A 54,854-nucleotide genomic window follows, 5' to 3' on the forward strand; every position below is an offset into this window, starting at 1 on the left:
CCCTCGGCCGCATGGCCGCCGCGATCTACCGCACCGCCCAGCTCCGCCTGGCCCGCGGTCACCTGATCCGCCCCGCGCTCACCCAGTTCGAACGCAGCGGTGACACCTTCGAGCCCCGCACCTACTCGGTGGACACGGAGGAACGCCCTCCGATGACGGAGATGGCCGAGTACCGGTCCCGCCGGGTGGCCTGACACGGCGGGCGCGCCCCGGCCACAACCCGTCCTGACCAGGCCTCGTCCTCACCGGAATCCGTCCCGGCCGGAACGCCGCACCGGGTGACAGCCGATCCGCATACGGCTGATCCGTTACGTTTGAGCGTTTCGGAGGCGGGCTAGGTTGAGGCTTATGGCTTCCATGCAGGGTGCTCGGGTGCTGGTCGCGTCGAATCGCGGCCCCGTTTCCTACGCGGTGGACGAGGACGGTTCGCTGCGAGCCAGACGCGGAGGCGGCGGACTGGTGTCCGGGCTGTCGGCGATCGGGCCGGACGCGGAGGCGCTGTGGGTGTGCTCGGCGCTGTCCGACGGCGACCGCGAGGCCGTGCGGCGCGGGGTCGGCGAGGACGGCGTGCGGATGTTGGACATCCCGGCGGACGTGCACGCCGACGCGTACAACGGCATCGCCAACTCGGTGCTGTGGTTCGTGCACCACATGCTGTACCAGACCCCGCTGGAGCCCGTCTTCGACGCGGAGTTCCGGCGGCAGTGGGCCTCCTACGAGGCCTACAACCGGGCCTTCGCCGAGGCGCTGGCCGAGGGGGCGGCACAGGGGGCCGCGGTGGTGGTGCAGGACTACCACCTGACGCTGGTCCCGGGGCTGCTCCGGGAGCTCCGCCCCGACCTGCACATCGGCCACTTCTCGCACACGCCGTGGGCGCCGCCGGAGTACTTCGGGATGCTGCCCGACGACATCGCCGGGCAGGTGCTGCGCGGGATGCTGGGCGCGGACCGGCTCGGCTTCCTCACCCACCGCTGGGCGGACGCGTTCACCGCGTGCTGCGAGCGGTTCGCGGGCGGGCTCGGCGACACCCGGATCGGGGTGCACGGGCTGGGTGCCGACGCGGACTTCCTGCGCGGGCGCGCGCGGGAGGCGGACGTCGAGGAGCGGCTCGTCGCGCTGCGCGAGGAGATCGGCACGGCTCCCGACGGCACCGCGCGGCGGACGGTCGTCCGGGTCGACCGGACCGAGCTGTCGAAGAACATCGTGCGCGGTCTGCTGGCGTACCGGCAGCTCCTCGAGGACCACCCCGAGTGGCGCGAACGCGTGGTGCACCTCGCCTTCGCCTACCCGTCCCGGCAGGACCTCGCCGTGTACCGCGACTACACCGCCGAGGTGCGGCGGGTCGCCGAGGAGATCAACGAGCGGTACGGGACACCCGGCTGGCGTCCGGTCGTGCTGCACGTCAGGGACGACTTCGCGCGTTCGCTGGCCGCGTACCGGCTGGCCGACGTGGCGCTGGTCAACCCCATCCGGGACGGCATGAACCTGGTCGCCAAGGAGATCCCGATCCTCGCCGAGGGGGGCTGCGCGCTGGTGCTGTCCCGGGAGGCGGGGGCGCACGAGGAGCTGGGCGAGGACGCGATCACCGTCAACCCGTACGACGTGGTCGACACGGCGCGCGCCCTGCACGAGGGCCTCATGACGAGTCCGGCGGAACGGACCGAACGCGCCAAGCGCCTGACCGCGGCGGCGACCGCGCTGCCGCCGGAACAGTGGTTCCTGGAGCAGTTGAACGCCCTCCGCGAGCAGCCGTAGGCCCGGCGGGGCCGGTGGGGAACCGGCCCCGTACGGCCGGTCGGGGTGGCGTGCGGCGGGGTGGGCGTGGATAGGTTGGCGGTATGGGCAGCCCTACGGATTCCACGGACCCGCACGCCACGCACGCGGACACCGCCGGCCCGGACGCCGCGGAGCCCCTGCCGACGCCCGCCACGCGGGCCGGGCGGGAGGGTCTCGACGCGTTGCTCGCGCGGCCGGCCAAGGCGCTGATCGGCCTCGACTTCGACGGCACGCTCTCGCCGATCGTGCCCGACCCGGAGCAGGCCCGCGCCCACCCGGAGGCCGTGCCCGCGCTCACCGCGCTCGCTCCGGAGGTGGCCTCCGTGGCGGTGATCACGGGCCGGCCGCCCGAGGTCGCGGTGCGCAACGGCGGCTTCGCGGGCGCCCCCGGTCTGGAGCACCTCGTCGTCCTCGGCCACTACGGCGCCGAACGCTGGGACGCCGCCACCGGCGACATCACCGCGCCTCCCCCGCACCCCGGTGTCGCCGGCGTCCGCGCGGAACTGCCGGGGCTGCTCGACCGGGTCGGTGCCGACGAGGGCGTGCGGATCGAGGAGAAGGGCCGTGCGGTGGCCGTCCACACCCGCAGGGCCGCCGACCCCCAGGGCGCGTTCGAGGCGCTGCGCGGGCCGCTGACCGATCTGGCGGCCCGGCACGGCCTGGTCGTGGAGCCCGGCCGCATGGTCCTGGAGCTGCGCCCGCCGGGGATGGACAAGGGCGTGGCCCTGCTGGAGCACGCCCGCGAGATCGGCGCCGGGTCCGTCCTCTACGCGGGGGACGACCTGGGTGACCTTCCCGCGTACGCCGCCGTCGAGGAGCTCCGCTCCGACGGCGTCCCCGGCCTGCTGGTGTGCAGCGGCAGCGACGAGGTCCCGGAGCTGAGGGAGCGCGCGGACCTGGTGGTCGACGGCCCCGCCGGAGTCGTACGCCTGCTCCGGGCACTGGCATCGTCCCTGCACCCCGCCTGACCCGACCTGCCCCCACGGGCACGTCCCCGGCATCCGGCCCTGGGCACGGGTCCGGCGTCCTGGCCCCGGACCCGTCCGGGCACGGCTCCGGCACCCCGGCCCGCTCGCCGGGCACGGCCTCGGCGTCCCGGTGCCGCTCCGGTGTCCCCGGCGCGCGAATGCGTCCGCCGCCGGCTGCTCGGGCTCGCGGACGCGTCCGGGCACGGCACCCCGGCGCGCTCGCCGGGCGCGGCCCCGGCACCCCGGTCGGCCGCGTTCAGCGTTCCGCGCGGCGGGACTCGCGGACGCGTCTGAGCCGGTTCACCGTGACCGGGTCGTGGGCCAGGGCGCGGGGGTCGTCGAGCAGGGCGTTGAGGAGCTGGTAGTAGCGCACCGGGGCCAGGCCCAGCTCCTCGCGTATCGCCCGTTCCTTCACGCCGGGGCCGAGGAAGCCGCGGCGCTCCAGCGCGATGATGTCCTGCTCGCGCCGGGCCAGCCGTTCCTCATCCATGCCCCGACGGTAGCCCCTGCCGCTGACATCGGGTCACCGGCAGGGGCCACGGGGAGTCCTAGCGCGAGCTCTCCGCGCGCGTCGCGGTCGCCTGGAGACCGCCCAGCACGCCCTTGGGGCTGCCGCCCGGGGCGACCGCCTTGCCGATCTGCTGCTTGATGGCCACGTTGACCGCGGCCCAGGAGGTGTTGCCGACCGGGTAGAGCTCCGAGGTGGCCAGCTCGTCGAGGAAGGGCTTGAGGTCCTTGTCCCGCTCGGATCCGTCCATCGCCCGGGACGCGGAGCTGGTGACCGGCAGCAGGCTGTAGTCGCGGGAGAAGTCGAGCACGTTCTCCTCGCTGTAGACGAAGTCGAGGAACTCGCCGATCTCGTCGCCGTGGCCGTTCTTGTTGAAGGCCATCATCCAGTCGGCGACCCCGAGCGTGGCCCGGCTCTCGCCGTCGATCCCCGGTGTCGGAACGGTGCCGAACTCCACGCCCTTCTTCTCCGCCATCTCGATCAGCGAGGGGTGGCCGTTCAGCATGCCGACGTCGCCGTCGGCGAAGGCGGCGAACGCTTCGGCGCGGTCGAGCTTTCCGGGCGCCACCGGGCCGGTCAGGCCCTTGCCGACCAGCTCGTCCTTCAGCCAGGTGACGGTCGCGGTGTTCTCCGCGGAGTCGAAGCTGTAGGAGCCCAGGGAGTCGATGTAGCCGCCCTTGCCGCTGAGCAGCCACTGCATGGTCTCGGCCTGCGCCTCCTCCGGGCCGAGGGGCAGCGCGTAGGGGTACTTCACGCCCTCCGCCTTGAGCGCCTCGGCGTTCGCCGCGAGGTCGTCCCAGGTCTTCGGCGGGGTGAGGCCGGCCTCCTCGAACAGGGTCTTGTTGTAGAACAGCACGCGCGTGGAGGAGGCGAACGGCATGCCGTACTGCACGCCGTTGACCTGGCCCGCGTTGGCCAACTGCGAGACGAAGTCGGCCTGGACGGGGATGGAGAGCACGTCGTCGGCCTTGTAGAGCAGGCCCTGGGCGGCGTAGTCGGCGTAGGCGCCGATCTGGGCCATGTCCGGCGGGTCGCCCGCGTCGACCATCTTCTTGACCTCGCGGTCGACGTCGTTCCAGGAGTGGACGCTGACGTCGATCTTCACGCCCGGGTGTTCGCTCTCGTACTGCTTCGTCAGTGCGGCCCAGTACTTCTCGGAGCTGTCGGCCTCGCCGGTGCCGTAGTCGGCGGCGACCAGTTTCAGGGTCACGTCGGAGGAGCCTTCGCCGACACCGCATCCGCTGAGGACTCCCGTCAGCCCCAGTGCGGACACCACCGCGATCGTCCTTGCCAAGCCCCGCCGCTGCACTGCTTCCTGCCCCAACCCGGCGCCCCGCGCCATCCGTTCGAAAGTTTTCCGGTAGTCCGATAGTCGGAATAAGGTCTACACCACGCAAGTGGACTAGACCTCTTGCGGGTCCCGGGGCCACACTGTTCCACGTGAAACACGTCATCGCCCTCGATGTGGGCGGCACCGGGATGAAGGCCGCCCTGGTCGGAGCGGACGGCGAGCTGCTGCACCAGGCCCGCCGCGCCACCGGCCGGGACCGCGGCCCGGACGCGGTCGTCGCCGACGTCCTCGGCTTCGCCGCCGAACTCCGCGCCCATGGCGTCGAGCACTACGGCGAGCCCGCCTCCGCCGCCGGCCTCGCCGTCCCCGGCATCGTCGACGAGACGGAGGGCGTCGCCGTCTACTCCGCCAACCTCGGCTGGCGCGACGTCCCGCTGCGCGCACTGCTCACCCAGCGGCTCGGCGGCCTCCCCGTCGCCCTCGGCCACGACGTCCGCACCGGCGGGCTCGCCGAGGGCCGCGTCGGGGCGGGCCGGGGCGCCGACCGGTTCCTGTTCGTCCCGCTGGGCACCGGCATCGCGGGCGCCATCGGCATCGACGGCCGGGTGGAGGCGGGCGCACACGGCTTCGCCGGAGAGATCGGCCACATCGTCGTACGGCCCGGGGGCGCCCCCTGCCCGTGCGGTCAGCGCGGCTGCCTGGAGCGGTTCGCGTCCGCGGCGGCGGTCAGCGAGGCCTGGGCGGCGGCCTGCGGCGACCCGGGAGCCGACGCGGCCGACTGCGCCAAGGCCGTGGAGTCCGGCGACGCACGGGCCCGGGAGGTCTGGCAGGAGGCCGTCGACGCCCTCGCCGACGGGCTGGTCACCGCGCTCACCCTGCTGGACCCGCGCACCCTGATCATCGGTGGCGGGCTGGCCGAGGCGGGAGAAACCTTGTTCGCACCACTGCGGGAGGCGGTCCGGCGGCGGGTCACCTTCCAGAAACTGCCGTCCCTGGTCCCGGCCGCCCTCGGGGACACCGCCGGATGCCTGGGCGCGGGGCTTCTCGCCTGGGACCTCCTCGAGACCAGCGCCGCCACCACTGCCACCGTCACCGCCGCCACCGCCCCCTCGGACGACTCCTCGGAGGTAACCGCCTGATGGCCCCCACGAAGGTTCTCACCGGTGCCCGGGTGGTACTGCCCACCGGGACCGTGGACGACGGCCGCGTGATCGTCGCCGGCACGCGCATCGCCGCCACGGCCCCCGCGAACGCCCCCTCCGAGGAGCCCGGGACCCCCGCCGAGACGCTCGACCTGACCGGTCACTGGCTGGTCCCCGGCTTCGTCGACCTCCACAACCACGGTGGCGGCGGCGCGTCCTTCACCTCCGGAACGGCCGACGACGTCCTCCAGGGCATCCACACCCACCGCCTGCACGGCACCACCACCCTGGTCGCCTCGACCGTCACCGGCGACCTGGCCTTCCTCGCCCGCCGCGCGGGCCTGCTGGCGGAACTGGCCGAGCAGGGCGACATCGCCGGCGTCCACTTCGAGGGGCCGTTCATCTCACCGTGCCGCAAGGGCGCGCACTCCGAGGAACTGCTGCGCGATCCCGACCCGGCGGAGGTCCGCAAGCTGATCGACGCGGCGCACGGCCACGCGAAGATGGTCACCCTCGCCACCGAACTGCCCGGCGGCCTCGACTCCGTACGCCTGCTGGCCGAGCACGGCGTGATCGCGGCCGTCGGCCACACCGACGCGACGTACGAGCAGACCGTGGCGGCCGTCGACGCGGGTGCCACGGTCGCCACCCACCTGTTCAACGCGATGCCGGCGCTCGGCCACCGCGCCCCCGGCCCGGTCGCCGCCCTCCTGGAGGACGAGCGGGTCACGGTCGAACTGATCAACGACGGCACTCATCTGCACCCGGCCGCCCTCCGGCTGGCGTTCCGTCACGCGGGCCCCGGGCGGGTGGCGTTCATCACGGACGCGATGGACGCGGCCGGTTTCGGCGACGGCCGCTACATGCTCGGCCCGCTGGAGGTGGAGGTCGAGGACGGCGTGGCCCGTCTGGTGGAGGGCGGCTCCATCGCGGGCTCGACGCTCACCCTGGACCGTGCGCTCAAGCGCGCGGTGACCGTCGACGGGCTGCCCGTCGAGCACGCGGTGGCGGCCCTGTCCGCCAACCCGGCCCGGCTGCTGGGCATGGACGACAGGATCGGCTCCCTGGAACCCGGCAAGGACGCCGACCTGGTGGTTCTCGACGCGGAGTTCACCCTCAAGGGCGTGATGCGCCGGGGTGAATGGGTGGTCGATCCCCGACTGGGCTGATCCGTCCACCGGCCGGGAACCGGCGGTCGGTCTCAGGGGTGGGCCGACCGCCCTCCGTTTGGCATGATCAGGACCCCGGCGTTCCGGAACCCCCGGAACGCACAGCAGACGGCGAACGCCAGACGTAGCCAAGGGGGAGGTCGGCCCGGTGATCCTCACGGTCACGCTGAACACCGCTCTCGACATCACCTACCGCGTACCGGCCCTGCGCCCGCACGCCTCCCACCGGGTCACCGAGGTGACCGAACGCCCCGGCGGCAAAGGCGTCAACGTGGCCCGGGTGCTCGCCGCCCTCGGCCACGAGGTGACGGTCACCGGCTTCGCGGGCGGCCTCACCGGACGGCTCCTGCGGGACCGGCTCACCCCCGTACCGGGCCTGGTGGACGCACTGGTCCCGGTGTCCGGCACGACCCGGCGCACCGTCGCCGTGGTCGACGAACGCTCCGGCACCACCACCCAGCTCAACGAGCCCGGCCCCACCGTCTCCGCCGCCGAGTGGAACGCCTTCCAGGAGGTCTACGAGGACCTGCTGGCCGGTGCCTCGGCGGTGGCCCTGTGCGGCAGCCTGCCCCCGGGCGTCCCGGTCGGTGCGTACGCGGGTCTGATCCGCACGGCGAGGGCGGCAGGCGTCCCGGCTCTCCTCGACACCGGCGGAGCGGCGTTGCGCCGCGGAGTCGCGGGCCGCCCGGACATCCTGAAGCCCAACGCCGAGGAACTGGCCGAACTGACCGGTTTCTACGAGCCGTTGCCCGCCGCCCAGGACGCCCGCCGCAGGGGCGCGAGCGCGGTGGTGGCGTCCCTGGGCGCGGAGGGTTTGCTGGCCCTGACCCCGGAGGGCTGCTGGCGCGCCACGCCGCCCGCTCCCTTGCACGGCAACCCGACGGGCGCAGGCGACTCGGCGGTCGCGGGCCTGCTGTCGACCCTCGTAGAACACCTTCCATGGCCGGACCGTCTCGCTCGAGCGGTCGCGCTGTCGGCGGCGACTGTCCTGTCACCGGTCGCGGGCGAATTCGACCAGAGGGCTTACAGGGAGCTGTGTGGGCGTGTCGTGGCCGACGCAGCCTAAATAAGTAGGACTATCAGTCAAACGAAGCGCTCTTTCGGCCATCGATCGAACATTCAGGCGAACCACATGCACGCATCACGTAGATTTCATCACACAGATTCACTTTAACCTCGCGCTTCCATGAAGCGGGCTGTCCGACGGGTGGCCAGGCAAGAAAAAAAGTGCCTCTGCCCAGCAAGTAGATGGTGTCCCGTAAATTTCGAGGGACATCCTGGTTGACCTGCTGGTTTGCCTGTCATTCGGTGAGGGTGAGGTTGTGCAGGCGTGTGATACCGAGCATGGCGTGGTGGACGCCTTCGCCTCTGAGGCAGCAGTCGCGAAGAATCTTCCAGCTCTTCATGCGGGCGAAGGTGTGCTCGACGCGGGCGCGGACCTTGAGGTCTCTGCTGCTTGTCGCCCGAGGCCTCTTCGGCGGCTCACTTGGAGACTCGCTTCCCCGTTGGGGACATGACGAAATCAGCAAACTAGTGTTCGATACTTTGAGAATGGATGCGCCCGTGAGAAAGCGCTCCTTACTGCTGGCCGGCGCGGCCCTGGCCGCCACCCTCCCCTTCGCCTCCATGCAGCCCGCTTCCGCCGCGACGGTGTGCCCCCAGGGCAAGGTGTGCACTTGGGTGAAGGCGGACTTCTCGGGGGCTCGCGAGGACCGCACGACCCCGGGACACGGCTGCTTCCCGCCGCAGGAGAAAAGCAGCAGTATCCGCACGCTGTCGAACCAGTCCGGCAAGTCCATCACCGTCTACAGCGACACCGGTTGTTACGGAAGCACGGTGGTGATCAAGACCGGGCAGTACTCCAGCTCCCTTCCCTTCGCGGGCAAGAGTCTTTCCTGGTAGGGTCCCTGACCCCGCGCCTCAAACCATCACAGAAGCGCTCGACCGATGTCCCGGTCGAGCGCTTCTGTGATGCGGCCCGCACGGTCAAGCTCTCCTCATGGCGTGTAATCGGGCCTTTACCGGCCGGTGCCATCGATGGTCACGGGGATAGACCGGCACTACTCGGGTTCGACTTCTACCGGGCGCTTCAGGCAGTAACTAGTGCCACATCAGGCAGCGTTCGCCCTGTTGGCGGCTGGTACCCCGTCAGGACAGACTGCCCTGCATGGAGTTGATCGGGCGGGGGCGGGACGCTGACGTGTATGCCCTGGACGAGTCCAGGGTGCTGCGGCGTTATCGGCAGGGGGGACCGACGGAGCTGGAAGCACGGTTGATGACGCATCTGGCGGCCTGTGGGCATCCCGTGCCGAAGGTGTACGAGATCACCGATACCGACATGGTCCTGGAGCGGCTGACCGGGCCGACGATGCTGGATGTGCTGGCCCGGCGCCCGTGGCGGGTCGGATCCCTCGGCCGGACGTTGGGCGGCCTGCACAACCGGTTGCATGCGCTGCCGGCGCCGGAGTGGCTGCCCCGGCGGTTCGCGACGGCAGGTGACGACCGGGTGCTGCATCTGGACCTGCATCCGGGCAACGTGCTGCTGACCTGGCGGGGCCCGGTGGTGATCGACTGGCGCAACGCGGGCGCTGGTGATCCCGCTGCGGATGTGGCGATGACCCTGGTGACCATCGGCTGCGCGGAGGTCCCCGGACTGGCCGCCCGCCTGGGGCGGAGCCTGCTGGCGAACAGCGTGCGCAAGGGCTGCCGGACCGATCCCGTGCGACGTGTCCGGGAAGTGACCGAAGCCAAGCTGGCCGACCCGTACCTTACGCCTGCGGAGGCGGCGTGGCTGCGGCGTCGTGCCGGCGGCCGGACCGGGCAGCCGGGCTGCTGATCGGTGGCCGGGCGGGTGCGGGTTCGTGAGATCGATGTCGATGAGGGGCAGCGGCTGCTGCGGATCATCCGCAGGGGCACCGGCTCGGTGGTGACCTGGCGGCGGGCGCAGACGGTGCTGCTGTCCGCGCAGGGCATGCCCGTGGCGAAGATTGCCGAGGTGACGTTCACCAGCGACGACCGGGTCCGCGATGTGATCCACGACTTCAACGCCGACGGCTTCGAGGCGCTCTACCCCAAGTACAAGGGCGGACGCCCGAGAACCTTCACGCTGCCCGAGCGCAGGGAGATCAAGAAGATCGCCAAATCCAGGCCGGCCGAGCACGGCCTGCCGTTCTCGACCTGGAGCCTGGCCAAGCTGGCCGACTTCCTGGTCGCCGAGGGGGTGGTCGACGACATCAGCCACGAGGGCCTGCGCATCCTGCTCCGCGAGGAGGGCGTGTCGTTTCAACACATAAAGACCTGGAAGACCTCTCGCGACCCCGACTACGCGGCCAAGAAGGCCCGCGTGGAGCACCTGTATGCAATCGCCGACGGCGAGGTCATACCCGAGGACGGCGAGCCCGACGTCATCTTCTGCCTGGACGAGTTCGGGCCGCTCAACCTCCAGGCCCACCCCGGGAGACAGTGGGTCGAGCGCGGCGGGAAGCACAAGGACCCCGACCGCGAGCCGAGGCCTCGCAGGCGGGCGACCTACACCCGCCCGCACGGGGTGAGGCACCTGTTCGCTGCCTACGACCTGGGCAAGGACAAGCTCTACGGACACATCAAGCCGAGGAAGAACCGGACGAGGTTCCTGGAGTTCTGCCGCTACCTGCGCAGCCTCTACCCGCCGAAGATCCGCATCGCGATCGTGCTCGACAACTTCTCCCCGCACCTGACCACGAAGAAGGACACCCGGGTCGGCGACTGGGCCGCGGCCAACAACGTCGAGTTCGCCTACACACCGACCAACAGCTCCTGGCTGAACCGCATCGAGGCCCAGTTCACCGCCCTGCGCTACTTCACGCTCGATGGCACTGACCACGCCGGCCACAAGGAGCAGGGCAGCATGATCCGCCGCTACATCATCTGGCGGAACAAGCACGCCGCCGACGAACGGCTCCGCGAGATCGTGAACAGGGCGAACGTTGCCTGATGCGGCACTAGTAGGGCTTTGTTAGGTCCTGTGGTGTGGTTCCGGGGTCGGTGCGGGTTGGCCGCATATCGAGCAGGCGCCGGTCCAGGTGGCCAGGAGGGCCTGGAGTGCGCGGAGGACCGCGTAGAGGGTCAGGCCGGCGCAGGGACTTTTGGGTCGAGCCGCAGCAGGGTGCAGAAGGCCTGGGCGAGGGAGGCAAGGGTGACGTGCCGGTGCCAGCCGGGATAGTTGCGGCCCTCGAAGTGATCCAGGCCCAGGCCGTCCTTGAGCTCGCGGTAGTCGTGCTCGACTCTCCAGCGGATCTTGGCGGTGCGGACCAGGTCGCGCAGCGGGGTGTCGGCGGGCAGCGTCGAGAGCCAGTAGTCGGTGGGCTCCGCGGCACCGGGCGGCCACTCGGCCAGCAGCCAGCACTCGGGCAGCGAGCCGTCGGCGGCTCGGCGGATGGTGCGGTTGGCCGGGCGGACCCGCAGCGCCAGGAAGCGCGAGCGCATCGCGGCGCGGGGGTTGCCCCTGGTGGCCTTGCTGCCCCGGCGCCAGGTCACCGTCCGCGCCACCGACCTTCCTGCATCCAGGGCGAGTTGACGCAGAGTGGTGTGCGGCTGCGGGTAGGCCGGGACGGGCGGGCGCCCTCGGCCTGCGTAGGGCGGGCGCTGGGGGACCGCGTCGCCCGGGTAAGCGGTGGTGGTGCCCTTGACCGCGACCGCATAGGTCAGACCGCGCTCGGTCAGGCCCTCGCGAAAGCCGGTGGCGTCGCCGTAGCCGGCGTCGGCGACCACCGGCAGATCGGGCAGTTCCCAGTCCTGGCGGGCCTCGTCGAGCATGTCCAGGGCCAGGCGCCACTTCTCCCGGTGCCGCTCGGCCTCGGGAATGCCGGCTCGCTGCCTGCGGCGGCGGATCGCCTCGGCCAGCAGCTTGTCGTCGCCGACCGTGGCATCGTCCCAGCTGTCGGGCATGAACAGGCGCCAGTCGACAGCCGAGGAGGCACGGTCGGACACCAGGTTGACACTCACGCCGATCTGGCAGTTGCCACGCTTGCCCAAGGCGCCGCAGTACATCCGCGCCACCCCCGGGGAGTCGTAGCCGTCCTTGGGGAAGCCCACGTCGTCGATGGCGTACGCCTCCGGGCCGATGTGGGCGGCGGCCCAACGGGCCAGCCGCTCCCGGACCGTGGTCCAGTCCCAGGTGGAGGAGGACACGAACTGCTGGAGCTGCTGGTGGTCCACCCCCAGGCGCTCGGCCATCGGCTGCATGGACTTGCGCTTGCCGTCCAGCATCAGTCCGCGCAGGTACAACTCGCCCTTGGCCCGCTGATCCCGGCGCGGCAGCGAATCCAGCATCTGGGCGGCGAACACCTCCAGACGCGGGCGGACCGTCTCCATCTCCTCAGGTGTCACCCTGGCAGAAGACCACACCTCACCCGGTGCTCAGCGGTTGGGGTACCTAACAAAGCCCTACTAGGTTTGAAGGCGACAAGATGCTGAGCTCTTGCACCGATTGGGATTGGTGCGGAATCTAACCGGACAGTTGGACGCTTTTTCACACAGTCCAACAAAACAGGTGCATCATGGCCGGGGCCTTGTCAAGGTGCCGGCCATTTACGGTTGGAGGGCGATTGGTATCCACCGGTGCAGGGAAAGGCAAGGAGCACCGACACCGGGTAGACCAAATGGAGCCTAGCTCTTGACCCGGCCTTCCTTCAGCCACAGCTGATCCAGCAGGACGTTGCACTTGTCGCCGTCGTTGCAGGAGACCGAGATCGTGTTGGTGCCCTTGTTGAGGGTGGGCCAGGCGTAGGTCTTGGTCCAGCCCTTGGAGAAGTCGCCCTCCTGAGCATGGGCCCAGTTGTCCAAGTTCAGCTTGTTGCCGAACTCCTTGCCGTTGACGGTGAGCGTCATCGACTGGGGCTCGTCGGTGGTGCTGTAGCGCACGAAGACGGTGTAGGCGCCGTCCTTCGGGACGCCGTCGACCGTCCAGGTGACCGTGGAACCCGGCTGGTTGAGATTGGTCACATAGATGCCGCCGTCGGACTGCGCGCCCTCGATGTCCGAGGCGGTGGCCGCGCCGCCGTCCAGGCGGAGTGCCTTCGCGTCGATGGTCGGCAGCTCGACCGCCTTCTCCTCGTCGCCGCCCTCGCTCGCCGACGGGCTCGGCTCGGAGCTTTCCTGGGACTGGGTCGGGGATGCGTCCGCCTGGTTGCCGCCCTTGTCGTCCTTGTCGTCGCCGCTGAGCATGGCCACGCTGATGCCGATGACCACCGCGGCGACCACCGCGACGGCGCCGATGAGCAGGCCCTTGGTGTTCGGGCCGCGGCCCCGACCGCCCCCGCCGCCGTGCCCGCCGCGGGGCTGCTGGACGCCGGAGCTGCCCGGCAGCGTCTCCGGTGCCGCGTAGTGCGCGGCCGGCTGGCCGTACGTGCCCTGCTGCTGCGACGCCTGCGCGGCGGGTCCCTGCTGGCCGTACTGGCGTGTGCCGACCGGCCGCACCCGGTTGACCGAGTTCGGGTAGCCGTAGCCCCCGGACGGCGGTTGTGCTCCGTTGGCCTGCCCGTCGGCGTAGAGGTAGCCGAACGGGTCGTCGTCCTCGGGCGTGCTCGCGCCGTTGTTGCCGGGCGTCATCCCTTGGTGCTCCTAGCTGCGGATCGGGTGCGGTACTGGTGGTGAGAAAGGCGAGCCTACCCCCACCCGGTGACCCGAACGGGTGACTCCGGCCGCATCAACTCACTGAGCTGCGGTTCATCCCGCACGCCGGTGCTGTTTGGGACGAGATCGTTTCTCGACGTACATCCGCTCGTCAGCGGATTTCAACACTTCGTCCGCGGTCATGCCGCAGTGTGCCCATCCGATGCCGAAACTGGCCCCCACCCGCACGGCCCGCCCCTCGGCCCGGATGGGCTGGATGATCTCGTTGCGCAGCCGTACGGCGAGGTCCTGGGCGTCGGCCCGGCCGAGCCCGTTGGCGAGGATCACGAACTCGTCGCCGCCGAGCCGGGCGACGGTGTCGCCGTCCCGGACACCGTCGCTGAGCCGGCGGGCGACCTCGATGAGGACCGCGTCACCCGCGTTGTGTCCGAACCGGTCGTTGATCGACTTGAAACCGTCGAGGTCGCAGAAGAGCACGGCGAGGCCCTTGGCACCGTCGTCGTGGTCCTCGTCGGGGGCGATGGCGTGCACATGATGGTCGTAGCCCTCGAACGTGCCGGCCTCGGGCGGGAAGTCGAAGTCGTGGCCCCGGTCGAAGGCGGGCGGGCCGTGGGCGGCGTCCTGGGAGTCGAAGGGCTCGAAGGACTCGAAAGCGGCCAGGGAGTCGGCGACGGCGGCGGGCAGTACGCCCTGCGGGCGCTGCCGGCACAGGCGGGCGGAGAGCCGGGCACGCAGCTCGGCGGAGTTCGGCAGGCCGGTGAGGGAGTCGTGGGAGGCGCGGTGGGCGAGGTGCAGCTCGCGGCGCTTGCGCTCCTCTATGTCCTCGACGTGGGTGAGCAGGAAGCGCGGCCCGTCGGCGGCGTCGGCGACGACGGAGTTGCGCAGGGACACCCAGAGGTAGGTGCCGTCCCTGCGGGCCAGCCGCAGTTCGGCGCGGCCGCCCTCGGCGGAGGTCCGCAGCAGCGTGCCGATGTCCTCGGGGTGCACGAGGTCGGAGAAGGAGTAGCGGCGCATCGCGGAGGCGGGACGGCCGAGCAGTCGGCACAGCGCGTCGTTGGTGCGCAGGATGCGGCCGTGCTGGTCGCCGCCCAGCTCCGCGACGGCCATGCCGGAAGGGGCGTACTCGAAGGCCTGCCGGAAGCTTTCCTCACTGGCGCGCAGGGCCTGCTGCTCGCGCTCCAGGCGGACCAGGGCGCGCTGCATGTTGGAGCGCAGCCGGGCGTTGCTGATCGCGATGGCGGCCTGGAAGGCGTACATCTGGAGCGCTTCGCGGCCCCAGGCGCCGGGCAGCCGGCCGTTGCGCGGGCGGTCCACGGAGAGCACGCCGATCAGCTCGCCGCAGGTCTCGCCGCCCTGCGGGCCGGGCGCGTACATCGGGGCGAAGAGCCGGTCGGAGGGGTGCCACTCGTCCTCGAAGCGGGGAGCGGGGCCGTCGGTGTACCACTGCGGGACGTCGTCGTCGTCGAGGACCCAGCCCTCGGTGTGCGGTATGAAGATCAGGTCGCCCCAGGCCTCGCCCATGGAGAGGCGGCGCTCCCAGGACTCGCGTGAGCCGACCCGGCCGGTGATGAGGGCTTCGGCGGCGGCGTTGCCCGAGAAGGCGGCCACGACCAGGTTGTTGTCGGGGCGCACGAGGTTGACGCAGGCCAGTTCGTACCCGAGGGCGTCGACGACACCGTCGGCGACGGTCTGCAGGGTGTCGGCCAGGCTGCGGGCCGTGTTCATGGCGGCCATGGCCTGGTGCAGTTGCCGCAGAGAGGCAAGACGGACGTAGGGCTCCGAGTCGGTCTCCATGCTCACCCTCCCCCCGGGACCTCGCGGCGGATCAAGCGATCTCATCGACGTATCGTCCTGGCAGTATCCCCGCCACTGAATCACAGCGCGCTGCCCACCCGGTACACAGGGTCAACAATTATCTCCCCCTGTGACTCAAGTCACAACCAAACGTGAACAATTGGGAGGCCTTTCCGGGGTTTCCCCGCGAATTCACCGAAGGTACCGAGTGCGAATTCCGCACCCTTTTCACAGGGTTTCCCGGCTCGCTCCGTGGGTGACCCGCGCTCCGCTCCGCCGCTGGTCCTAGGTCCCTGCTCGGACCGGGGTCCGATGCGGTGCGTACGGAGCGGAGATTAGCGTTTCCGGTGTGCCGAACACTTCCGTACCCCCCGCGTCCCCGCCGCCCCTGCCCGCGCCCGCCGCTCCGCCCACCGCCCTGCATGCTGAGGGGGTGAGCAACGACGAGTTCCGTGCCGCCATGTCCCGACTGGCCGCCGGTGTGGTCCTGGTGACCGCGCAGGAGCCGTCGCTGGACCCGGACGACCCGCGGGCACCGGCCGGCGAGGACGTGGGCATGACGGCGACGGCGTTCCTGTCGGTGTCCCTGGACCCGCCCCTGGTGCTGGTCAGCCTGCGCGAGGGCTCCCGCATGGACGACCTGCTCGACGAGCAGCCGCTGTGGTCGGTCTCCGTGCTGTCCGAGAACCAGCGGCACATCGCGGGCCGCTTCGCGATGAAGGGCCGGATCAGCGACCGCCTCCTCTTCGCCGACATCCCGTACATACGGGGCGAGCACAGCGGGGCCCCACTGGTGGACGGCGCCCTCGCGACCCTGGAGTGCCGCACCGAGCAGCGGGTGCCGGCCGGCGACCACACCCTGGTGATCGGCCGCGTCCTCGCGGCGAACCTGCCCGGCGCGGACAGCAAGCCACTGACCTACTTCCGAGGCCGCTACCGACACCTGGCCTGAACGCGCCCCGGGCGCTTCCCGGACCGGAAACTCCTTTCACCGAAAGGAAACCGCGCACCTACCCTGCTCGGGTGACGAAGACCACAGATCCCCGCCTCGAAGAGATCACCCCGAAGAATTTCGACGCCGCCCTCGGCATACGCGTCCGCCCCGACCAGGAGTTCGCGGTCGCCCCGGTCGTGAAGTCCCTTGCCGAGGCGTACGTCCACTCCGGCTCCGCCTGGCCCCGCCTGATCATGGACGGGGACCGCGCGGTCGGCTTCCTGATGGCCTTCTTCGACGCCGACTGGCACGAGGACGGCGGCAGTGTCATCCGCTCGGGCCTGTGGCGGCTGAACATCGCGGCCGAGGAACAGGGCAAGGGCTACGGCCGCTTCGCCGTGGAGTCGGTGGCCGCGGAGATCCGTGCCCGGGGCGGCAAGGACCTCTACGCCACCTGGCATCCCGGTGAGCACGGCCCGGAGGGCTTCTACCTCGGCCTGGGCTTCCGCGAGAACGGGGAGGTCGTCGAGGGCGAGACGGTCGGGGTACTGGACCTGGCCTGACGGCCGACGGTCCCGGCCCCGGCCCCGGCCCCCGTCCCGCGGATCACCCCCAGTCCCGTGCGGAGCGCCCCCGTTTCGTCTCCGAGCGCTGCTTCTTCTCCCGCAGCCGGCGTTCGTTGATGCCGCGCGGGATGCGGGTCGGCTTGCGGGGTCTGGGCGGGGGCGCGGTGGCCTCGGCGAGGAGTGCGGCGAGGCGTACGGCGGCGGTCTCGCGGTTGCGCCACTGGGAGCGGTGCTCGGAGGCCCGGACAGTGACGACGCCGCCGGACAGCCGCCCCGCCAGCCGTTCCAGCGCCCGCTGCTTCCACACCTCGGGCAGCGCGTCGGTGGCGGCGAGGTCGAAGCGGAGCTCCACCTGCGAGTCACTGGTGTTCACATGCTGCCCGCCCGGCCCCGAGGACCTGGAGAAACGCCACATCAGCTCGGCCTCGGGCAGGGAGACGGAGCCACGGATGACATAGGGACCGGACATGCCGTACATGTTCCCGCCTCTGACCGGTCCACGTCACCCGGTTATCCCGGTTATCCCAGTCACCCCGGTCGTCTTGGCAAAGAAAGTAAAGCGACCTGGAACCTCGCGTCCCCCTCTCGCGTTCAAGGGGGTAGCTGTAGCTTCGTAGCCGTACGTACACGAGGGAAGGGACTCCCAACAATGGCTGTAAGCCTGTCCAAGGGTGGCAACGTCTCGCTCACCAAGGAGGCTCCGGGCCTGTCCGCCGTCACCGTGGGGCTCGGCTGGGACGTCCGCACCACCACCGGCACGGACTTCGACCTCGACGCCTCCGCGATCGCGGTCAACCCGCAGGGCAAGGTCTACTCCGACGGTCACTTCGTCTTCTTCAACAACAAGCAGACCCCGGACAACACCATCGTCCACACCGGCGACAACCGCACCGGTGAGGGCGCCGGCGACGACGAGGCCATCAACGTCAACCTCGCCGCCCTGCCGGCCGACATCGACAAGATCGTCTTCCCGGTCTCGATCTACGACGCCGAGAACCGCTCGCAGAACTTCGGCCAGGTGCGCAACGCCTACATCCGCATCGTCAACCAGGCCGGCGGCACCGAGATCGCCCGCTACGACCTGTCGGAGGACGCGGCCACCGAGACCGCCATGGTCTTCGGCGAGCTCTACCGCAACGGCGCCGAGTGGAAGTTCCGCGCCGTCGGCCAGGGCTACGCGTCGGGCCTGGTGGGCATCGCCCAGGACTTCGGCGTGAACGTCTGACGGACGCCCCGCAGCCCTCTCCGAGCCCCCGGCCGCCCGGCACTTCGCGCACCGCACCACGTATCGCGAAGCACACCGGCCGGGGGCTCCGGCACGTCCTGAGCGAGGGCGCCGACATACGGGCCACCCCCACCCGGGGGCCGTCGGGTGGGGCACCGCGTCCGTCGTGACACCATCACCTCCGTGCTCGACATCGGCTACGCCCTCTCCAACCGCTTCCCCGACCCCCCGCAGACCGACTACCGCCGCGTGGACGTCCACGCCCTGCGCCACGACCTCTTCTGCGGCGACGTCTACCTCGCCGACACCGAGGCGGACCGGGAACTGTCCACAGCCTGGGGATGGGTGCCGGTGCTCGACTTCGCATGGGCGCTGTGCGACATCGTGGAACGGATCGACCGGGATCCGGCGGGCTCCCGCGCCTCCCGCCCCCAGTGGGCGGAGCTGGACTTCACCGAATCCACCGACCGGCTGCTCTTCGAGCGCCGCTTCGGATGGGTGGACATCGAGGCCGAGTGGCTGCCGGCGTCGGAACCGCCCCTGACGTTCTCCCACACCGAACTCCGGCGCGAGGCCCGCGACTTCCTGCACGACCTGCTCGCCGACCTGATCGACCTGCACGAGGACCTCGGCGAGAACCCGGCCGTCTGGACCCTCCAGGCCCGCTACCCCCGCCTGGATTGACCCACCGCGCCCCCTCCTGCCCTTCCCTGTCGGCCCTGTCGGCCCTGTCGGCTCAGCCCTCCACCCGAATCCCCAGCTCCCCCGCCAGCACCGGCGCCAGATCCAGCAACTGCCCCGTACTGATCACCGCCCCCGCCAGCCTGTCCACACCCCGGGCGATCTCCAGCGAAGCGGCACCGCGCAGATCGACGTCCGTCAGGGTGGCCCCGCTGAGATCCGCTCCCTTCAGCGCGCAGTCCACGAACTCCACCCGCTCCAGCCTCGCCCCGCCGAAGTCCGGCTCGACCAGGACACAGCTCTCGAAGACGACGTCCCTGAGCCGCGCGGACCTCAGATTCAGGAAGTCGATCTTCCCGCCCCGGACCAGGACCCGCTCCAGCCCCGCCCCGTGCAGCTGTGTCCCCCCGAGACGCGCGTCCGTCAGCTCGACGTCGCGCAGGGTCGCCCCGGCGAGGTCCGTTCCCACACCGCGCACCTCGGCGAGGACGGAGTCCAGCACCCTGGCCCGGGACAGCCGGGTCTCGTCCAGCGCGCACCCCGTCACCGCGCAGTCCATGAACCGCGCCCCCGCGCCGTCCTCCCCCGAGAGGTCCACCTCCCGGAACTCCAGCCCGTCGTAGTCCCCGTCCGGCTCCAGCCCACCCCCCTCGTACCTCGCCAGCACCGGCAGCCGCAGCTCCGGCCGCCGCGCCGCCCTCACCCCTGCCCCACCCCTCGCTCCCGAACCGCCCACCGCTCTCCTCGCCATGCGCCCATCCTGCACCCCACCACTGACAACCCACCTGACCTGCGATAACCCCGCATATGTCACATCCTGGGGCCCTGGGCCGTCGTAGCCACGAACCACCTGATCCACCCCGATCCCCCGATCCCCCGATCCAGCAGGCGCGACCCCGACCAAGGGAGACCCCAGCCATGCACCGCATCACCGTCATCGGCGGCGGCTTCGCCGGACTGACCGCGGCCATCACCGCCGCCGAGGCCGGCGCCGAAGTCACCCTCCACGAGGCCCACCACACCCTCGGCGGCCGAGCCCGCACCGCGGACGGCCCCTACCGGACCAACGAAGGACCCCACGCCCTCTACAGCGGCGGCCCGCACTGGTCCTGGCTCCGGCAACGCGGCCTCCTCGGCCCTCTCGCTCCCCTCCCGCCCCTGGAAGCCACCCGTTTCCGCCTCCGCCACCGGGGCGCCCTGCGCCGCACCCCGCCCCTCGCCATGCTGAAGCTGCTGCGCCGCAGCGGCGCCCACGCCCCCGTCGACACCGACTTCCACACCTGGGCCACCGGCATCGCGGGCGAGGAGGGCGCACGGGCCGCCGCCCACTACTCCGCCGTCGCCCTCTTCCACCACGACCCCGGCTCGTTGTCCGCCGCCCACGTGCAGGAACGCCTGCGCCGCACCACCGCACTGCCCCCGGAGGCCCACTACCCGCGCGGCGGCTGGGGCAGCCTCATCGACCGGATGGCCGCCCGCGCCTGGAACCTGGGCGTCCGCGTGGAGACCCTGTCCCGCGTCGACACCCTCCCCACCGACACCCCGGTCGTCGTCGCCACCTCCCTGGACGCCGCCCGCCGGCTCCTCGGCGACCCCACCCTGACCTGGCCGAGCGGCCGCACCGTCCTCGTCGACCTCGCCCTGCGCACCCGGCGCGGCGACGCGTTCGTCGTGTCCGACCTGGACGCGACCGGCTGGCTGGAACGGTTCACCGCCCAGGACCGCACCCTCGCCCCCGCCGGCGAACAGCTCGTCCAGGGCCAGATCCCCATCGCCCCGCACGAGTCCAAGTCCGACGGGACCGCCCGCGCCGAAGAACTCCTGGACCTCGCCTTCGACGGCTGGCGGGAGCGCGTCACCTGGCGGCGGGAGGCGGTCGCGGCCGGACGCACCGGCGCCGTCGACCTGCCGGGCACGAGCTGGCGCGACCGGCCCGCCGTCGACCGCGGCGACGGCGTCTACCTGGCCGGCGACCAGGTCGCCGCCCCCGGTGTGCTCTCCGAGGTCTCCTTCACCAGCGCCCTCACAGCCGTCTCCCTGGCCCTGGACCTGGACCTGGACCACCACGAGCTTGACCTCAAGCGAGCTTGAGGTTGAACAGTGGGTGCGCTGTCGAAGCCGCATCGCACCCCTGGGAGCCTCATGCACGCCATCCGTCTGCACGCCTTCGGCCCCGCCGAGAACCTCGTCCACGAACAGGTCGAGGACCCACGCCCCGGCCCCGGCCAGGTCCGTATCGCCGTCCGGGCCGCCGGAGTCCACCTCCTGGACACCGCGCTACGGCAGGGACACCAGGGGCCCGCGCCCGCCCCGACGACCCTGCCCACCGTCCCCGGCCGCGAAGTAGCCGGGGTGGTCGATGCGTTGGGCGACGGCACGCCGGCCGACCGGCTCGGCAAGCGCGTCGTCGCCCACCTCGGCTTCGCCCCCGGCGGCTACGCGGAACTCGCCGTCACCGACGCCGACCGCCTCCACGAGATCCCCGAGCGCCTCGACTTCGCCCAGGCCGTCGCCATGATCGGCACCGGCCGCACGGTCATGGGCATCGTGCAGTTCGCCGAGCCCGGCCCCGGCGACGTGGTCCTCGTCCCCGCCGCGGCCGGCGGCATCGGCACCCTCCTCGTCCAGTACGCCAAGAACGCCGGCGCCACCGTCATCGGCCTCGCCGGCGGCCCCGGGAAGACCGCCCGCGTGGCCGCGAACGGCGCCGACCTCGCCGTCGACTACACCGACCCGGCCTGGCCCGAGCGGCTCTCCGCCCACCAGGGCAAAATCACTCTCGTCTACGACGGCGTCGGCGGCGACACCGCCCGCGCGGCGGTCTCCCTCCTCGCCCCCGGCGGCCGCCACGTCGTCTTCGGCTGGTCCGCCCAGGGCCTCGACAGCACCGATCCCCACCTCGTCGACGGCGTATCCCTCAACGTCCTCGGCCCCGAGATGATGCGCAGGGCCGGCGGCGCCAACCCCGTACGCACCCTCGAACTGCGCGCCCTCACCGAAGCCGCCGAAGGCCGGCTCACCCCAGCCGTCCACCGCTTCCCCCTCGCCGAAGCCGCCGCCGCCCACCGCGCCCTGGAGAACCGGGGCACGACCGGAAAGGTCGTCCTGGAGCCGTGAGCGCCGCACTATCGTGCCCACCGTGATCCACGTACCCGAGGAACTCGCGGCGGCACAGGAGAAGTTCAACGGCGAGGCGGGCCGCGCCTTCGTCTCCGGGCTGCCCGGGCTGGCCGCCGCCTTCCTGGAGCGCTGGGACCTGCGGGTCACCGGCGCGCCGATGCACGGCGTGAGCGCCCTGGTCCTCCCCGTCGACCGCGCGGACGGCACACCGGCCGTACTGAAGCTCCAGATCCTGGACCAGGAGACCGAAGGCGAACCCGTCGCCCTGCGCACCTGGAACGGCGACGGAGCCGTCCGCCTCCTCGACCACGACGAGACCACCCACGCCCTGCTCCTGGAACGCCTCGACCCCGCCCGGACACTGGCCCGCCTGCCCGACGTCCGCGAGGCCGTCCTGGTCGTCGCCCGCCTCCTGGCGCACCTCACCGGCACCCCCGCCCCGGCGGGCCTGCGCCGCCTCGACGACATCGCGCACGTCCTGCTGGAGCGGACACCCGGAGCCCTGGACCGTATCCCGGACCCGGCCCCCCGCCGCACCGTCGCCGACTGCGCCGCGGCCCTGCGGGAGGTGGCGGACGAACCGGGCGACCGCCTCCTGCACTGGGACCTGCACTACGACAACGTCCTGGCCGCCGACCGCGCCCCCTGGCTCGCCATCGACCCCAAGCCCCTCGCGGGCGACCCCGGCTTCGACCTCTGGCCCGCCCTGGCCAACCGCTTCGACGCGATGACCGACGTCCTCGGCCTGGACCGCGGCCGGGCCCGCGCCTGGACCTACGCCCGCCTGCTCCAGAACTGCCTGTGGCACATCGAGGACGGCCGCCCTCCGTCCCCCCACGACCTCGAGATCGCCCACCGCCTGCGCCCCCGGGCATGAGAAAGCCCAGGCCGGAACCACCCGGACCTGGGCTTCGAAGAGAGCCCCCTGTCGGATTCGAACCGACGACCTACGCATTACAAGTGCGTTGCTCTGGCCATCTGAGCTAAGGAGGCACCGCACACGCGCGGAACGCGCGAGGGCGGGTCCACTGTACACAGAGCGGCTTTCGCCGAGCCACGCACTTGCGGGGGACGGGCCCGGCCCGCTCACTCCGGTCCGTACGCGAAGGTGTACGGCACCTTCGTCGGAGCCGGTCGTGCCGGTCAGGTAGGAGATGGAGTAGTCGCAGGTCGTGGACTCGGCCTCGATGCCGCCGGTGAAGGCGTTGGTGACGGTGGCGTGGGCGAGCCGGGGATGGGTGTCCTCCGGGCCCACGGGAACCTCCTTCCAGTCGGCGAAGGTGAAGTGGCCGGCGGTCCGGGTGGTGGGCATGGAGGTGCTCCTTCTGTCGTGTTCGGTCGTGCCGCGTACCGGGCGGAGTCCTCCCGGCGGCTGGAGGGGGCGCTGCGGCAGGGCACCGCGCGGCTGCGGCTCTCGCCCCGCGGACAGAAGCTGCTGCCGATGCAGTTCGGGGCGGCGGGCGCACGGGCACTGCGGGACGCGGGGCCGCCGGACGACGCGGGACGGGTCGAGGTGGAGCTGCCCGTCGAGTCGGAGGCGGTCGCCGTCGGCGATCTGCTCCGGCTCGGCACCGAGGCGGAGGTGCTCGGTCCGCCGGGGCTGCGGGAGGCGGTCGCGGGGGCCGTGACGGTCCTCGCCGAACGTTACGCGGCCGAGCGGTGACACCGGCCGGCGAAAGTTTCCGCGAAGTTCATATGACCTCGGGTACTGACAGATCGGGTGAACGCCGGTACCGTCCTGTGCCAGTTCGCTTCCGTGGACTGCACCACTCGGAACCACAACGGAACATCCCGTCGTGGCACCACCTTCCTACTCGGATCGTCCGGCACGTTCCTGCCGGTAGAAGGGGGCCCATTCACCATGGCCACTGTCACGTTCGACAAGGCGACCCGGATCTACCCCGGTTCGACCAAGCCCGCCGTGGACGCGCTCGAGATCGACATCGAGGACGGGGAGTTCCTCGTACTCGTCGGCCCGTCCGGTTGCGGCAAGTCCACCTCGCTCCGCATGCTCGCGGGGCTCGAGGACGTGAACGGCGGTGCCATCCGCATCGGCGACCGCGACGTCACGCACCTGCCGCCGAAGGACCGGGACATCGCCATGGTGTTCCAGAACTACGCCCTGTACCCGCACATGACGGTCGCCGACAACATGGGCTTCGCGCTCAAGATCGCCGGCGTCAACAAGGCGGAGATCCGGCAGAAGGTCGAGGAGGCCGCGAAGATCCTCGACCTGACGGAGTACCTGGACCGCAAGCCGAAGGCGCTCTCCGGTGGTCAGCGTCAGCGTGTCGCCATGGGCCGCGCCATCGTGCGTGAGCCGCAGGTGTTCCTCATGGACGAGCCGCTGTCCAACCTGGACGCCAAGCTCCGCGTCTCCACCCGTACGCAGATCGCGAGCCTGCAGCGCCGTCTCGGCATCACCACGGTGTACGTGACCCACGACCAGGTCGAGGCCCTCACCATGGGCGACCGGGTGGCGGTCCTCAAGGACGGTCTGCTCCAGCAGGTCGACACCCCGCGCAACATGTACGACAGGCCCGCCAACCTCTTCGTGGCCGGCTTCATCGGCTCCCCCGCGATGAACCTCGTCGAGGTGCCCATCACGGACGGCGGCGTGAAGTTCGGCAACTCGGTGGTGGCCGTGGACCGTGACGCGCTGGCCGCCGCCACCGACAAGACCGTCACCGTCGGTGTCCGCCCCGAGCACTTCGACGTGGCCGGTGCCGAGTCCGACCAGGGTCTCGCGGTCACCGTGAACGTGGTCGAGGAGCTGGGCTCCGACGCGTTCGTGTACGGCACCACCGAGGTCGGCGGCGAGTCCAAGGACCTCGTCGTCCGCGTCGGCGGCCGCAACGTGCCGGAGAAGGGCAGCACGCTGCACGTCGTGCCGCGGTCCGGTGAGACCCACGTGTTCTCGACGTCGTCCGGCGCGCGCCTGTCCGACTGAGAGCCGTGACCGAACCGTCGCACCACCCCGGGTGATTCACCCGACTTGATGAAGAGGGCCCCGCAGACCGCTGCGGGGCCCTCTTCGGTGCGACTGCGTTGTCGACGAACACCCTGACATTCGGTGCGTTTCGAGCAGCGTGCGTCAACGCGCTACCCAGGAAACGTCCCGCCCATGTCACCCGAACCAGTGACTGAATGTCTCCATGCCATCACTGGACGCTACCCTCACACGCGTGAAGCACTCCACTACGCCTCAGACGCGAAGCGGCCGGGGCCCTGCCCGCCGGGTCGGCCGCACTCTCGCCTTCGTCCTGCCCGTCGTCCTGGTGTTCTCCGGGACCCTCGCGGTCGCCCGGGTCAACTGGTCGGGGAACCCTTCGAGCCCGGTGCTCGCCGCCGCCGACACGGCTGTGTCCGGCGCGTCCTCGGCCGGCGCCTCCTCGCGCGCCCCGCACGAGGTGCTGCGGGACACGCTCCTGGTCGAGTTGCAGAAGGAGGATCCGGGCGTCGCCCTCACCCACCTCCAGCAGGCGGTGAACGACCGCCCGTCGCTGGCGCGGCACTGCACGTCGATCGCACGTGCGCTGGGCAAGGCGGCGGTCCGGATGTACGGCCCCACCAAGGCCCAGTCCTTCGCCCGTCCGGTCTGCGACACCTCCTTCGCGTCGGGGGTGCTCACCGCCCACGGCTGAGCCCGTCCCAGGACCCGGCACCACGGCCCGCCTGCGGGTCCGCCCGGTCCGCCCGGCCCCTCGGTCGCCACGTACAGTGCGCCCATGACCGATCCGAGCGCCGCGTCGCGGCCCGTGCAAGCCGTCGTCCTGGCCGGCGGCCAAGGTTCCCGGCTTCGTCCGTACACCGACGACCGGCCCAAGCCGATGGTCGAGATTCCCGGTACGGGGACCCCGATCATCGGCCATCAGCTCTCCTGGCTCGCCGAGGAGGGCGTCACGGACGTGGTGGTCTCCTGCGGCCATCTCGCCGAGGTGCTGCAGAAGTGGCTGGAGACCGCTGATCTGCCCCTCTCCGTCACCACCGTCGTCGAGACGGAGCCGCTCGGCCGCGGCGGCGGTCTGAAGTACGCCGCCGCCCGCCTCCCGCACCCGGACCGGCCCTGGTACGCCACGAACGGCGACATCTGGACCCGTTTCTCGCTGCGCGACATGGCCGACTTCCACACCGAGCGGGACGCCGTCGCGACCCTCGCCCTGGCCCGCCCGCGTCTTCCGTGGGGTGCCGTGCAGACCGACGGGTTCGGTCACATCACCGACTTCATCGAGGCCCCGCCGTCGACGGTCGAGATCAACGCGGGTGTGTACGTCTTCTCCCCCGGGTTCGCCGACCTGTTGCCGGAGCGCGGCGACCACGAGCGTACGACGTTCCCGCGGCTGGCCCGTGAGCGCCGGCTGGCCGGGTTCCCGATCCCGCAGGGCTCCTACTGGCGGGCGATCGACACCGCGAAGGACCTGACCGAGGCGGCGAAGGAACTGGCGTCCCAGAACCGCTGACCCACCACCCGGACACGACCACCACCCGGACACGATGACGGGGTCCCGCACATCACCGTGCGGGACCCCGTCGTCGTACCGGTGGCGGACGGGCTACCCCAGGAGGCCGCCCACCAGCCGGCCGGGCTCCTCGGGGGACGGGGCCTCGTCCCCGCCGCTGTCGCTCGGGATGCCGTCGTCGCCGCCGCCCGTGGTGCCGCCGCCGGAGGTGGGGCCGGAGCTGGTGCTCGGGGCCTGGTCTACCGGGGAGGACTGCTGGGGCGGAGCCTCACCGGTGGTGCCCTGGGTCTGGCTGGGCGCGCCGGTGACGGCGCCGCCGGTGTCCCGGGTCGCGCCGGGGCTGGTGGTGCCGGCGGACGGGTCGGTCGTTCCGGAGGAGGCGCTCCGGCTGGGCGAGGTGGAGGCGGACGGGGTCCCCTGCCTGCTCTTGTCGGGCTTCTCCGGGAGCGGGGAGCCCGGTAGTTCGTTGCGCGGGGCCTCGCCGGGCCCGGGGACGACCACGCGGTCGGAGTCACGCACGGCACCGCCGAGCAGCGAGCCGACGAGCAGGGTGAGCCCGCAGACGACGACGGTGATCAGGGAGCCGCGGCGCAGTACGTAGCGGCGCAGGTCCCACAGGTCGGAACGGGGGCCGAGGCGGCGCCAGGCGCGGGCGGCGAGGCGGCCGTCGACGGAGTAGACGGGGGCGCCGGCGATGACCAGCGGGGACCAGGCGGCGAGGTAGATGATGTCGGGCGCCTCGTAGGCGGGGGCGCTCTTCCAGCTGACGGTGACCAGCAGCGCGGCGGAGAGCACGGCGCCGACGGCGGCGGCGACGCGCTGCCAGCAGCCGAGGACGGTGAGGACGCCGACGATGACCTGGAGGAAGGCGATGACGAGTCCGGAGCCGACGGGGTGCTCGAGGGCGAACTGCTGGAGCGGCTGGGCGACTTCCCAGGGGTGCAGGGTGTTCAGCCACGTCACCATGGAGCCGCGTTTGCCGCCGTCGAAGTAGACGGGGTCGCAGAGTTTGCCCATGCCGGCGTAGATGGAGATGAAGCCGAGGAAGACGCGCAGCGGGAGCAGGACGACGCCGAGGTTCATCCGGCGCCCGGGGTAGTAGGCGTGCCGGGCCGGGTCGTCGCCTTGGCGCCTGGCCCGGCGGCCGCCGGATTTCCGGTCGGCGGCCCGGTGGCCACCGGCACCCTCGAACTCGCCGGTGCCGCGGCCCTGTTCGTCGTAGGGCCGGTCGGCATCGGGCCGGTCGTCGTAACCGTGCTCGTCGTAACCGTGCTCGTCGTAGCCGTAGTCCCCGTAGCCGCCGTAGGCCGGTTCGTCGTAGGCGCTGCCGACGGGGCGCATGGGGGGCAGCAGGGGCGGTGCGCCGCCGTGGGTGCGCTGGGGGCCGATGGCGGGCACTTCGATGGGCTGGGTGGCGGCCGGGTCGTCGGCGTAGCCGTACCCCTCGCCGACGCGGGGGATGACCTGGGTCGCTCCGGCGTCGGCGAGCGGTTCGTCGGTGTGACGGACGCCTTCGTGGCGCACGGCCTGGAGAAGCCGGTGCGCGCCGGTGTCGTCGGGGGCGGAGCGACCGCTCCAGACGACGGGGCGCCGCCGGGGCGCGGCCCCGCCCGGGGCACCCATGGTGGTGACGACGGGGATGCGGGGCGCGCCCTGGGCGGCGCTGAAGTGCCGTGCGATCCGCGGGGATCGGGCGCGTCGCGTCGAGGCGCCCAGCTGCACGCGGAAGCTGACGTGATTGACGATGACCTGCGCCGGATCGCTCGGCACCTTCACCATGCTCAGCGCGGGAGCGTCGTCGAGTCCCGACGAGCGGTCCCCCGTGGGTGTGCGGGGTGTTCTGGTGTCCACACTCATCTAACCGAGTGACGTGGTCATAGGACACTGCCTTGACACGCCGGATGTGTCCGGACCCCGTCAAGCTCGTCCGGACCAACCGGAACACCCCATGTGGGTGATGGCGTCGAACGTCCGTTCAGGCCCGGCGGCGTGCCGCCTCGTACAGCACGACTCCCGCCGCCACACCGGCGTTGAGCGATTCGGCGCCACCCGGCATCGGGATCCGCACCCGGACGTCACAGGTTTCGCCGACCAGTCGGGACAGTCCCTTGCCCTCGCTGCCGACGACGATCACGACCGGGCCCGCCAGCGCGTCCAGTTCGCCGATCTCGGACTCCCCGTCGGCGGCCAGCCCGACGACCACGATCCCCGCCTTCTTGTACGCCTCCAGGGCGCGCGTCAGGTTGGTGGCGCGGGCGACGGGCGTACGGGCGGCCGTGCCGGCGGACGTCTTCCAGGCGCCGGCGGTCATCCCGGCGGCCCGCCGCTCGGGGACGACGACGCCGTGGCCGCCGAAGGCGGAGACGGAGCGGACGACGGCGCCGAGGTTGCGCGGGTCGGTGACTCCGTCGAGGGCGACGATCAGCGGGTCCTGTCCCTCGTCGTGGGCGCCCGCGACGAGGTCCTCCGGGTGCGCGTACTCGTACGGCGGGACCTGGAGGACCAGGCCCTGGTGGTTCAGCCCGTTGGTCATCCGGTCGAGTTCGGGGCGGGGGGCCTCCATGAGGTTGATGCCGCCGCGCTCGGCCGCGAGCTGGAGTGCCTCGCGCACCCGCTCGTCGTTGTCGATGAACTGCTGGACGTACAGCGTGGAGGCGGGCACCCCCTCGCGCAGCGCCTCGACGACGGGGTTGCGTCCGACGACGAGTTCGGAGGTCGAGCGGCCGCCGCCGCGCCGCTGCGGGGCGCGTCCGGCGACGCGGCGTGCCTTCGCCTGGGCGGCGCGCTGCTTGGCGTGCCCCTTGCGCATCTCGGCGGGGGGCGTGGGCCCCTTGCCCTCCAGGCCCCGGCGCCGCTGGCCGCCGCTGCCGACCTGCGCGCCCTTCTTGCCGGACATGCGGCGGTTGTTCGCGGCCATGATGTACCCGTCTCCGTGAAGTCGTCCGTGCGTGCCTGCGTACGGGCTCATGTACGTCCGTCCGCAGGTACCCACGCGTGCGTGTGTGCTACGTCTGTGAAGTGTGCCGCCCGGAGGCCCGGACGGCACAACCCGATCTTGGGGAACCCGGAGGTTCCGGGAGATTTCAGGAGGTGCCCCCTCCTGCCTCAGCGCGGGCCGAGGCTCCAGCGCGGTCCCTGCGGGCTGTCCTCGATGACCAGCCCGGACTGGCCGAGCTGGTCCCGGATGGCGTCCGCGGTGGACCAGTCCTTGCGGGCGCGGGCGGCCTCGCGCTGGTCGAGGACCATGCGGACGAGGCTGTCGACGACGCCGTTCAGATCGTCGCCGCGGTCGGCGTCGCCGGCCCAGTGCGGGTCGAGGGGATCCAGGCCGAGGACCGCGAGCATGGCGCGCACCTCGGCGAGGCGGGCGACGGCCGCTTCCTTGTCGTCGGCGGCCAGCGCGCTGTTGCCCTGCCGGACGGTGGTGTGCACCACCGCCAGGGCCTGCGGTACGCCGAGGTCGTCGTCCATGGCCTCGGCGAAGGCGGGCGGCACCTCGGTGGCCGGCTCGACGGCGCCGGGCGTGCCGGTCAGCTCGCCCACCCGCTGGATGAAGCCCTCGATCCGCGCGAACGCGGACTCGGCCTCACGCAGGGCGTCCTCGCTGTACTCGATCATCGAGCGGTAGTGCGGGGTGCCGAGGTAGTAGCGGAGCACGATGGGCCGCCAGCGCTTGACCATCTCGGAGACCAGGACGCTGTTGCCGAGCGACTTCGACATCTTCTCGCCGCTCATGGTGACCCAGGCGTTGTGCACCCAGTACCGGGCGAACTCGTCGCCGTAGGCCTTGGCCTGGGCGATCTCGTTCTCGTGGTGCGGGAAGATCAGGTCGAGGCCGCCGCCGTGGATGTCGAAGGCGGTCCCGAGGTACTTGTGGGCCATCGCCGAGCACTCCAGGTGCCAGCCTGGACGCCCGCGGCCCCACGGCGTCTCCCAGCTCGGCTCGCCGGGCTTGGCCGCCTTCCACATGGCGAAGTCGCGCGGGTCGCGCTTGCCGGTCTCGCCCTCGCCGGACGGCTGGAGCAGGTTGTCGAGCTCCTGGTTGGACAGCTCCAGGTACTCGGGGAACGAGGTGACGGCGAAGTAGACGTTGCCGTCGGCCTCGTAGGCGTGGCCGCGCTCGATGAGGCCGCGCATCATCTCGACCATCTCGGTGATGTGGCCGGTGGCGCGCGGCTCGTAGGTCGGGGGGAGGCAGCCGAGGACCTGGTAGCCGTCGGTGAAGGCGCGCTCGTTCTCGTAGCCGATGGACCACCAGGGGCGGTTCTGCTCCGCGGACTTCGCGATGATCTTGTCGTCGATGTCCGTGACGTTGCGGACGAACGTCACCTTCAGGCCGCGGTACTCGAACCAGCGGCGCATGATGTCGAAGTTCAGCCCCGAGCGGATGTGCCCGATGTGCGGTGCCGCCTGCACGGTGGCACCGCACAGGTAGATCGAGACGCAACCCGGCTGGAGCGGGGTGAAGTCACGGATCTGCCGGGCGCTGGTGTCGTACAGGCGAATAGTCACTCCTCCAGGGTAGTCGGCCCGGAGCGGTGCCTCGCGCCCCTTTACCGGCCCGTGTCGTCTTCCCCGTCCGGGACGTCAGCCGGTGTGGACGACGAGGGCGGTGGCGACGGCCATCAGTCCTTCGCCGCGGCCGGGGAACCCGAGTCCGTCGGTGGTGGCGCCGGAGACCGACACCGGTGCGCCGGCGGCCTCGGTGAGGATCTTCTGGGCCTCGTCCCGGCGCTTGCCGATCTTGGGCCGGTCCCCCACGACCTGCACCGCGACGTTGCCGATCCGGAAGCCGGCCGCCCGTACGATCCGTGCCGCCTCGGTCAGCAGGGTCACACCGGAGGCACCGGACCACTCGGGCCGCCCGGTGCCGAAGTGCTGCCCCAGGTCACCGAGGCCGGCGGCGGAGAACAGGGCGTTGCAGGCGGCGTGCGCCACGACGTCGGCGTCGGAGTGCCCGGCGAGTCCGGGACCCTGGCCCTCCCACTTGAGGCCGGCGCACCACAGTTCCCGGCCGTCCTCGAAGGCGTGGATGTCGGTGCCGATGCCGACCCGCGGGAGCACCGGCAGGGGCACGGAAGCCGACTCGGGATCCGGCTCGAAGGCCAGGGGCTCAGAAGCCATCGTTGAGCCTCCTGCGGGCCAGGACCGCCTCCGCGAGGACGAGGTCCAGGGGGCGGGTGACCTTGAAGGCCTCCTCGTGGCCGGGGACGGTGACGACGGTCCGGCCGAGCTGCTCGACCATGCTCGCGTCGTCGGTGACGTCGTCGGTCACCGTCTCGTGCGCGTGCACCAGGGTGGCCCGGTCGAAGCCCTGCGGGGTCTGCACGGCGCGCAGCAGGGACCGGTCGGGAGTGGCGACCACGGGCTCCGGCTCGCCGGGGGCGGCGGCCGGTTCGACCTGCTTGACGGTGTCGGCGAGCGGCAGCGCCGGGACCACGGCGGGGGCGCCGTCGCGGACGGCCGCGACCACGGCGTCCACGGTGTCCACGGGGACGAGCGGGCGGGCCGCGTCGTGCACCAGGACGATGTCGAAGCCGGGCGGCAGGGCGTCGAGGCCGAGCTTCACCGACTCCTGGCGGGTCTCCCCGCCGGGGACGACGACGAAGTCGGTGCGGTCGGGCAGCGCGTACGCGTCGAGCAGCGTCCTGACCTCCGCGGCGCCCTCGGGCGGGGCCACGACGACGACCAGGGAGACGGCGCGGGATGCGGCCATCGCGCGGATCGCGTGGATGAGCATGGGCGTTCCGCCCAGCGCGCGGAGTGCCTTGGGGGCTCCCGGCCCGAGGCGCACACCTCGGCCGGCGGCCGGGATCACGGCCGCCGTGCGGGCGGTCGTACGGCCGGGCACGGGGTTCGGCGTCGGTGTCAGGAGGGGATCGTCAGACATCGGTTCCTGTCAGGTTGGTGTGCTCGGCCCGGGGAGTTTGACGACAGGGCCTGGGTGGGTATGGCCTGGGCGTAGCCCCTGCTCCCGGAGTGGGGGGAGTGCCGGGCGTACCGCCTTGACCAGCCCCTTCCGTGACTCTGGTCGGGCCGGCCGCCCGGACCCGCACGCCAGGGGCGGGGACACGCGTGGGGACACTTTCCCGGCGCGGCGCATGTGCCGGGAAGCGCTGCGGGGTGCGGCGCAGGGGTGTGCGGGACACACGGAGCGGGTGTGCACGGCACAGGGGTGCGGCGTACGGGCGCTGCCCGGGTACGGATATGCCGCAGCGCCCGGCGACATCACATCCGTCATCGGGCACCGCGGCATTTCGACGCACTTCGATGTACGTACTGGCGACGTGAAGCTCCGCCTGCTTCGTCCGTCCCGCCTTACGAGGCGAGAACCTCGTCGAGGAGAGCCTCGGCCTTGTCCTCGTTGGTCTTCTCCGCGAGGGCGAGCTCGCTGACCAGAATCTGGCGCGCCTTGGCGAGCATGCGCTTCTCACCGGCGGAGAGTCCGCGCTCACGCTCGCGACGCCACAGGTCACGCACGACTTCCGCGACCTTGATGACATCGCCCGAGGCGAGCTTCTCCAGGTTTGCCTTGTAGCGACGGGACCAGTTCGTGGGCTCCTCGGCGTACGGTGCGCGCAGCACCTCGAAGACCCGGTCCAACCCGTCCTGACCGACCACATCACGTACGCCGACGAACTCCGCATTGTCCGCTGGCACACGTACCGTCAGGTCACCCTGGGCGACCTTCAGCACCAAGTAGGTCTTGTCCACGCCTTTGATCTGGCGAGTTTCGATAGCCTCGATCAGCGCGGCCCCGTGATGGGGATAGACCACGGTGTCGCCAACCTTGAACGTCATGTGACAGGTACCCCTTCCGTGGCTATCCAGGGTAACACGGATACGGCGTGTTCTGAATGACGTTTTCGCAGGTCAGGGCCATTCTCGGGGCTTGACAACAGCATCAGGAACGTGCTGCGACCACTGAGCGGAAGCATGTATTCGCAGGTCGGAGGGGCCCTTCGGGGCGAGCGAAACGCGTACGCTACACGCATCCGGAGGCCCCGGCAGGAGGCGAAACATCCCCATATGTCCACCCCCAAGCGCTCGAGTTCCGCTACTCCGTTCGGTGTGCGCGACAGGGTTCCGGCCGAATCCGGAATTGATCACACGCCCTCCGGGACGAGCGGCCGGTGATCAATTTCCGGACCGCTCCGGCATTTCCCGGTCCGCCGCCGCATTCCTTCACGAAATATGCGCCACTCCGAGAAGGCGCCGGGGACGCCCCCGACCGCACTTATGTGAATGTCGGAGGAGTGCGTGATCGAAGTAGCCGACGAGTCACTTACACGAGTCATCCACGGTGTCCTCTGCTGCGTCGTCTGCTGCGTCGTCTGCGGGGGCCGTCCTCAAATCGTTCACGACCCCGCAGACGCCTGCGGAAACGGCTGGTGATCGGGTGACGGCCGCGGCCCGCGCGCACCTTCCGGGGGAACGGCGGCCCTCGCAGGGAGGGTCGGGTGCGGGCTCGCGGGAACGGCTCGATAGCCTGAGGCCGCTGACAGACACTTAAAGGCGGCCGACCCGGTCGCCGCCGCTCGCTCGAGTCAAGGAGTTGCCGCCGCCGTGAGCAGCAGCCTTCGACGCGGCGCCATCGCCGCCGCCGCCATCGCGTTCTCAGTCGCCTCGCTCTCCGCGTGCACTTCTGGCAACAACGCCCAGTCCCTGCAGATCCAGCCGGACAACGCCGCGACGACCGTGGGCGACATCAAGGTGCAGAACGCCATCGTCGTCACCCAGCCGGACCGCGAGTCCACGGGCCCGGCCGTCGTCGCCGCGACCCTGTTCAACGAGGGCCGCACCGACCAGACGCTGGAGTCGATCACCCTCCCCGGCACCGGCAAGACCGTCGAGCTCACCCCCGCCGAGGGCGGCAGCCTGACCGTCCCGGCCGGCGGCTCGCTCATCATCGGCGGCCCGGGCAACGCCTCCGCCGTCCTGCCCAGCAGCCGTGAGGCCGTCCAGGACGGCAACGCGCAGCCGGTCACGTTCACCTTCAGCAAGACCGGTGACGTGAACCTGCGCGCGTTCGTCCACCCGGCCGAGAGCTTCTTCAGCGAGTGGGGCCCGAGCGAGATCCCGGCCGCGCCCGGCGCCCCGGCGGAACCGTCGGCGGAGCCGTCCGACGCGCCCGCCGACGACGCCTCGGGCACGCCGAGCGACTCCGACGCCTCGGGCGCCCCGGCGGGCACCCCGTCCGACGCGGCCTCGGCCAGCCAGTCGGCCGGCAGCTGAGCACCGGCGGCACAGCCGCACACGACGGTGGGCGGGACCCCTGCGCAGGGGTCCCGCCCACCGTCGTACCGACGAGTACCGGCCAAGGGTGCCGGGCGACGGCCGCCCGCGCCCCGGCCGGGGCCTCAGGGCTCGAACTTGTAGCCCAGCCCCCGGACCGTCACCAGGTAGCGCGGCGCGCCCGGGTCCGGCTCGATCTTGGCGCGCAGCCGCTTGACGTGGACGTCGAGGGTCTTGGTGTCGCCCACGTAGTCGGCGCCCCAGACCCGGTCGATGAGCTGCATCCGGGTCAGCACGCGCCCGGCGTTGCGCAGCAGCATCTCCAGCAGGTCGAACTCCTTGAGCGGCAGGTCGACCTTGGTGCCGCCCACGGTGACCACGTGCCGGTCGACGTCCATGCGGACCGGGCCGGCCTCCAGGGCGGCGGGGGCGACCTCCTCGGGCTCGCCCCTGCGGCGCAGCACGGCGCGGATACGGGCGACCAGTTCGCGCGAGGAGAACGGCTTGGTGACGTAGTCGTCGGCGCCTATCTCCAGGCCGACCACCTTGTCGATCTCGCTGTCCTTGGCGGTCACCATGATGACGGGGACGTTGGAACGGCCGCGCAGCTGGCGGCACACCTCGGTGCCCGGCAGACCGGGCAGCATCAGGTCGAGGAGGACGAGGTCGGCGCCGTTGCGCTCGAACTCGTCGAGGCCGTCGGGCCCCGTGGCCGCGACGGCGACCTCGAAGCCCTCCTTGCGGAGCATGTACGACAGGGCGTCGGAGAAGGACTCCTCGTCCTCGACGACGAGCACTCGGGTCACGGAAGGACCTCCGGGGAGGGAAGCGTTTCGTACGCGGATGAATCGGAAGCGTGGGGGGATGAGGGAGTGGACCGTCCGGCCTCGCCTTCGAGACCTTCGGGTTCGTCCTGGCGGGACGACGGGGTGACACGGTCGCGGGTGGGGGCCGCGGCGGCCTCGGGAAGCCGCAGGGTGAACGTGGAGCCCTGGCCTTCGGCGCTCCACACCGTGACCTCCCCGCCGTGCGAGGCGGCCACGTGCTTGACGATCGCGAGGCCCAGACCCGTACCGCCCGTGGCACGGGAGCGGGCCGGGTCGACGCGGTAGAAGCGCTCGAAGACGCGCTCCTTCTCCTTGTCGGAGATTCCTATGCCCTGGTCGGTCACGGCGATCTCGATCAGGTCCCCGCCCGACTGGGCGACCCTGCGGGCCGCTATGCCGACGCGGGTGCGGGCGGGCGAGTAGTTGACGGCGTTCTCGACGAGGTTGCCGAGGGCGGCGGCGAGCTGGCCGCGGTTGCCCCACACGCGCAGGTCGGCGGCGCTCGGCAGGTGCCCACCGTCCTCCTGGTCGGGCCCTGCGAGCCCTTCACGCCCCTCGATCTCCTCGAGCCCGCCGGGCGCCCACACGTTCGAGGCCATGGTGATCTGCTTGGTGCCCGCCGCGTGGCGGCAGCGGTCGACGGCCTCGGCGACCAGTTCGTACACGGGGACGGGTTCGGCGTCCTCGAGCGGGTCGTCGTTCTGGACGCGGGAGAGGTCGATGAGCTCCTGCACCAGATTGGTGAGGCGGGTGGCCTCGCCCTGCATCCGGCCGGCGAAGCGCTCCACGGCCTCGGGGTCGTCGGAGGCGTCCATGACGGCTTCGGAGAGCAGGGAGAGCGCGCCGACCGGGGTCTTGAGCTCATGGCTGACGTTGGCGACGAAGTCGCGCCGTACCGCCTCGATGCGGCGGGCCTCGGTGAGGTCCTCCACGAGCAGCAGTACGAGCCGGGAGCCGAGGGGCGCCACCCGCGCGGAGACGGCGAGGGCCTCGCCGCGCCCGGTGCCGCGGCGGGGCAGATCCAGTTCGACCTGCCGTATCTCGCCGTCCCGCCGGGTGTCGCGGGCCATCTGCAGCATGGGTTCCACGGCGAGCTTGCCGCCGCGGACCAGCCCGAGGGCGTACGCGGCCGAGCTGGCCTTGACCACGCCGTCCGCCTCGTCCAGGACGACGGCGGAGGAGCGCAGTACGGACAGCACGGTGTCCACGCCCGGCGGAAGCACCGGGTCCGTGTGCAGCGAGGAACGCGTGGGGCGCCGTTGTTCGCGCTCGCTGAAGCGGAACGCCAGCACGGCGATGGCGCCGGTGAGCAATCCGGCGATCGCCGCCGCTGCGGCGACCGCCGCGTTCACGTCCATGTGTCCAGGTTAGGCATGCGCCGACCGGTGGCCACAGCCACGAGAGGACAAGCTCGAAGACTCGTCGCCCAGAGTTCACCTTGGAGCCAGGGATGGTTCATTTGGGGTGGCGGAACCGGACGCGTAAGGATCGGAACGTGGGAGCGTGGGGTTTCGCACCGTCGGTCGCGCGGGGTTCGCGCCGTCGACTGCGTGGCGGAGCGCCCGCCCCGGAACCCCGCGGGAGCCCGGCTCCCGAAGCCCCGAGTAGACGCATGAGAGGAACCCTGATGCGGGACGCGTACCACGAGGAACTGGATTCGATCGGCGACAGTCTGGTGGAGATGGCCCGGCTGGTCGGGTCGGCGATCGGGCGCGCCACGACCGCCATCCTCGACACCGACCTGAAGCTCGCCGAGCACGTGATCGAGGGCGACCAGAAGGTCGACGAACTGCAGCACGACCTGGAGGCCCGTGCCATAGCCCTGCTGGCGCGCCAGCAGCCGGTGGCGACCGATCTGCGGATCGTCGTGACCTCGCTGCGCATGTCGGCCGATCTGGAGCGGTCCGGCGACCTGGCACAGCACGTGGCGAAGCTGGCCCGGCTGCGTTTCCCGGAGCGTGCGGTTCCGCAGGACCTGCACGCGACCATCCTGGAGATGGGCCAGCTGGCCCAGCGCCTGATGGCCAAGGCGGCCGAGGTGATCATCACCAAGGACGTCGACCTGGCGCTCCAGCTGGAGCAGGACGACGACGAGATGGACCTGCTGCACCGCACCCTCTTCCAGCACCTGATGGACGACCGCTGGAAGCACGGCATCGAGACGGCCGTCGACGTGACGCTGCTGGGCCGCTACTACGAACGCTACGCCGACCACGCGGTCTCGGTCGCCAAGCGGGTGGTCTACCTGGTCACGGGCGAGCACGCGGACGAGATCCAGCCGGACATCCAGCCCGACATCCAGCCGGTGCCGGGGGCGCAGGAGGCCTGACCGGACGCCGTGGGGGGGCGCGGGAATCGGCCGAGGGCGCGCATGAGCCCCAATGCGCCGTTGATGCGCCCGCTGGAACGGGCATCCAATGGACACAGGCACGGCGCCAGTCTCGAGGAGGGACCCATGGCCGATTCCCCCAGCTCCCCCGGCACGACGCCCGATCCCACGCAGGAACGGGAGACGGAGCAGCCCGCCGAGATCAGGAGCCTGACCCTGGTCGCCGCGTGCGGCTGCGGCTCCGGCTGCAGTTGTGGCTGCCAGTCGGGCAGCCCCTGCCAGTGCTGAGCACGCTCATTCGAAGGCCCCGGCGACCGCCGGGGCCTTCGGCATGCCGGGCGGTCGGCGCGGGCGCAGCATGGAAGTACGGACGCCCCGATTCGGTACGTACGGCCCGGAGTGGGAAGGAGGTGCGGGGCCATGACCCAGTTCATGGACATCCACCACGGCATGCAGGGCATCACGGCGGACCAGCTGAGGCAGGTGCACGAGGCCGACCTCGCGATACAGGAGGAAGAGAGCGTCTACTTCCGGCATGCCTGGGCGGACCCGGAGTCCGGCACGATCTACTGCCTCTCGGAGGCACCCTCCGCCGAAGCGGTACAGCGCATCCACGAACGCACCGGCCACAAGGCCGACGAGATCCACGCGGTGCCGCTGTCGGTGCAGTAGGCGCACCGGACCCCGCCGGAGGCGGCGCCCCTCAGGGAGCACTGACCTCCGGCGTCTGCTGAACCCCGCCGGCCCCGCCCCCACCGGCCTTTCCCTCGGCGGCCTTCTCCGCGCCGGTCGCGGTCTCCGCGCCGGTCGCGGTCTCCGCGCCGGTCGCGGTCTCCTCGGGCGGCAGGCGGCGCATCAGCAGCCCGTACCCGAGTCCGGCCACGGTGCCGATGACGGCGCACAGGCCCCACAGCCACCGCGCCCCGAACCGGTCGATGACGAACCCCGACATCAGCGGGGCGACGAGCGCGGCGACGGCCCAGGACATCGTGTACATGCCCTGGTAGCGCCCGCGTCCGTGGGCCGGCGACAGCTGGACGACCAGCCCGGTCTGGGTGGGCGCGTTGACGATCTCGGCGAGCGTCCACACGCAGACGGTGAGGGCGAAGACGCCGACCGACCCGGCGAAGGCGGTGAGGCCGAAGCCGTACCCGGCGAGGAGCGAGGAGATCACCAGCAGCCGCCCGGGGTCCCGGTGTTCGATGAACCGGGTCACCGGAATCTGCAGCGCGACGATCAGCACGCCGTTGACCGCGATGGCCATGCCGTAGTCGGCCGGGGTGAACCCGGCCGCGCCCATCGCGACGGGCAGTCCGACGGACCCCTGCATGAAGATCAGCGCGACGAGGAAGGACAGCCCGACGACCCCCATGAACCGCCTGTCCCGCAGAACGGTCCCCAGCCCCACGGAGTCCTCCCGCGCCTCCTCGGCACTCCGCACGGGCTTCGATTCGGGGAGCTTCACGAAGACGACGACGGCGCACACCATGGTCATCGCGGCCTCGACGAGGAACCCGGCGAGGTAGCTGTACTCGGCGATGAACCCGGCTGCCGTGGCGGAGACGGCGAAGCCGAGGTTGATGGCCCAGTAGTTGAGGGAGAAGGCGCGGATACGGTCCTCGGGCCGGACGATGTCGGCCATCATCGCCTGGACGGCGGGCCGGGACGCGTTGCTGGCCATGCCGACGAGGAAGGCGACGGCGGCGATGGAGACGGGGTCGCGCACGAAGCCGAGGGCCGCCACGGACACGGCGGTGGAGGCCTGCGCGATGAGCAGCGTGGGCCGCCGGCCGATCCGGTCGGTCATCACCCCGGCGCCCAGCGAGGAGATCACCCCGCCGAGCCCGTGCACGGCGGCGACGAGACCGGCGTAGGTGGCGGAGTAACCGCGGTCGAGGGTGAGGTAGAGCGCCATGAAGGTGGCGACGAAGGCACCGAGCCGGTTGACGAGGGTGCTCGTCCACAGCCACCAGAACGCCGGGGGCAGCCCGGACACGGTCTCCCGCACCGCACGCCGGACACGGACGACGGACACCACGCAACCCCCCGATGTAAGCACCTGAAACGGCAAGCACACCTTACAAAGGAACCGGAGTAGTCCACCACTCGATTAACGGTTCCCGCCGACCGTCCGCCCAGCGAGCGGGGGGCACGGCTCGCTCGTGGCTTCGATTACGCTCGGACCCATGGCCGACGCACCGTACAAGCTGATCCTCCTCCGCCACGGCGAGAGCGACTGGAACGCGAAGAACCTGTTCACCGGCTGGGTGGACGTCAACCTCACTCCGAAGGGCGAGAAGGAGGCGACGCGCGGCGGTGAGCTGCTCAAGGACGCCGGTCTGCTCCCCGACGTGGTCCACACGTCCCTCCAGAAGCGCGCCATCCGCACCGCGCAGCTGGCGCTGGAGTCCGCCGACCGCCTCTGGATCCCGGTCAGCCGCAGCTGGCGCCTGAACGAGCGCCACTACGGCGCCCTCCAGGGCAAGGACAAGGCGCAGACCCTCGCGGAGTTCGGCGAGGAGCAGTTCATGCTGTGGCGCCGCTCCTACGACACCCCGCCGCCCCCGCTGGACACCGACGCCGAGTACTCCCAGTTCGACGACCCGCGCTACGCGACCCTCCCGCCGGAGCTGCGCCCGCGCACGGAGTGCTTGAAGGACGTCGTCGTCCGCATGCTGCCGTACTGGTTCGACTCGATCGTCCCCGACCTCCTGGCCGGCCGCACGGTCCTGGTCGCCGCCCACGGCAACAGCCTGCGCGCCCTGGTCAAGCACCTCGACGGCGTCTCCGACGCCGACATCGCGGGCCTGAACATCCCGACGGGCATCCCCCTCTCCTACGAACTCGACGCCGACTTCAAGCCGGTCACCCCGGGCGGCACCTACCTCGACCCGGACGCGGCCGCAGCCGCCATCGAGGCAGTCAAGAACCAGGGCAAGAAGAAGTAGGGCTTGTGATCATGCCCCCGACCTGCGCATACGGTGCGCGTCGGGGGCGTTTTCACGGCCTGGGCCCACTGTGGGTCCTCAGTCCCCCGGATCGTGCGGCCGGAGTGCGCGGCCGAGAGCCTTCCGGGCGCGGTCCCGGCTACCGGGCATGAGATGCGCTTACACCTTCAGAGTCAGTCCGGGGTCGGAGTGCCCCAGGTACTCACCGACGGCCTTGATGCTCTCGCCGGCGTCCAGGAGAACGGAAACGCAGAAGTGCCGTAGGGCGTGCACCCCGTGTTCGCGAGCGGCCTCGCGTCCGCGACTGCCGCACTGAGCGCCGCCCGCACGTCGGAGCAGATCGTCCGGGCGTACGACCCACGGACGCCGTTCCCCTGCAACCGCCGTACCCGGTCGCGGATGTGCGCCGACCACTGATCAGCTGATCAGCGAGCCGCTCCTGACGGTCGGGAAGCTCTTGGACTTCTCCGTGCCGTCCGGGCCGACGCAGCGAGCGCGGTGGCAAAGACCGGACCCGTAGCGCTCGGTCTTGACCTTGCGCACCTTCCCGTCCGGGTCGGTCTCGGTCCTGTACCGGCGGTCCTGGATACGCCCGGCCATCAGACGGCAGCCCCTCCCCGCAGGGACTCGACCCGGGCTTGGACGTCCACGGGGTCGTAGCGCAGGTGCCGGCCGGCCCGGGACGGTTCAAAGAGCCCGTCAGCAAGCTGACGGGCTCCCGCGAAAGACCGAGACTAACCTGCCGTCAGGTCAGATCGTCGGCGTCTCGTCGACGACCTCTTTGTGCAGTTCGACAATGAACTTCCAGCCATCGCTGGGCTCCATGAATCGCACTCGGGTCGGGTAGATGTCCAAGGCGCGGCGGTCACGGTTCTGGCTGCTCGCGTTCTTCCGCCCCCGGGCCGGCTCCTCGAACAAGTCGACCTTGACATCCGGTACCGTGACGACTTCCTCACTCCAGCGCTGAACAATCCCCGCGCCGAAGGCGTCCCGGGCGGCGGAGTAGAGCGACTCCAGAGATTCCTTGTTCCCGTTGGGAACGAAGAGGGCAAGATTCAGGAGGACGCCGGCACCCTGAAGAACCTCGATTTCCTCCCCTGCCTTGTCGGCAACCCAGATCCCGGACTCTTCGGCATTGTCCGGGAGAACGCTGACTTCCTGACCGAATATCGTCCTCGCGGCGAAGGACCCTCCCTCGAAATTCTTGCCCGGCTCCGTGAGGAAAGCCGGGGCATAGCAGTCGAGAGGAAGGCCATCCATCTCTGCCGAGACGAAGATTTCGTCCTGGAGGCTCAGCTCCGAAACCTCTTCGGCCGTAAGACGTCGAGCCGTGACCTTCTCGGTATTCACGCCATTCCCCTTTTTCGCGGCGTCCTGTCAATTCATTGAAACTCTACCACGAAAACGATCACTCAACTCCCGTTCAATTCCCCCCTGGGGGAACAGCGGAAGAATCCTCCCACGCCACCGGCGAAACGTGGCAAGCGTAGAGAAATGATGCGAGATGCAAGAGGTCGCCCCACCCGCTCCAACGGCGCTTTCGGCCACCAAGTCAGCCGTCAAGTGAAATGATGAGCAAACCCTGCAGAATGGGAAAAAGCAGGCAGAGGGCACCTTGCTGCTCAACACTGCGCTGCGCTTGCACCCCCCTCGCGACGGGCCGGATCCCGGTGACCCGACCGAGCGAACCATGACGACCCCCTCCCCGGTCGGGCGCTTCGCGCCCTGCCCCGACAGTCGCCTGCCGCGGCGCCGCCGTCCGGCGGGACTTTCATCCCTGCTCCCGTACTGCTCAACCTGCCACAGGCAGGCTGCACCGTAGCCCAGCCCGTCGGGCCCCGCTTCTGGGCCGTCCCGAGCCGCTCGGCCATGGCCAATGATGACCACTGCCGATCGCTCCGCCCCCTGCACCCACCGAATTGACCAGCGAAAACCGAACTCACCGGGATCGCCGGAAAGACCCAGGGCAAGAAGAAGTGAGCCCCTGCCTACAGTTTCTCCGTCGGCAGAGGGATTACTGGAGGGCTGGGCCGCCTCTCTACGGGACGACTCCCATGCGGGCAATGACGCCACAGAGCGAGTGCTTGGCACTTCTCGAATCCGTCTGTGAATCCGGAGCGAGCTGCCGATCCGAGCCGAGTCGCAAGACACAACGGGCGGCTACTGCCGCCTCACCCGTAGCTCCTCGAAGAACTCGCGAAAGATAAGCACTCCCACCATAACGACAGCGAGGACGACAGCGAGGCCGAGCATCCCTGGCAATACGATCACCCTTTCAGGAAAAACGGCGGCTTCCCTCGGGGTGCGAATGGGGCCGGCGCGACCCCTACGGTGATCTACCCGCCGAATGAGGAGGGCGGCCGTCGGGTGTCGTTGGTGGCCGTCACTGGATAACTTCCGATTCCGTTGGAGTGGTGTAGCAGCGATCACCGCGAAAGCGCGGCTCGCGGGCCTGATGCGAGTGACCGCCCATCGGGCTGACCTGACGACACGTCAGCTTCTTGCCGTCCGAGACGCTGCGATGCCGACGTCGACGCGGCCCCCTCCGACGCCTGGCCCGACAGGCGCGATGACGGCGGTCGCGACGATCGCCCCCACCTGACGGCCGGTCAGGCGATGGTGGCGTCGGGACGAGCCGACTTGGGGCGCGCTCTGCGGTTTCCCCTTGATCGCTGCTACACCACGTGGAACGTGTCCGACCCGAAGTCGATCGCGTCGACGGCCACGCCCAGGATCTCGCCCTGACGGAGCCCGCGACCGCCGCCCAGGTCGACCACGGCTTGGAAGCGCTCGGGCATGGCGGCCCGGGCGGCGAAGACCCGCTCGGGCGTCCAGGGCACGACACACTTGTTGTCGACGGTCGACGGTCGACGGTCGACTGCCGGCAGCCGGACGGACCGCGCCGCTGAAGTTCGTGCCACCACCGTGCTCGATGCAGGGGTCGACCACGGCCGGTGAAGGAGACCTACGGTCCGGTTTCACCTCACAAGGGCATCGAAACCCCAGGTCAGTGGCGCGAAGAGGTCGTTGCCGTCCGGATCTGTGCCGACGGCCACAGCGAACGGGATGCACCTGGGCGCATACTGAGTCATGACAAAGCCTGCTGCGCCGAAGCGTCATCTGCCTACCAGCCCCTTCAAGGCCCCGGTCACGTTGGTTCCCGAGGACTTCGCCATGGGCGACCAGGTCACACACGACGTGTACGGCCTCGGCCGCGTGATCGGCATCGAGGACGGAATCGCGGCACTCGTGGATTTCGGTTCGACGCGCATGCGGATCTTGAGCCCGTACGCCAAGATGACCAAGCTGTAGGACCGCTGTGCCCGGTCACGGCACGCCCAGGCCCCTTTCAGGGACCTGTAACGAAAGAGAGTCCTCCCCATCGACACGACGTCGCTGTTCTCCGCCGTGGAAGGGCAACCCCGCCGCTCCACGGCAGCAACACCGCCTCCGACGACCAATCCCTTCCAGGCCCCTGACTTCGGGGAAGACGAAACCTGGCCGCTCGAGGACGCACAGCAGCCCGCCTCGGGCACACATGCGGCATGGCCCGAGGCGGCTTGGATCCACGCATGACGGTGGCTCCGGCCACTGACCGCGGGTGTCGCCGTTCATGCACCCTGCCCTCTGCGCCCCAAGGTCGCGCACGCTGAACGACACCACCTCGGGGCGCACTGTCGGGGTGGACGGTGGGCGAGTGGAAGCAAGGAAAGTGCGGTTGGCCGCAGGCAGGCGGCGGCTGAGGTTCCCCTGTTGCTCGGGAGGGGCTGACCAGTTGGTCAGCCCCTCCCGAGCAACAGGGGAACCTCACTGAGACAGTCGACGCACCCCACGCCCGGACCAACCTCGACGACACCCACAGCCACGCCGCGCGACTCCCCCAAACGCTGCAAGGCGCTCACCGGGAAGAGTGGCGTGGACAGGCCACCGCACCCGGGGACCAGGGGTGGCGCGTCGCACGACATGGCGGCACGTGGCAGGTGCACAGGGCCTCGGGAGACGGGCCTTCGCTTCATTTCCAAGGATCCGTCAGGTGACGTCTGCCGTGAGCCTGTTACGCCTTTAGGGGGAAACCGTCCGGGGATGCGGCGCGCCTCACCCCGGAAAAGACTGTGGGCGTGGTTCTCCCTCCGGCTGTCTCCCGCTTGTGCGATTGAGGTTCCCGATGAATCCGGATCATGCCGCCTGTCCACCCCACGGAATGGGGCACCAGCCCGTCCCGCCCGGCCCGAGCGGACACGACAAGGCCTGCGCGCGGCGGGAGCGGATACGGCTGGTACTGGCATGCTCAGCGGCGGGCATGCTGCTCACGGGTTGCTTCGCCGCCGGTCACACCACAACCGGTGACCGGGCCGGACGCCCCCCGGCACAGAACCAGGCACCTTCGACGCCGGCGAACAGCAAGCCGGCCCAAGCGCCGCCAGGCCTCCCCGACACGCGGACGCCGGCCCCGACGAATGTGAGCAACGCGCTCACTCGTCTGCTCGAACCGATTCGGACACAGAGCGGCACTCAGGTGTCGGTCGCCGTTCTGGAGCCCAGGACCGGCCGACGGACGGTGTACGGCTCACAGACACACGTCACCGCGAGCCTGGCGAAGGTGGACATCCTGGCGGCACTGCTGCTGCGTGCCCAGCACGAAAGACGGTCGCTCACCCCGTGGGAGACATCCACCGCCGCCTCGATGATCCAGAGCAGCGACAACGACTCCGCAGGTGCCCTGTGGCGACGTATCGGCGGCGGCCCAGGACTCGCTGACGCCAACAAGGCCCTGGGGCTGACCTCCACCCAAGCAGGTCCAGGTGCCCACTGGGGCCTCACCCGCACCACCGCGGCAGACCAACTGACCCTGTTGACCGCCGTGTTCGCCGACCATTCACCGCTCAGCAAAGCCTCACGCCACCTGATCCAGACCTTCATGGGCCGGGTCGACGCCGACCAGGACTGGGGAGTGTCCGCGGAAGGCAGCCGTTGGCAACTCAAGAACGGCTGGCTGCAGCGCTCCCACTCGCAACGCTGGGTGATCAACAGCATGGGGCGAGTCGAAGCACACGGGAGCACGTTCTACGTCGTCATCCTCTCGCACGGCAGCCCGAGCATGTCTCACGGCATCTCCACGGTGGAGCGAGCAGCCCAGACAGCCGTACACGCCCTGCGCAGCACCGCCCCTCCCGTGTCCCCGATCCTCCGCTGACCTCTTTCCTGCCGACCCGAGGCCGCATCCACCGCCCATGGAGAAGGAAGGCCTGGCGGGAGGCGGTCTCCCGGGCCGCACTCGCCCTCCGCGACGGCACGCCGGATCGCCCCCGCCACCTGCTCACCGGCTCGGCTGCACCGACCCGTCGGACGGCCGCCATCGGATCCGACGGGAGGACTGATCGCCCGTCCCGGCACCACACACGGCGAGCCTCCTCGATGCCCAGGTGGACCTGCCGGAGGGCGAGGAACCAACAGTGATCGACGCCCTCCGCCGGTCGCCGCCGGTCAGCCCTTCTTCACGACGCCGGACTTGAGCTGCATCGCCCCGAAGCCCTCGACCTTGCAGTCGATGTCATGGCCGTCGACGCCGTCGATCAGCCGGATGTTGCGCACCTTGGTGCCGGCCTTGATGCCCGACGGGCTCCCCTTGACCTTGAGCGTCTTGACGACGACCACGGTGTCGCCGTCCTGCAGCACGTTTCCGACGGCGTCCTTCACGACGCGCTCCGCAGCAGCACCCTCGCTCTCCGCGCCGCTCTCGGGGTCCCATTCGTGTGCGCACTCCGGGCACACGACGAGGGAATTCATCTCGTAGGTGTACTCACAAGAACATTTCGGACAGGGGGGAAGGTTCTCCATCATCTCGCGAGCGTATCCGGACATCAGTGCGACCGGCGAACAAGCCCGGGGCACCCCTCCCGCAGATGGCTGCGGACTCCTGTGAGGATCTCGTCTGCGGACAGAACCTGACCGCAAGGCTTTCTACGGTCGTGCCATGACACAGACACAGCGGACGCAGAAGATCCTCGTCACCGGTGCCACCGGCACCGTCGGCCGTCAGGTCGTCGCCGAACTGCTCGCCCGTGGTCACGCGGTACGCGCCCTCACCCGGGACCCGGCGCGGGCCGCCCTCCCGGCGGAGGTCGAGGTCGTCCGGGGCGACCTGACCGAGCCCGACCATCTGGCCCCGGCCATGGAGGGCGTCACCGGGCTTCATCTGATCACCTTCGGCGGGGCCTTCTTCACTCCTCTGGAGACCGGCCCGCGCATCCTGGACCGGGCCCGCGCGGCCGGCGTACGCCGGATCACGGTGCTGCACGGCGGCGGGCCGACCCCGCTGGAGGACGCCGTGCGGGCCGACGACGGGGTGGACTGGACGGTGCTGATGCCCGTCGAGTTCATGGCCGACGCCCTGGAGTGGGCGGACGGGATCACGGCGGCGGACGAGGTCCGCGAACCGTTCGTATCCCGGCTGAGCGCCATGGTCCACGAGGGCGACATCGGCGCCGTCGCCGCGGTCGCGCTCACCGAGGAGGGCCACGGCGGCCGGGAGTACGTGATCACCGGTCCCGAGGTGCTGACCGTCGGCGACAAGGTGGCGGCGATCGCCGCCGCCCGCGGCCGGGACATCGCCCTGGTGGAGCTGACCGAGGAGCAGGCCGTCACGCAGTGGCGTGCGGCGGGCCGGCCCGAGGAGGTGATCGGCTTCCTGCTCGAGATGTACGGCAACACCCCCGAGGTGGGCCGTACGGTCGTCGACACCGTCGAGAAGGTCACCGGCCGCCCGGCCCGCGCCTTCGCCCGGTGGGCCGTGGAGCACGCGGACGCCTTCAAGGCGCAGGTCCCCTTCGAGGCGTAGGTCTCCCGTCCGCCCCGCCTGTCCCCGTGCGACCGGCCGCCGGTCACGGCACAGTGGGGGCATGGAGGCAGACGGCAGGAATCTTCTGGCACAGGGCCGCGTGGCGACCAGACTGCCGGCCCGGGATCTGGAGCGGGCGCGGCGTTTCTACTCCGAGAAGCTCGGCCTGGAGCCCGTGGACGAGCGGCCGGGCGGGCTGCTGTACCGGTGCGGTGGCACGGAGTTCGCCGTGTTCCGGTCGGCGGGGGCCTCGTCCGGGGCCTTCACGCAGATGGGGTGGCAGGTCGACGACATCGAAACGGTCGTGGCGGAGCTGAGGCGGCGCGGCGTGGTGTTCGAGGTGGTCGACCTGCCGGGGTTCCGGACGGCGGAGGACGGGATCGCCGAGATCGAGGGCAACTACCCGAGCAAGGGCGCCCGCGGCGAACGCGCCGTCTGGTTCCGCGACAGCGAGGGGAACCTGCTGGGCATCGGCGAACCGGTCGTGTGACCGCGTGAAGACCGCACCAAGATCGAGGTCAGCACCCTGTGCCATCCGGAGAACGGCCTGACTGTTCCCGCCTTTGACCACGCGAAATTCAACGTAAGTCCTTCGGCCAGCTCAATAGAAGTGGTAGGGATCAGTCGGCCGCAAAGAATGGAACGGTACCCCGGAAAATCCGGACCCGATCGACCAGGGAGTCGTTTCATGCATGCTCAAGAAAGACCCATATCGCCTCTTCGCCGTTCGCGGCGCGGAATACTCGCGGGCACCTCGCTGGCCGCATTGGCGCTGTTGGGGACGCTGGGTGCCGTACCGACAGCAGCTCAGGGCCTGAGCGACGAACCTGCCGCGACCTCTGCGTCCACCGAGTCGGACCCCCGCCCCACGACGAGCCCTGAGCCCGGCAAGGAAAAAGAACAGGGCAAGGACAAGGACAGGCCTGGCCCCGGTGACGGTGACGGTTGCTTCGAAATCGACACCGTCCGCCAGGAAGGAGCCGGCGGCGGAGCGTTCTACGCGGCGACAAGTGGTGGAGTCGCCTATGTCGGTGACGAGCTCAGCCCTCTCGGACCCATCGACTGGGATGACCTTTCCGATGAGGGAGGAGACGTACCCAACGGGGCCTGCGGGGTATCCATTGACGTCGGCCCCACCGGTCAGGGCAGTGACATTGTCATCGACGTGATCACCACGTCCGGGACCGTGCACACCATCACCTGCGATCGCACGGGCTCGGTGATCACTGGCTGCGGCACGTGGGTGGAGCGCGACGCGCCAACGCCCGGAGCCACGCCGCAACCGTGAACGGACAGCATCCCACCTGCGCTGAGACGAACGTGATTGCCTCAGGGACGTGAGTGGCTCCAGGAGTGTGCGTACCGCGTTCACTCCGGCTCGCTCCATGTGCCTGATCTGATCTTGGCCACTGGTGAACTACGCGGCAGACGTCGGCGGTTCGAAACCGTCCGCGCCCGTCGCCCCAAAGGCCCCCAGCCGATCACGGCTGGGGGCCGGAGCCGTCATCGGCAGACTCCGCCGTCCCTCCCCGAACGGTGAGAGCCGCACGGGAGGGCTGACCGGCGGTCCCGATGAGGCCACCTCCGGCTGACCGCACGACCGAGGAGCTTTCTCCGGTTCCGCTCGCCTCTCACCGCGGGCGGAGCCGCGACCGGTCAGCGGCCCCCGGTGACCGGCACCTCCGCCCAGACCGTCTTGCCCACGGGTTCACGGGGCTCCCAGCCCCAGCACTCGGCCAGCACGTCCACCAGGAGCAGGCCCCGACCGGACTCACCCTCGGGACACGAAGAGGGCGGAACCACTGGTGGCCGTTTCGCGGCGGCGGCGTCGGCGACCTCGATCCGCACCAGACCCGCCACCTCGTCGAGGGCGATGCGGAGACGGAAGTCGTGCCCCGGGACACGGCCGTGCCGCACGGCGTTCGCGGCGAGTTCGCCGACGACCAGGGCGACCGTGCACGACACGTCCGAGGCCGGCGGGTGCCCCCACTCCTCCAGGCACCGCACGGCGAGGCGTCGGGCGAGCCGCGCGCCACGGGGTGTGGAGGCGAACTGGGCTTTTTTCTCCTGGGGTTGAGTGAAGCCGGTGTCCCTTCCGGACCCGTCACCCGAGGTGGTCGTTCCTGTCAGCACGGCGTGCCCGTCCTTGCCTGTCGAGCCCTGAGACGTCTCGCGATGCGCACGAGCCGTCACGTTCCGTGCTCAAGGGTCGCGGAATCGCCCTACGCTCGGAAGGTGACGCAGCATTACCTTTCGGTTGGTAAGGGACGGAAGTGACGCTTTGGCCAACGGAATTGACCCCAGCGCCTCCATGGCCGCCCTGTTCGGCTCACGGGTGCGCAAGCTCCGCACGGCGGCCGGACTGACCCAGGCCGAACTCGGCGCGAGAACCCACGTGGTGGGCACCCGCATCACCCAGATCGAGCGGGCCTCGGGCGCGAAGCCGACGCTGGAGCTGGCGCGTGCGCTGGACGCCGTGCTCGGCGCGGACAACCTGCTGGTCGACCTGTGGCCGTACGTGTACCGGGAGGCGTTCCCGGACTGGTCACGGAAGTTCATGGCGTACTCGGAGCGGGCGGTGTCGATCAGGCAGTACGCCGCCCACGTGGTCCCCGGTCTGCTGCAGACGAAGGACTATGCGCAAGCGGTCCTGAGCCTGGATGCGCTGCTCGACGACGATGAGCAGCTGGAGGAGCGTGTCGCAGCGCGCATGGGACGGCAGGAAAGACTCGGCTTGCCTGACCGGCCGGAACTGTGCGCGATCCTGGACGAGGCGGTACTGAGGCGCCCGATCGGCAACTCTTTCGTGATGCGAAGGCAGTTGGAGCGTCCACTCGAAACGGCAACGGAACGTCGCATCACCGTGCAGGTGTTGCCGTTCGACCAGGGTGGGCACGAGGCGATGGGCGGTTCCCTGACGATTCTCACCCTTCCGGACGGCTCGGAGGTCGCCTACACAGAGGGCTCGGACTACGGGCGGCTCATCGAGGAACCGGACAACGTCAGCCGCTACAAAGTGATTTACGATCGGCTACGGGCAGTGGCCCTGCCCCCGCTCATGTCGCTCGGCATGATTCGGACCGCGATGGAGGGCAGCTACCGTGGCGCGAACGTCCCGTCCCGATCTGAACGGCGCCGTCTGGCGCAGGAGCAGCTACAGCAATCAGGCGGGGGGCGACTGCGTGGAGGTGGCCCACGGATTCCCCGACGCCGTCCCCGTCCGTGACAGCAAAGTCCCGCACGGTCCCGCCCTGTCCTTCGGAGCGGGCTCCTGGACCGCGTTCATAGGGGAGTTGAAGGCCGGCCGGCACCGGATCTGAGTCGGCCGGGTCCCGGACACGCTGCGTCTCCCCGGCCCGCCGGTTCCTCGTCCGCGAGGGTCCGGTGGGCCACTGACCTCCTGAAAGAACCGGGGGGAAGAACTACCCGCCCACCCACCCTCCCCGGCGAAAAGCCCGCGTCACCCGTCCGGGTGACCGGCTTGCAGGGGCGGGTCACGGACGGTTACGTTCGCGACACCAACCGCAAACAGAGACGGCCCCCGGCCGGGATTGCCGTCCCGGAACGAGGGCCTGACCGATCAGGAAGAGACGACTTCCCGATGGCTGACCCGCAGTCTAATGCGCGCCTGCGCGCCGAGGCCGGAGCTCCGACCTCCGGCGTGATCCACGTACGCACCCGGCTCACCGCCGACTTCGCCGTGATCTCCAACGCCCTCGCCCAGCGGCGCGGCAGCGCCGTCACCGTCGGCGTCGCCGGTCTACATCCTCTCCCTGCCCACCGGCACCCCCGTGAGCATCGCCGCCCTGTGCGCGCACTTCACCGAGGGCGAGATCCTCATCTCGCGCGCCCTCCGCGAGCTGGAAACCGCCGGCTACCTGGAACGCCGCCGTGAGCGTCTCCCCTCGGGGCAGATCCGCACCCGCACGTACTTCTACGACGTGCCCGGCGGTGCCCCGGACCCGGACGACCCGCCCGAGCCGCCCCGGCCCCGCAAGCAGCCCGCCGTCCCGCAGGCCACGGCCCCCGCTCCGGCACCGGCACCGGCACCGGCTCCGCAAGAGCGGGCGCCCGACCCCAGCGGTGAGGCGACCGAGAGCCCGGCACCCGCACTCGCCGACGCCGACCCGCAGGCGGTCGCCGTCCTGACCTCATTGCGCCGCGTCGATCCGCGTCTGGTCCTGTCCGAACGGGAGGCCGTGCGGCTGGCACCGGCCGTCACCGCGTGGCTGGCGGCCGGGGTCGCCCCCTCCCAGATCACCGCCCATCTCACGGCACGGCTCCCCGATCACTTCCTGACCCGCCCGGCGGGCATCCTCGCCTTCCGCCTGCGCGAAACCCCCCTGCCCGCACCGCCCCCGGCTCCGCTCCCACCGACCGTCGACCGCCCGGCCGTCCTGCCCTTCCAGACCTGCGACGGCTGCGAACGCGCCTTCCGCGCACCGGAACCCGGCCACTGCCGGGACTGCCGGGACCACCTCACCCGGGAACGTCTGCGTGCGGCCGGCTGAGCCCATGGGCGGGTGTGCGATCGGTCGCCGGACGGAAGACTTGATGTGCGACGATGCGAAACCCGGCAGACGGAGGAGGTGGGGCATGGTCGACCGGTTCAGCGACGGACTTCTGACTCCCACGGAAACAGCCTCCTACCTGGAGATTCCGCAGTCCACGCTCGCCTCCTGGCTGAAGGGCAGGGCCGCCGGTGCGCCACTGGTCCACCAGGTGGAACCACTGCGCAAGGGACAGCCCTCGGTGCCGTTCATCGCGGTGGCCGAGGCACACGTGCTCCGTTCGCTGCGCTCGCTGGGGCTGCGGATGAGTGAGATCAGGGAAGCCGCCGCCGCCGTCCGGGACGCCTTCGCCACCCCCTACGGCCTCGTGTCGAAGCGAATCGCGACGGACGGCGTGGACATCTTCGTCGAGCACGGCCTCGGCGATCTCCGCCGGGCCCGGGACGGCCAGGCCCCCCTCCACGAGGTGGTCTCCGACTACCTCCGCCACCTGAACTGGGAGCCCGACGACGACTTCCCCTCCAGCCTGCGGCTCAGGCAGTACCCGGAGTCCGTCCCCGTCGTGATCGACCCGAGGTTCGGACACGGCAGGCCCGTCGTGGCCGCCAACCGCGTCACGGTCAAGGCCATCACCGACCTCTGGGAGGCCGGGGAGAGCATCGAGGACATCGCGTACGACTTCGACATGACACCCGAGCAGGTCGACGCGCTGTGCCGGGCAGTGGTGCGCCCTGCTTCCTAATGCTGTTGTCAAGCTGCCGTAGTCACCGGTGGCGCCACTTCGTAGCACCGTCGGTCGCGGATCAGGGCCCAGATGACGTTGACGCGCCGGCGGGCAAGGGCGAGCACGGCCTGGACGTGCTTCTTCCCCTCGGCGCGTTTACGGTCGTAGAACTTCCGCGAGTTCGGGTCATAGCGGACGCTGACCAGCGCGGAGGTGTAAAAAACGCGCTGAAGTTTTCGGTGATAGACGAGCGGCCGGTGGAGGTTGCCGCTGACCTTGCCCGAGTCGCGCGGTGCCGGGGCGACGCCGGCGAAGGCCGCCAGGGCGTCCGGGGAGTCGAACTCGTCCAGGCCGCCGCGGACGCCGGCGAGGAACTCCGCTCCCAGAACCGTGCCGATGCCCGGGACGCTCAGAAGGATGTCGGCGAGCTCGTGCTCGCGAAACCGGCCCTCGATGAGCTTGTCCAGCTCACGGATCTGCTCGTTGAGGGCCATCACCTCCTCGGCCAGGGTGTGGACCAGCCTGGCGATGGTCTTCTCCCCGGGGACGGCGGTGTGCTGGCGCTCGGCGGCCTCGACCGCCGCCTCGGCCAGGGCTCTGGCGTTGCGGACCTTGCGGTTGGCCAGCCACTTCGCAAGCCGCGTGATGCCGGTCCGGCGGATCGCGGCCGGCGTCTGGTAGCCCGTCAGGAGCTTGAGCGGGCCGGTGTTGGTCACGTCCAGGGCCCGTTCCAGGGCCGGGAACATGCTCAGCAGGGTGCCGCGCAGGCGGTTCACCGCGCGGGTGCGGTCCTCGACCAGGTCGGACCGGCGTCCGGTCAGCAGCTTGAGTTCCACGGCCGTCTCGTCACCGGGGCGGATGGGCCGCAGGTCGCGGCGCATTCTGGCCTGGTCGGCGATCACGTAGGCGTCGCGGGCGTCGGTCTTGCCCTCGCCGCGGTAGCCGTCGGATGCCCGGTTGACCAGCCGGCCGGGCATGTAGAGGACCTCCTGGCCGTGGTTGACCAGCAAGGCCAGCAGCAGTGCCGGCTCTCCGCCGGTCATGTCGATGGCCCAGGTGACCTCACGGCCGTCGGCCAGGTCCAGGACGTCACCGATCAGCTTCAGCAGCTCGGGCTCGTCGTTGGCCACCCGCCGCGACAACAGGGTCTTGCCCTCGGCGTCCAGAACAAGGCCGTGGTGATGGCCCTTGCCGCTGTCGATCCCCGCCCATATCCGGCTCATCGTGCTCCTGACGTGCGTGTTCGTACTGCTCGTGCCACGGACGACTTCGCCGGCATTGCTCTACACAGCGACTTGTTCGCACTTCCTAATCGGCGGCCGAGTCGTCGTGGGGCGCCGGGCGGCGAAGCAAGGGAAGCCACGAGACGGCAGCCGCCTGATAGCCACACCCAGCACCCCTGGGCGACCCAACCCTACGAATGGCTCGATCAACCCGATCAAGAAGGTAGAGCCGCCTGAGTTCTTCCTCGACCGCAATCTCGGACGTCGCGTCGCGGAAGGGCTGAGAGCGTGCGGCTGGACCGTTCACCGCATCGGGGACGTCTTCCCCGACGACGCACAGGACATCGCCGACGAGGACTGGATCACTCACGGCCTCGACCAGTCATGGGTGCCGATCTCGAAGGACGGCCGGATCAAGAGCCGGGACCTGGAGATCCAGCCGGTGCTCGAACGGGGAGCGGTGCTCTTCTACCTCGACAACCAGCAGTTGCCCAGTGCCGAGATGGTCGGACGGTTCGACGCACACCGCGAGGCGATCCACCGGGCTGTGGACAGGGGAGGCCCCGCGGCCTACGCGGTACGACGCGACCGCATCGAACGCACCTGGCCGTGACGGAGAATGACGCCCATGACTGCGGCCGTGATGGTGGTTCTGATCCCACTCGTGATGTCCCTGATGGGCGCTGCCCTGGCCGCTGACTACCGAGGATGGCGGAAGGCCACTGCCCAGGCTTACTCGGGTGTGTGGAACACCGAATACGCCATGCGCTACGCGGTGTTCGGATATGTGGGGTGGTTCACGGCGGTGGCGGGAGCCCTCTTCACCGTAGTGGCCCTGGGGATTGTGATCGCCCACCACGTGAACCGGTCGACTGCACTTATGTTCGGTTAGCAGCACCGGTCGTCAGCCGTCGCCGTGACGCTCGGTGGCACCCGTACGGCATCGCTCAGGTTCTCTACTGCACGTGGTGGT

56 protein-coding genes, 1 tRNA gene and 6 pseudogenes (2 of these 63 cut by a window edge) are annotated in these 54,854 nt (G+C 70.6%); 36 read left to right on the forward strand and 27 right to left on the reverse strand.

Going from position 1 to position 54,854, the window contains the following annotated elements:
• The 3 genes from ACVW19_RS15175 to otsB form a co-directional block, all read left to right on the forward strand.
• Window positions 1-194, forward strand: the end of a protein-coding gene (locus ACVW19_RS15175) for a glucosyl-3-phosphoglycerate synthase (RefSeq protein WP_457464617.1). Its footprint begins 781 nt before the window's first position; the window shows 194 of its 975 coding nt (coding positions 782-975); the start codon falls outside the window, past its left edge; it ends in the stop codon at window positions 192-194.
• Window positions 195-348: 154 nt separating this feature from the next.
• On the forward strand, window positions 349-1,755 hold the full coding sequence (locus ACVW19_RS15180) for an alpha,alpha-trehalose-phosphate synthase (UDP-forming) (RefSeq protein WP_457459929.1): 1,407 nt from the start codon (window positions 349-351) through the stop codon (window positions 1,753-1,755).
• 83 nt (window positions 1,756-1,838) lie between these two features.
• The gene (gene otsB / locus ACVW19_RS15185) at window positions 1,839-2,744 is read left to right on the forward strand and encodes a trehalose-phosphatase (protein ID WP_457459930.1); all 906 of its coding nucleotides are present in this window, start codon (window positions 1,839-1,841) and stop codon (window positions 2,742-2,744) included.
• Window positions 2,745-3,000: 256 nt separating this feature from the next.
• Here the strand turns inward: otsB and ACVW19_RS15190 are convergent, their stop codons facing one another.
• Together ACVW19_RS15190 and ACVW19_RS15195 are read right to left on the reverse strand one after the other, a co-directional pair.
• Complete coding sequence (locus ACVW19_RS15190) at window positions 3,001-3,234, reverse strand: DUF3263 domain-containing protein (protein WP_202278351.1); 234 nt, start codon at window positions 3,232-3,234, stop codon at window positions 3,001-3,003.
• A gap of 58 nt (window positions 3,235-3,292) precedes the next feature.
• Entirely contained in the window at window positions 3,293-4,594 is a 1,302-nt protein-coding gene (locus ACVW19_RS15195) for an ABC transporter substrate-binding protein (protein ID WP_457459931.1), read from the reverse strand.
• A 98-nt stretch (window positions 4,595-4,692) separates the two neighbouring features.
• On the opposite strand from ACVW19_RS15195, the gene ACVW19_RS15200 reads away from it, so the two are divergent.
• From ACVW19_RS15200 to ACVW19_RS15210, 3 genes are all read left to right on the forward strand, one after another.
• A complete protein-coding gene (locus ACVW19_RS15200; RefSeq protein ID WP_457459932.1) occupies window positions 4,693-5,682 on the forward strand; it encodes an ROK family protein in 990 nt (329 codons plus the stop codon).
• Complete coding sequence (nagA, locus tag ACVW19_RS15205) at window positions 5,682-6,854, forward strand: N-acetylglucosamine-6-phosphate deacetylase (protein WP_457459933.1); 1,173 nt, start codon at window positions 5,682-5,684, stop codon at window positions 6,852-6,854. The genes ACVW19_RS15200 and nagA overlap by 1 nt, the downstream gene beginning before the upstream one ends.
• Before the next feature lie 148 nt (window positions 6,855-7,002).
• Window positions 7,003-7,920, forward strand: coding sequence for a 1-phosphofructokinase family hexose kinase (locus ACVW19_RS15210; protein ID WP_457459934.1), 918 nt, complete (start codon window positions 7,003-7,005; stop codon window positions 7,918-7,920).
• Window positions 7,921-8,155: 235 nt separating this feature from the next.
• Here the strand turns inward: ACVW19_RS15210 and ACVW19_RS15215 are convergent.
• Window positions 8,156-8,296: pseudogene (locus ACVW19_RS15215) on the reverse strand (transposase); the annotation flags it as partial.
• Window positions 8,297-8,417: 121 nt separating this feature from the next.
• Here ACVW19_RS15215 and ACVW19_RS15220 point away from each other — a divergent pair.
• The 3 genes from ACVW19_RS15220 to ACVW19_RS15230 all read left to right on the forward strand — a co-directional run bounded on the left by ACVW19_RS15220 (window position 8,418) and on the right by ACVW19_RS15230 (window position 10,827).
• Complete coding sequence (locus ACVW19_RS15220; RefSeq protein ID WP_457459935.1) at window positions 8,418-8,756, forward strand: peptidase inhibitor family I36 protein; 339 nt, start codon at window positions 8,418-8,420, stop codon at window positions 8,754-8,756.
• Window positions 8,757-9,021: 265 nt separating this feature from the next.
• Window positions 9,022-9,690 (forward strand): aminoglycoside phosphotransferase family protein, encoded by a 669-nt coding sequence (locus ACVW19_RS15225; RefSeq protein WP_457459936.1) that lies wholly within the window; start codon window positions 9,022-9,024, stop codon window positions 9,688-9,690.
• A gap of 3 nt (window positions 9,691-9,693) precedes the next feature.
• Entirely contained in the window at window positions 9,694-10,827 is a 1,134-nt protein-coding gene (locus tag ACVW19_RS15230) for an IS630 family transposase (protein ID WP_457459937.1), read from the forward strand.
• Between the two features lie 131 nt (window positions 10,828-10,958).
• Here the strand turns inward: ACVW19_RS15230 and ACVW19_RS15235 are convergent, their stop codons facing one another.
• The 3 genes from ACVW19_RS15235 to cdgB all read right to left on the reverse strand — a co-directional run bounded on the left by ACVW19_RS15235 (window position 10,959) and on the right by cdgB (window position 15,260).
• On the reverse strand, window positions 10,959-12,221 hold the full coding sequence (locus tag ACVW19_RS15235) for an IS701 family transposase (RefSeq protein ID WP_457459938.1): 1,263 nt from the start codon (window positions 12,219-12,221) through the stop codon (window positions 10,959-10,961).
• A 279-nt stretch (window positions 12,222-12,500) separates the two neighbouring features.
• Window positions 12,501-13,442 (reverse strand): carbohydrate-binding protein, encoded by a 942-nt coding sequence (locus ACVW19_RS15240; protein ID WP_457459939.1) that lies wholly within the window; start codon window positions 13,440-13,442, stop codon window positions 12,501-12,503.
• A 117-nt stretch (window positions 13,443-13,559) separates the two neighbouring features.
• On the reverse strand, window positions 13,560-15,260 hold the full coding sequence (gene cdgB, locus ACVW19_RS15245; RefSeq protein WP_457459940.1) for a diguanylate cyclase CdgB: 1,701 nt from the start codon (window positions 15,258-15,260) through the stop codon (window positions 13,560-13,562).
• A 433-nt stretch (window positions 15,261-15,693) separates the two neighbouring features.
• Between cdgB and ACVW19_RS15250 the strand changes: the two genes are divergently transcribed.
• The gene (locus ACVW19_RS15250; RefSeq protein WP_457459941.1) at window positions 15,694-16,212 is read left to right on the forward strand and encodes a flavin reductase family protein; all 519 of its coding nucleotides are present in this window, start codon (window positions 15,694-15,696) and stop codon (window positions 16,210-16,212) included.
• A gap of 71 nt (window positions 16,213-16,283) precedes the next feature.
• Entirely contained in the window at window positions 16,284-16,757 is a 474-nt protein-coding gene (locus ACVW19_RS15255) for a GNAT family N-acetyltransferase (protein WP_457459942.1), read from the forward strand.
• 43 nt (window positions 16,758-16,800) lie between these two features.
• Here ACVW19_RS15255 and arfB read toward each other — a convergent pair whose 3' ends face one another.
• Window positions 16,801-17,238 carry an alternative ribosome rescue aminoacyl-tRNA hydrolase ArfB gene (gene arfB, locus ACVW19_RS15260; protein ID WP_384208899.1) on the reverse strand — a complete coding sequence of 146 codons (438 nt, stop codon included), beginning with the start codon at window positions 17,236-17,238 and terminating at the stop codon, window positions 16,801-16,803.
• Window positions 17,239-17,409: 171 nt separating this feature from the next.
• Here arfB and ACVW19_RS15265 point away from each other — a divergent pair, with 171 nt between their 5' ends.
• Window positions 17,410-17,985 carry a TerD family protein gene (locus ACVW19_RS15265; protein WP_457459943.1) on the forward strand — a complete coding sequence of 192 codons (576 nt, stop codon included), beginning with the start codon at window positions 17,410-17,412 and terminating at the stop codon, window positions 17,983-17,985.
• A 183-nt stretch (window positions 17,986-18,168) separates the two neighbouring features.
• Complete coding sequence (locus ACVW19_RS15270; RefSeq protein WP_457459944.1) at window positions 18,169-18,669, forward strand: hypothetical protein; 501 nt, start codon at window positions 18,169-18,171, stop codon at window positions 18,667-18,669.
• A 52-nt stretch (window positions 18,670-18,721) separates the two neighbouring features.
• On the opposite strand, the gene ACVW19_RS15275 is transcribed toward ACVW19_RS15270, so the two are convergent.
• Window positions 18,722-19,417: a pentapeptide repeat-containing protein gene (locus ACVW19_RS15275; RefSeq protein ID WP_457459945.1), complete on the reverse strand. Its 696-nt coding sequence runs from the start codon at window positions 19,415-19,417 to the stop codon at window positions 18,722-18,724.
• Between the two features lie 167 nt (window positions 19,418-19,584).
• Here ACVW19_RS15275 and ACVW19_RS15280 point away from each other — a divergent pair, with 167 nt between their 5' ends.
• The 3 genes from ACVW19_RS15280 to ACVW19_RS15290 are packed head-to-tail and all read left to right on the forward strand — an operon-like array spanning window position 19,585 to window position 22,663.
• Window positions 19,585-20,757: an FAD-dependent oxidoreductase gene (locus ACVW19_RS15280; protein WP_457459946.1), complete on the forward strand. Its 1,173-nt coding sequence runs from the start codon at window positions 19,585-19,587 to the stop codon at window positions 20,755-20,757.
• Window positions 20,758-20,808: 51 nt separating this feature from the next.
• Window positions 20,809-21,783, forward strand: a complete 975-nt coding sequence (locus tag ACVW19_RS15285) for a zinc-binding dehydrogenase (protein WP_457459947.1) — start codon at window positions 20,809-20,811, stop codon at window positions 21,781-21,783.
• A gap of 13 nt (window positions 21,784-21,796) precedes the next feature.
• The gene (locus tag ACVW19_RS15290) at window positions 21,797-22,663 is read left to right on the forward strand and encodes an aminoglycoside phosphotransferase family protein (protein ID WP_457459948.1); all 867 of its coding nucleotides are present in this window, start codon (window positions 21,797-21,799) and stop codon (window positions 22,661-22,663) included.
• Window positions 22,664-22,705: 42 nt separating this feature from the next.
• Here the strand turns inward: ACVW19_RS15290 and ACVW19_RS15295 are convergent.
• A tRNA-Thr gene (locus ACVW19_RS15295) sits at window positions 22,706-22,779 on the reverse strand.
• 211 nt (window positions 22,780-22,990) lie between these two features.
• Window positions 22,991-23,098, reverse strand: a pseudogene (locus ACVW19_RS15300) (DUF3224 domain-containing protein); the annotation flags it as partial.
• Between the two features lie 18 nt (window positions 23,099-23,116).
• On the opposite strand from ACVW19_RS15300, the gene ACVW19_RS15305 reads away from it, so the two are divergent.
• The 4 genes from ACVW19_RS15305 to ACVW19_RS15320 all read left to right on the forward strand — a co-directional run bounded on the left by ACVW19_RS15305 (window position 23,117) and on the right by ACVW19_RS15320 (window position 26,246).
• Entirely contained in the window at window positions 23,117-23,449 is a 333-nt protein-coding gene (locus tag ACVW19_RS15305) for a WCX domain-containing protein (protein ID WP_457459949.1), read from the forward strand.
• A 198-nt stretch (window positions 23,450-23,647) separates the two neighbouring features.
• Window positions 23,648-24,736, forward strand: coding sequence for an ABC transporter ATP-binding protein (locus ACVW19_RS15310; protein WP_279335266.1), 1,089 nt, complete (start codon window positions 23,648-23,650; stop codon window positions 24,734-24,736).
• Between the two features lie 235 nt (window positions 24,737-24,971).
• Complete coding sequence (locus tag ACVW19_RS15315; RefSeq protein WP_457459950.1) at window positions 24,972-25,430, forward strand: hypothetical protein; 459 nt, start codon at window positions 24,972-24,974, stop codon at window positions 25,428-25,430.
• Between the two features lie 84 nt (window positions 25,431-25,514).
• Window positions 25,515-26,246: a nucleotidyltransferase family protein gene (locus ACVW19_RS15320; RefSeq protein ID WP_457459951.1), complete on the forward strand. Its 732-nt coding sequence runs from the start codon at window positions 25,515-25,517 to the stop codon at window positions 26,244-26,246.
• Between the two features lie 93 nt (window positions 26,247-26,339).
• Here ACVW19_RS15320 and ACVW19_RS15325 read toward each other — a convergent pair whose 3' ends face one another.
• The 6 genes from ACVW19_RS15325 to ACVW19_RS15350 form a co-directional block, all read right to left on the reverse strand.
• On the reverse strand, window positions 26,340-28,103 hold the full coding sequence (locus ACVW19_RS15325) for a DoxX family protein (protein ID WP_457459952.1): 1,764 nt from the start codon (window positions 28,101-28,103) through the stop codon (window positions 26,340-26,342).
• Between the two features lie 118 nt (window positions 28,104-28,221).
• Window positions 28,222-29,163: a 23S rRNA (guanosine(2251)-2'-O)-methyltransferase RlmB gene (rlmB, locus tag ACVW19_RS15330; RefSeq protein WP_457459953.1), complete on the reverse strand. Its 942-nt coding sequence runs from the start codon at window positions 29,161-29,163 to the stop codon at window positions 28,222-28,224.
• 188 nt (window positions 29,164-29,351) lie between these two features.
• On the reverse strand, window positions 29,352-30,758 hold the full coding sequence (gene cysS, locus ACVW19_RS15335) for a cysteine--tRNA ligase (RefSeq protein WP_457459954.1): 1,407 nt from the start codon (window positions 30,756-30,758) through the stop codon (window positions 29,352-29,354).
• A 75-nt stretch (window positions 30,759-30,833) separates the two neighbouring features.
• Window positions 30,834-31,370, reverse strand: coding sequence for a 2-C-methyl-D-erythritol 2,4-cyclodiphosphate synthase (gene ispF / locus ACVW19_RS15340; RefSeq protein ID WP_457459955.1), 537 nt, complete (start codon window positions 31,368-31,370; stop codon window positions 30,834-30,836).
• The gene (ispD, locus tag ACVW19_RS15345; RefSeq protein ID WP_457459956.1) at window positions 31,360-32,136 is read right to left on the reverse strand and encodes a 2-C-methyl-D-erythritol 4-phosphate cytidylyltransferase; all 777 of its coding nucleotides are present in this window, start codon (window positions 32,134-32,136) and stop codon (window positions 31,360-31,362) included. The genes ispF and ispD overlap by 11 nt, the downstream gene beginning before the upstream one ends.
• 428 nt (window positions 32,137-32,564) lie before the next feature.
• Window positions 32,565-33,047 carry a CarD family transcriptional regulator gene (locus ACVW19_RS15350; RefSeq protein ID WP_042168913.1) on the reverse strand — a complete coding sequence of 161 codons (483 nt, stop codon included), beginning with the start codon at window positions 33,045-33,047 and terminating at the stop codon, window positions 32,565-32,567.
• Window positions 33,048-33,812: 765 nt separating this feature from the next.
• On the opposite strand from ACVW19_RS15350, the gene ACVW19_RS15355 reads away from it, so the two are divergent.
• Window positions 33,813-34,481, forward strand: a complete 669-nt coding sequence (locus ACVW19_RS15355) for a copper chaperone PCu(A)C (protein WP_457459957.1) — start codon at window positions 33,813-33,815, stop codon at window positions 34,479-34,481.
• Window positions 34,482-34,606: 125 nt separating this feature from the next.
• On the opposite strand, the gene ACVW19_RS15360 is transcribed toward ACVW19_RS15355, so the two are convergent.
• Together ACVW19_RS15360 and ACVW19_RS15365 are read right to left on the reverse strand one after the other, a co-directional pair.
• On the reverse strand, window positions 34,607-35,287 hold the full coding sequence (locus ACVW19_RS15360; protein ID WP_030403545.1) for a response regulator transcription factor: 681 nt from the start codon (window positions 35,285-35,287) through the stop codon (window positions 34,607-34,609).
• A complete protein-coding gene (locus ACVW19_RS15365; RefSeq protein WP_457459958.1) occupies window positions 35,284-36,666 on the reverse strand; it encodes a sensor histidine kinase in 1,383 nt (460 codons plus the stop codon). Before ACVW19_RS15365 ends, ACVW19_RS15360 begins: the two co-directional genes overlap by 4 nt.
• Before the next feature lie 269 nt (window positions 36,667-36,935).
• Between ACVW19_RS15365 and phoU the strand changes: the two genes are divergently transcribed.
• The 3 genes from phoU to ACVW19_RS15380 all read left to right on the forward strand — a co-directional run bounded on the left by phoU (window position 36,936) and on the right by ACVW19_RS15380 (window position 38,309).
• Complete coding sequence (gene phoU / locus ACVW19_RS15370; protein WP_457464619.1) at window positions 36,936-37,637, forward strand: phosphate signaling complex protein PhoU; 702 nt, start codon at window positions 36,936-36,938, stop codon at window positions 37,635-37,637.
• Between the two features lie 126 nt (window positions 37,638-37,763).
• The gene (locus tag ACVW19_RS15375) at window positions 37,764-37,925 is read left to right on the forward strand and encodes a hypothetical protein (RefSeq protein WP_363034073.1); all 162 of its coding nucleotides are present in this window, start codon (window positions 37,764-37,766) and stop codon (window positions 37,923-37,925) included.
• A 132-nt stretch (window positions 37,926-38,057) separates the two neighbouring features.
• The gene (locus tag ACVW19_RS15380) at window positions 38,058-38,309 is read left to right on the forward strand and encodes an SCO4226 family nickel-binding protein (RefSeq protein WP_457459959.1); all 252 of its coding nucleotides are present in this window, start codon (window positions 38,058-38,060) and stop codon (window positions 38,307-38,309) included.
• Window positions 38,310-38,340: 31 nt separating this feature from the next.
• Here the strand turns inward: ACVW19_RS15380 and ACVW19_RS15385 are convergent, their stop codons facing one another.
• Window positions 38,341-39,672, reverse strand: a complete 1,332-nt coding sequence (locus ACVW19_RS15385; protein WP_457459960.1) for an MDR family MFS transporter — start codon at window positions 39,670-39,672, stop codon at window positions 38,341-38,343.
• A gap of 151 nt (window positions 39,673-39,823) precedes the next feature.
• Between ACVW19_RS15385 and ACVW19_RS15390 the strand changes: the two genes are divergently transcribed.
• Window positions 39,824-40,585, forward strand: a complete 762-nt coding sequence (locus ACVW19_RS15390; protein ID WP_457459961.1) for a phosphoglyceromutase — start codon at window positions 39,824-39,826, stop codon at window positions 40,583-40,585.
• Between the two features lie 78 nt (window positions 40,586-40,663).
• On the opposite strand, the pseudogene ACVW19_RS15395 reads toward ACVW19_RS15390, so the two are convergent.
• The 4 genes and pseudogenes from ACVW19_RS15395 to ACVW19_RS15410 all read right to left on the reverse strand — a co-directional run.
• Window positions 40,664-40,879 (reverse strand): annotated as a pseudogene (locus ACVW19_RS15395) (site-specific integrase); the annotation flags it as partial.
• A 153-nt stretch (window positions 40,880-41,032) separates the two neighbouring features.
• A pseudogene (locus tag ACVW19_RS15400) lies at window positions 41,033-41,185 on the reverse strand (site-specific integrase); the annotation flags it as partial.
• Between the two features lie 150 nt (window positions 41,186-41,335).
• Window positions 41,336-41,935, reverse strand: a complete 600-nt coding sequence (locus ACVW19_RS15405; RefSeq protein WP_457459962.1) for a hypothetical protein — start codon at window positions 41,933-41,935, stop codon at window positions 41,336-41,338.
• A gap of 1,328 nt (window positions 41,936-43,263) precedes the next feature.
• Window positions 43,264-43,491 (reverse strand): annotated as a pseudogene (locus tag ACVW19_RS15410) (site-specific integrase); the annotation flags it as partial.
• Between the two features lie 184 nt (window positions 43,492-43,675).
• Here ACVW19_RS15410 and ACVW19_RS15415 point away from each other — a divergent pair.
• Window positions 43,676-43,897 carry a hypothetical protein gene (locus ACVW19_RS15415; protein ID WP_457459963.1) on the forward strand — a complete coding sequence of 74 codons (222 nt, stop codon included), beginning with the start codon at window positions 43,676-43,678 and terminating at the stop codon, window positions 43,895-43,897.
• A gap of 1,204 nt (window positions 43,898-45,101) precedes the next feature.
• Entirely contained in the window at window positions 45,102-45,779 is a 678-nt protein-coding gene (locus ACVW19_RS15420; protein ID WP_457459964.1) for a serine hydrolase, read from the forward strand.
• A gap of 290 nt (window positions 45,780-46,069) precedes the next feature.
• Here the strand turns inward: ACVW19_RS15420 and ACVW19_RS15425 are convergent, their stop codons facing one another.
• Window positions 46,070-46,426 (reverse strand): zinc ribbon domain-containing protein YjdM, encoded by a 357-nt coding sequence (locus ACVW19_RS15425; protein WP_457459965.1) that lies wholly within the window; start codon window positions 46,424-46,426, stop codon window positions 46,070-46,072.
• A 133-nt stretch (window positions 46,427-46,559) separates the two neighbouring features.
• Here ACVW19_RS15425 and ACVW19_RS15430 point away from each other — a divergent pair, with 133 nt between their 5' ends.
• The 3 genes from ACVW19_RS15430 to ACVW19_RS15440 all read left to right on the forward strand — a co-directional run bounded on the left by ACVW19_RS15430 (window position 46,560) and on the right by ACVW19_RS15440 (window position 48,711).
• Entirely contained in the window at window positions 46,560-47,423 is an 864-nt protein-coding gene (locus ACVW19_RS15430; protein ID WP_457459966.1) for an SDR family oxidoreductase, read from the forward strand.
• A 61-nt stretch (window positions 47,424-47,484) separates the two neighbouring features.
• A complete protein-coding gene (locus tag ACVW19_RS15435) occupies window positions 47,485-47,913 on the forward strand; it encodes a VOC family protein (RefSeq protein ID WP_457459967.1) in 429 nt (142 codons plus the stop codon).
• A gap of 198 nt (window positions 47,914-48,111) precedes the next feature.
• Window positions 48,112-48,711 carry a hypothetical protein gene (locus ACVW19_RS15440; RefSeq protein ID WP_457459968.1) on the forward strand — a complete coding sequence of 200 codons (600 nt, stop codon included), beginning with the start codon at window positions 48,112-48,114 and terminating at the stop codon, window positions 48,709-48,711.
• A gap of 368 nt (window positions 48,712-49,079) precedes the next feature.
• Here the strand turns inward: ACVW19_RS15440 and ACVW19_RS15445 are convergent, their stop codons facing one another.
• Window positions 49,080-49,556, reverse strand: coding sequence for an ATP-binding protein (locus ACVW19_RS15445; RefSeq protein ID WP_457459969.1), 477 nt, complete (start codon window positions 49,554-49,556; stop codon window positions 49,080-49,082).
• A gap of 178 nt (window positions 49,557-49,734) precedes the next feature.
• Between ACVW19_RS15445 and ACVW19_RS15450 the strand changes: the two genes are divergently transcribed.
• The 4 genes and pseudogenes from ACVW19_RS15450 to ACVW19_RS15465 all read left to right on the forward strand — a co-directional run bounded on the left by ACVW19_RS15450 (window position 49,735) and on the right by ACVW19_RS15465 (window position 52,676).
• Window positions 49,735-50,649 (forward strand): helix-turn-helix domain-containing protein, encoded by a 915-nt coding sequence (locus ACVW19_RS15450; protein WP_457464620.1) that lies wholly within the window; start codon window positions 49,735-49,737, stop codon window positions 50,647-50,649.
• Complete coding sequence (locus ACVW19_RS15455) at window positions 50,612-50,743, forward strand: DUF397 domain-containing protein (RefSeq protein ID WP_457459970.1); 132 nt, start codon at window positions 50,612-50,614, stop codon at window positions 50,741-50,743. The genes ACVW19_RS15450 and ACVW19_RS15455 overlap by 38 nt, the downstream gene beginning before the upstream one ends.
• A 281-nt stretch (window positions 50,744-51,024) precedes the next feature.
• Window positions 51,025-51,934 (forward strand): annotated as a pseudogene (locus tag ACVW19_RS15460) (hypothetical protein).
• 85 nt (window positions 51,935-52,019) lie between these two features.
• A complete protein-coding gene (locus ACVW19_RS15465) occupies window positions 52,020-52,676 on the forward strand; it encodes a DUF433 domain-containing protein (RefSeq protein ID WP_457459971.1) in 657 nt (218 codons plus the stop codon).
• Window positions 52,677-52,684: 8 nt separating this feature from the next.
• Here the strand turns inward: ACVW19_RS15465 and ACVW19_RS15470 are convergent, their stop codons facing one another.
• Window positions 52,685-53,881: an IS110 family RNA-guided transposase gene (locus ACVW19_RS15470; protein ID WP_457459972.1), complete on the reverse strand. Its 1,197-nt coding sequence runs from the start codon at window positions 53,879-53,881 to the stop codon at window positions 52,685-52,687.
• A gap of 16 nt (window positions 53,882-53,897) precedes the next feature.
• Between ACVW19_RS15470 and ACVW19_RS15475 the strand changes: the two genes are divergently transcribed.
• Both ACVW19_RS15475 and ACVW19_RS15480 read left to right on the forward strand, forming a co-directional pair.
• Window positions 53,898-54,494, forward strand: coding sequence for a PIN-like domain-containing protein (locus ACVW19_RS15475; protein WP_457459973.1), 597 nt, complete (start codon window positions 53,898-53,900; stop codon window positions 54,492-54,494).
• Window positions 54,495-54,509: 15 nt separating this feature from the next.
• A complete protein-coding gene (locus ACVW19_RS15480) occupies window positions 54,510-54,773 on the forward strand; it encodes a hypothetical protein (protein ID WP_457459974.1) in 264 nt (87 codons plus the stop codon).
• A 64-nt stretch (window positions 54,774-54,837) separates the two neighbouring features.
• On the opposite strand, the gene ACVW19_RS15485 is transcribed toward ACVW19_RS15480, so the two are convergent.
• Window positions 54,838-54,854: the 3' portion of a hypothetical protein gene (locus ACVW19_RS15485; RefSeq protein WP_457459975.1), read on the reverse strand. 496 nt of this gene lie beyond the right edge of the window; 17 of the gene's 513 nt are visible here — the last part of the coding sequence; its start codon lies off the right edge, out of view; it ends in the stop codon at window positions 54,838-54,840.

This window comes from Streptomyces sp. TE5632 (assembly GCF_054061295.1).

Coding starts and splice junctions, on each gene's coding strand:
- ACVW19_RS15265 (WP_457459943.1), top strand. CDS start 17,410: ATGGCTGTAAGCCTGTCCAAGGGTGGCAACGTCTCGCTCACCAAGGAG.
- ACVW19_RS15225 (WP_457459936.1), top strand. CDS start 9,022: ATGGAGTTGATCGGGCGGGGGCGGGACGCTGACGTGTATGCCCTGGAC.
- ACVW19_RS15480 (WP_457459974.1), top strand. CDS start 54,510: ATGACTGCGGCCGTGATGGTGGTTCTGATCCCACTCGTGATGTCCCTG.
- ACVW19_RS15425 (WP_457459965.1), bottom strand. CDS start 46,426: ATGATGGAGAACCTTCCCCCCTGTCCGAAATGTTCTTGTGAGTACACC.
- ACVW19_RS15320 (WP_457459951.1), top strand. CDS start 25,515: ATGACCGATCCGAGCGCCGCGTCGCGGCCCGTGCAAGCCGTCGTCCTG.
- ACVW19_RS15195 (WP_457459931.1), bottom strand. CDS start 4,594: ATGGCGCGGGGCGCCGGGTTGGGGCAGGAAGCAGTGCAGCGGCGGGGC.
- ACVW19_RS15465 (WP_457459971.1), top strand. CDS start 52,020: ATGGTCGACCGGTTCAGCGACGGACTTCTGACTCCCACGGAAACAGCC.
- ACVW19_RS15450 (WP_457464620.1), top strand. CDS start 49,735: ATGGCCGCCCTGTTCGGCTCACGGGTGCGCAAGCTCCGCACGGCGGCC.
- ACVW19_RS15430 (WP_457459966.1), top strand. CDS start 46,560: ATGACACAGACACAGCGGACGCAGAAGATCCTCGTCACCGGTGCCACC.
- phoU (WP_457464619.1), top strand. CDS start 36,936: ATGCGGGACGCGTACCACGAGGAACTGGATTCGATCGGCGACAGTCTG.
- ACVW19_RS15435 (WP_457459967.1), top strand. CDS start 47,485: ATGGAGGCAGACGGCAGGAATCTTCTGGCACAGGGCCGCGTGGCGACC.
- ACVW19_RS15190 (WP_202278351.1), bottom strand. CDS start 3,234: ATGGATGAGGAACGGCTGGCCCGGCGCGAGCAGGACATCATCGCGCTG.
- ACVW19_RS15180 (WP_457459929.1), top strand. CDS start 349: ATGGCTTCCATGCAGGGTGCTCGGGTGCTGGTCGCGTCGAATCGCGGC.
- nagA (WP_457459933.1), top strand. CDS start 5,682: ATGGCCCCCACGAAGGTTCTCACCGGTGCCCGGGTGGTACTGCCCACC.
- ACVW19_RS15275 (WP_457459945.1), bottom strand. CDS start 19,417: ATGGCGAGGAGAGCGGTGGGCGGTTCGGGAGCGAGGGGTGGGGCAGGG.
- ACVW19_RS15325 (WP_457459952.1), bottom strand. CDS start 28,103: ATGAGTGTGGACACCAGAACACCCCGCACACCCACGGGGGACCGCTCG.
- rlmB (WP_457459953.1), bottom strand. CDS start 29,163: ATGGCCGCGAACAACCGCCGCATGTCCGGCAAGAAGGGCGCGCAGGTC.
- ispF (WP_457459955.1), bottom strand. CDS start 31,370: ATGGCTTCTGAGCCCCTGGCCTTCGAGCCGGATCCCGAGTCGGCTTCC.
- ACVW19_RS15380 (WP_457459959.1), top strand. CDS start 38,058: ATGACCCAGTTCATGGACATCCACCACGGCATGCAGGGCATCACGGCG.
- ispD (WP_457459956.1), bottom strand. CDS start 32,136: ATGTCTGACGATCCCCTCCTGACACCGACGCCGAACCCCGTGCCCGGC.
- ACVW19_RS15285 (WP_457459947.1), top strand. CDS start 20,809: ATGCACGCCATCCGTCTGCACGCCTTCGGCCCCGCCGAGAACCTCGTC.
- arfB (WP_384208899.1), bottom strand. CDS start 17,238: ATGTACGGCATGTCCGGTCCCTATGTCATCCGTGGCTCCGTCTCCCTG.
- ACVW19_RS15415 (WP_457459963.1), top strand. CDS start 43,676: ATGACAAAGCCTGCTGCGCCGAAGCGTCATCTGCCTACCAGCCCCTTC.
- ACVW19_RS15375 (WP_363034073.1), top strand. CDS start 37,764: ATGGCCGATTCCCCCAGCTCCCCCGGCACGACGCCCGATCCCACGCAG.
- ACVW19_RS15240 (WP_457459939.1), bottom strand. CDS start 13,442: ATGACGCCCGGCAACAACGGCGCGAGCACGCCCGAGGACGACGACCCG.
- cdgB (WP_457459940.1), bottom strand. CDS start 15,260: ATGGAGACCGACTCGGAGCCCTACGTCCGTCTTGCCTCTCTGCGGCAA.
- ACVW19_RS15440 (WP_457459968.1), top strand. CDS start 48,112: ATGCATGCTCAAGAAAGACCCATATCGCCTCTTCGCCGTTCGCGGCGC.
- ACVW19_RS15310 (WP_279335266.1), top strand. CDS start 23,648: ATGGCCACTGTCACGTTCGACAAGGCGACCCGGATCTACCCCGGTTCG.
- otsB (WP_457459930.1), top strand. CDS start 1,839: ATGGGCAGCCCTACGGATTCCACGGACCCGCACGCCACGCACGCGGAC.
- ACVW19_RS15470 (WP_457459972.1), bottom strand. CDS start 53,881: ATGAGCCGGATATGGGCGGGGATCGACAGCGGCAAGGGCCATCACCAC.
- ACVW19_RS15350 (WP_042168913.1), bottom strand. CDS start 33,047: ATGACGTTCAAGGTTGGCGACACCGTGGTCTATCCCCATCACGGGGCC.
- ACVW19_RS15365 (WP_457459958.1), bottom strand. CDS start 36,666: ATGGACGTGAACGCGGCGGTCGCCGCAGCGGCGGCGATCGCCGGATTG.
- ACVW19_RS15280 (WP_457459946.1), top strand. CDS start 19,585: ATGCACCGCATCACCGTCATCGGCGGCGGCTTCGCCGGACTGACCGCG.
- ACVW19_RS15390 (WP_457459961.1), top strand. CDS start 39,824: ATGGCCGACGCACCGTACAAGCTGATCCTCCTCCGCCACGGCGAGAGC.